This is a genomic window from Streptomyces sp. BV286, assembly GCF_019090165.1.
Lineage (GTDB): Bacteria > Actinomycetota > Actinomycetes > Streptomycetales > Streptomycetaceae > Streptomyces.
In genome coordinates, this window is sequence record NZ_JAHRIB010000029.1 from 1 (window position 1) to 56396 (window position 56396).

54 protein-coding genes, 2 tRNA genes and 1 riboswitch are annotated in these 56396 nt (G+C 70.5%); of the genes, 35 read left to right on the forward strand and 21 right to left on the reverse strand.

Features of this window, described 5'->3' with window-relative positions; all coding sequences use genetic code 11:
* From KUF83_RS04045 to nudC, 3 genes are all read left to right on the forward strand, one after another.
* The coding region (locus KUF83_RS04045; protein ID WP_217453131.1) for a PD-(D/E)XK nuclease family protein at positions 1-741 on the forward strand (741 nt) is incomplete at its 5' end.
* A gap of 10 nt (positions 742-751) precedes the next feature.
* Positions 752-2155 carry a dipeptidase gene (locus KUF83_RS04050; protein WP_217453132.1) on the forward strand — a complete coding sequence of 468 codons (1404 nt, stop codon included), beginning with the start codon at positions 752-754 and terminating at the stop codon, positions 2153-2155.
* 84 nt (positions 2156-2239) lie between these two features.
* The gene (gene nudC, locus KUF83_RS04055) at positions 2240-3187 is read left to right on the forward strand and encodes an NAD(+) diphosphatase (protein WP_217453133.1); all 948 of its coding nucleotides are present in this window, start codon (positions 2240-2242) and stop codon (positions 3185-3187) included.
* A 4-nt stretch (positions 3188-3191) separates the two neighbouring features.
* On the opposite strand, the gene KUF83_RS04060 is transcribed toward nudC, so the two are convergent.
* Entirely contained in the window at positions 3192-3434 is a 243-nt protein-coding gene (locus KUF83_RS04060; RefSeq protein WP_217453134.1) for a mycoredoxin, read from the reverse strand.
* Positions 3435-3614: 180 nt separating this feature from the next.
* Here KUF83_RS04060 and KUF83_RS04065 point away from each other — a divergent pair, with 180 nt between their 5' ends.
* From KUF83_RS04065 to KUF83_RS04085, 5 genes are all read left to right on the forward strand, one after another.
* Positions 3615-5903 carry an ATP-dependent DNA helicase UvrD2 gene (locus KUF83_RS04065; protein WP_217453135.1) on the forward strand — a complete coding sequence of 763 codons (2289 nt, stop codon included), beginning with the start codon at positions 3615-3617 and terminating at the stop codon, positions 5901-5903.
* A gap of 162 nt (positions 5904-6065) precedes the next feature.
* Positions 6066-6380: a hypothetical protein gene (locus KUF83_RS04070; RefSeq protein WP_217453136.1), complete on the forward strand. Its 315-nt coding sequence runs from the start codon at positions 6066-6068 to the stop codon at positions 6378-6380.
* A gap of 177 nt (positions 6381-6557) precedes the next feature.
* Entirely contained in the window at positions 6558-6926 is a 369-nt protein-coding gene (locus tag KUF83_RS04075) for a WhiB family transcriptional regulator (protein WP_217453137.1), read from the forward strand.
* Positions 6923-7246, forward strand: coding sequence for a hypothetical protein (locus KUF83_RS04080; protein WP_217453138.1), 324 nt, complete (start codon positions 6923-6925; stop codon positions 7244-7246). The genes KUF83_RS04075 and KUF83_RS04080 overlap by 4 nt, the downstream gene beginning before the upstream one ends.
* 186 nt (positions 7247-7432) lie before the next feature.
* Positions 7433-7639, forward strand: a complete 207-nt coding sequence (locus KUF83_RS04085; RefSeq protein ID WP_217453139.1) for a hypothetical protein — start codon at positions 7433-7435, stop codon at positions 7637-7639.
* Positions 7640-7691: 52 nt separating this feature from the next.
* Here the strand turns inward: KUF83_RS04085 and KUF83_RS04090 are convergent, their stop codons facing one another.
* Together KUF83_RS04090 and KUF83_RS04095 are read right to left on the reverse strand one after the other, a co-directional pair.
* Complete coding sequence (locus tag KUF83_RS04090) at positions 7692-9140, reverse strand: AarF/ABC1/UbiB kinase family protein (protein WP_217453140.1); 1449 nt, start codon at positions 9138-9140, stop codon at positions 7692-7694.
* Positions 9133-10326: a TOMM precursor leader peptide-binding protein gene (locus tag KUF83_RS04095; RefSeq protein WP_217453141.1), complete on the reverse strand. Its 1194-nt coding sequence runs from the start codon at positions 10324-10326 to the stop codon at positions 9133-9135. The genes KUF83_RS04090 and KUF83_RS04095 overlap by 8 nt, the downstream gene beginning before the upstream one ends.
* A 210-nt stretch (positions 10327-10536) precedes the next feature.
* Between KUF83_RS04095 and KUF83_RS04100 the strand changes: the two genes are divergently transcribed.
* The 4 genes from KUF83_RS04100 to KUF83_RS04115 all read left to right on the forward strand — a co-directional run bounded on the left by KUF83_RS04100 (position 10537) and on the right by KUF83_RS04115 (position 14446).
* A complete protein-coding gene (locus KUF83_RS04100; RefSeq protein WP_217453142.1) occupies positions 10537-11133 on the forward strand; it encodes a M48 family metallopeptidase in 597 nt (198 codons plus the stop codon).
* 144 nt (positions 11134-11277) lie between these two features.
* Entirely contained in the window at positions 11278-12978 is a 1701-nt protein-coding gene (locus tag KUF83_RS04105; protein ID WP_217453143.1) for a TerD family protein, read from the forward strand.
* A gap of 14 nt (positions 12979-12992) precedes the next feature.
* Positions 12993-13673 (forward strand): AIM24 family protein, encoded by a 681-nt coding sequence (locus tag KUF83_RS04110; RefSeq protein WP_055610520.1) that lies wholly within the window; start codon positions 12993-12995, stop codon positions 13671-13673.
* 17 nt (positions 13674-13690) lie between these two features.
* Positions 13691-14446 carry an AIM24 family protein gene (locus KUF83_RS04115; RefSeq protein ID WP_143636478.1) on the forward strand — a complete coding sequence of 252 codons (756 nt, stop codon included), beginning with the start codon at positions 13691-13693 and terminating at the stop codon, positions 14444-14446.
* A 152-nt stretch (positions 14447-14598) separates the two neighbouring features.
* Here the strand turns inward: KUF83_RS04115 and KUF83_RS04120 are convergent, their stop codons facing one another.
* Both KUF83_RS04120 and KUF83_RS04125 read right to left on the reverse strand, forming a co-directional pair.
* On the reverse strand, positions 14599-15120 hold the full coding sequence (locus tag KUF83_RS04120) for an NUDIX hydrolase (protein ID WP_217453144.1): 522 nt from the start codon (positions 15118-15120) through the stop codon (positions 14599-14601).
* Positions 15117-16562: a zinc-dependent metalloprotease gene (locus KUF83_RS04125; protein WP_217453145.1), complete on the reverse strand. Its 1446-nt coding sequence runs from the start codon at positions 16560-16562 to the stop codon at positions 15117-15119. Before KUF83_RS04125 ends, KUF83_RS04120 begins: the two co-directional genes overlap by 4 nt.
* Positions 16563-16752: 190 nt before the next feature.
* Here KUF83_RS04125 and KUF83_RS04130 point away from each other — a divergent pair, with 190 nt between their 5' ends.
* The 4 genes from KUF83_RS04130 (at position 16753) to KUF83_RS04145 (ending at position 20153) form a co-directional block, all read left to right on the forward strand.
* Positions 16753-17916: an SDR family oxidoreductase gene (locus KUF83_RS04130; protein ID WP_217453146.1), complete on the forward strand. Its 1164-nt coding sequence runs from the start codon at positions 16753-16755 to the stop codon at positions 17914-17916.
* 201 nt (positions 17917-18117) lie between these two features.
* Complete coding sequence (locus KUF83_RS04135; RefSeq protein WP_217453147.1) at positions 18118-18579, forward strand: molybdenum cofactor biosynthesis protein MoaE; 462 nt, start codon at positions 18118-18120, stop codon at positions 18577-18579.
* Positions 18580-18825: 246 nt separating this feature from the next.
* Entirely contained in the window at positions 18826-18990 is a 165-nt protein-coding gene (locus KUF83_RS04140; RefSeq protein WP_217453148.1) for a hypothetical protein, read from the forward strand.
* 68 nt (positions 18991-19058) lie between these two features.
* The gene (locus tag KUF83_RS04145; protein WP_217453149.1) at positions 19059-20153 is read left to right on the forward strand and encodes a PDZ domain-containing protein; all 1095 of its coding nucleotides are present in this window, start codon (positions 19059-19061) and stop codon (positions 20151-20153) included.
* 27 nt (positions 20154-20180) lie between these two features.
* Here the strand turns inward: KUF83_RS04145 and KUF83_RS04150 are convergent, their stop codons facing one another.
* Positions 20181-20738 (reverse strand): PPA1309 family protein, encoded by a 558-nt coding sequence (locus tag KUF83_RS04150; RefSeq protein WP_217453150.1) that lies wholly within the window; start codon positions 20736-20738, stop codon positions 20181-20183.
* Positions 20739-20875: 137 nt separating this feature from the next.
* On the opposite strand from KUF83_RS04150, the gene KUF83_RS04155 reads away from it, so the two are divergent.
* The 4 genes from KUF83_RS04155 to KUF83_RS04170 all read left to right on the forward strand — a co-directional run bounded on the left by KUF83_RS04155 (position 20876) and on the right by KUF83_RS04170 (position 26405).
* The gene (locus KUF83_RS04155) at positions 20876-23842 is read left to right on the forward strand and encodes a UPF0182 family protein (protein WP_254643356.1); all 2967 of its coding nucleotides are present in this window, start codon (positions 20876-20878) and stop codon (positions 23840-23842) included.
* A 43-nt stretch (positions 23843-23885) separates the two neighbouring features.
* Positions 23886-23959 (forward strand) — tRNA-Met (locus KUF83_RS04160).
* A 239-nt stretch (positions 23960-24198) separates the two neighbouring features.
* Positions 24199-26004 (forward strand): SEL1-like repeat protein, encoded by a 1806-nt coding sequence (locus KUF83_RS04165; RefSeq protein WP_217453152.1) that lies wholly within the window; start codon positions 24199-24201, stop codon positions 26002-26004.
* Positions 26005-26331: 327 nt separating this feature from the next.
* Positions 26332-26405, forward strand: a tRNA-Met gene (locus KUF83_RS04170).
* Positions 26406-26617: 212 nt separating this feature from the next.
* On the opposite strand, the gene KUF83_RS04175 is transcribed toward KUF83_RS04170, so the two are convergent.
* The 3 genes from KUF83_RS04175 to hisN all read right to left on the reverse strand — a co-directional run bounded on the left by KUF83_RS04175 (position 26618) and on the right by hisN (position 28708).
* Complete coding sequence (locus KUF83_RS04175) at positions 26618-27034, reverse strand: Fur family transcriptional regulator (RefSeq protein WP_217453153.1); 417 nt, start codon at positions 27032-27034, stop codon at positions 26618-26620.
* Between the two features lie 317 nt (positions 27035-27351).
* Positions 27352-27744 carry a cyclic nucleotide-binding/CBS domain-containing protein gene (locus tag KUF83_RS04180; RefSeq protein WP_217453154.1) on the reverse strand — a complete coding sequence of 131 codons (393 nt, stop codon included), beginning with the start codon at positions 27742-27744 and terminating at the stop codon, positions 27352-27354.
* Between the two features lie 163 nt (positions 27745-27907).
* Positions 27908-28708: a histidinol-phosphatase gene (gene hisN / locus KUF83_RS04185; protein WP_217453155.1), complete on the reverse strand. Its 801-nt coding sequence runs from the start codon at positions 28706-28708 to the stop codon at positions 27908-27910.
* 234 nt (positions 28709-28942) lie between these two features.
* Between hisN and KUF83_RS04190 the strand changes: the two genes are divergently transcribed.
* Complete coding sequence (locus KUF83_RS04190; RefSeq protein WP_217453156.1) at positions 28943-29554, forward strand: TetR/AcrR family transcriptional regulator; 612 nt, start codon at positions 28943-28945, stop codon at positions 29552-29554.
* A 57-nt stretch (positions 29555-29611) separates the two neighbouring features.
* Here the strand turns inward: KUF83_RS04190 and KUF83_RS04195 are convergent, their stop codons facing one another.
* The 4 genes from KUF83_RS04195 to KUF83_RS04210 all read right to left on the reverse strand — a co-directional run bounded on the left by KUF83_RS04195 (position 29612) and on the right by KUF83_RS04210 (position 33283).
* Positions 29612-29935: a multidrug efflux SMR transporter gene (locus tag KUF83_RS04195; RefSeq protein ID WP_217453157.1), complete on the reverse strand. Its 324-nt coding sequence runs from the start codon at positions 29933-29935 to the stop codon at positions 29612-29614.
* 123 nt (positions 29936-30058) lie between these two features.
* Positions 30059-31069: a ribosome small subunit-dependent GTPase A gene (gene rsgA, locus KUF83_RS04200; RefSeq protein ID WP_217453158.1), complete on the reverse strand. Its 1011-nt coding sequence runs from the start codon at positions 31067-31069 to the stop codon at positions 30059-30061.
* A 16-nt stretch (positions 31070-31085) separates the two neighbouring features.
* On the reverse strand, positions 31086-32402 hold the full coding sequence (gene aroA / locus KUF83_RS04205; RefSeq protein WP_217453159.1) for a 3-phosphoshikimate 1-carboxyvinyltransferase: 1317 nt from the start codon (positions 32400-32402) through the stop codon (positions 31086-31088).
* Between the two features lie 158 nt (positions 32403-32560).
* Positions 32561-33283 carry a M50 family metallopeptidase gene (locus KUF83_RS04210; RefSeq protein WP_217453160.1) on the reverse strand — a complete coding sequence of 241 codons (723 nt, stop codon included), beginning with the start codon at positions 33281-33283 and terminating at the stop codon, positions 32561-32563.
* A 49-nt stretch (positions 33284-33332) separates the two neighbouring features.
* On the opposite strand from KUF83_RS04210, the gene KUF83_RS04215 reads away from it, so the two are divergent.
* From KUF83_RS04215 to rsrA, 4 genes are all read left to right on the forward strand, one after another.
* Positions 33333-34148, forward strand: coding sequence for an SOS response-associated peptidase (locus KUF83_RS04215; protein ID WP_217453161.1), 816 nt, complete (start codon positions 33333-33335; stop codon positions 34146-34148).
* Positions 34149-34167: 19 nt separating this feature from the next.
* Entirely contained in the window at positions 34168-34794 is a 627-nt protein-coding gene (locus KUF83_RS04220; protein WP_217453200.1) for an alpha/beta family hydrolase, read from the forward strand.
* Between the two features lie 276 nt (positions 34795-35070).
* Positions 35071-35751 carry an RNA polymerase sigma factor SigR gene (gene sigR, locus KUF83_RS04225; RefSeq protein ID WP_217453164.1) on the forward strand — a complete coding sequence of 227 codons (681 nt, stop codon included), beginning with the start codon at positions 35071-35073 and terminating at the stop codon, positions 35749-35751.
* Entirely contained in the window at positions 35748-36065 is a 318-nt protein-coding gene (gene rsrA / locus KUF83_RS04230) for a mycothiol system anti-sigma-R factor (protein WP_217453165.1), read from the forward strand. Before sigR ends, rsrA begins: the two co-directional genes overlap by 4 nt.
* A gap of 108 nt (positions 36066-36173) precedes the next feature.
* Here rsrA and KUF83_RS04235 read toward each other — a convergent pair whose 3' ends face one another.
* Positions 36174-36539 (reverse strand): hypothetical protein, encoded by a 366-nt coding sequence (locus KUF83_RS04235; RefSeq protein WP_217453166.1) that lies wholly within the window; start codon positions 36537-36539, stop codon positions 36174-36176.
* A gap of 160 nt (positions 36540-36699) precedes the next feature.
* On the opposite strand from KUF83_RS04235, the gene KUF83_RS04240 reads away from it, so the two are divergent.
* The 9 genes from KUF83_RS04240 (at position 36700) to KUF83_RS04280 (ending at position 47666) form a co-directional block, all read left to right on the forward strand.
* Positions 36700-37065 carry a hypothetical protein gene (locus tag KUF83_RS04240; protein WP_254643348.1) on the forward strand — a complete coding sequence of 122 codons (366 nt, stop codon included), beginning with the start codon at positions 36700-36702 and terminating at the stop codon, positions 37063-37065.
* On the forward strand, positions 37062-37994 hold the full coding sequence (locus tag KUF83_RS04245) for a hypothetical protein (protein WP_254643349.1): 933 nt from the start codon (positions 37062-37064) through the stop codon (positions 37992-37994). The genes KUF83_RS04240 and KUF83_RS04245 overlap by 4 nt, the downstream gene beginning before the upstream one ends.
* Positions 37995-39161: 1167 nt before the next feature.
* Positions 39162-39551 (forward strand): roadblock/LC7 domain-containing protein, encoded by a 390-nt coding sequence (locus tag KUF83_RS04250; protein WP_217453167.1) that lies wholly within the window; start codon positions 39162-39164, stop codon positions 39549-39551.
* Between the two features lie 734 nt (positions 39552-40285).
* A complete protein-coding gene (locus KUF83_RS04255) occupies positions 40286-41677 on the forward strand; it encodes an HD-GYP domain-containing protein (protein WP_217453168.1) in 1392 nt (463 codons plus the stop codon).
* Positions 41674-42927 (forward strand): HD-GYP domain-containing protein, encoded by a 1254-nt coding sequence (locus KUF83_RS04260; RefSeq protein ID WP_217453169.1) that lies wholly within the window; start codon positions 41674-41676, stop codon positions 42925-42927. Before KUF83_RS04255 ends, KUF83_RS04260 begins: the two co-directional genes overlap by 4 nt.
* 117 nt (positions 42928-43044) lie before the next feature.
* Entirely contained in the window at positions 43045-44052 is a 1008-nt protein-coding gene (locus tag KUF83_RS04265; RefSeq protein ID WP_217453170.1) for a hypothetical protein, read from the forward strand.
* 151 nt (positions 44053-44203) lie between these two features.
* Positions 44204-44854 (forward strand): peptide deformylase, encoded by a 651-nt coding sequence (def, locus tag KUF83_RS04270; protein ID WP_217453171.1) that lies wholly within the window; start codon positions 44204-44206, stop codon positions 44852-44854.
* A 359-nt stretch (positions 44855-45213) separates the two neighbouring features.
* Positions 45214-46299 (forward strand): epi-isozizaene synthase, encoded by a 1086-nt coding sequence (gene cyc1, locus KUF83_RS04275; protein ID WP_217453172.1) that lies wholly within the window; start codon positions 45214-45216, stop codon positions 46297-46299.
* Positions 46296-47666, forward strand: a complete 1371-nt coding sequence (locus tag KUF83_RS04280; protein WP_217453173.1) for a cytochrome P450 — start codon at positions 46296-46298, stop codon at positions 47664-47666. The genes cyc1 and KUF83_RS04280 overlap by 4 nt, the downstream gene beginning before the upstream one ends.
* Positions 47667-47681: 15 nt before the next feature.
* Here KUF83_RS04280 and KUF83_RS04285 read toward each other — a convergent pair whose 3' ends face one another.
* Positions 47682-48647, reverse strand: a complete 966-nt coding sequence (locus tag KUF83_RS04285; RefSeq protein WP_217453174.1) for a helix-turn-helix domain-containing protein — start codon at positions 48645-48647, stop codon at positions 47682-47684.
* 93 nt (positions 48648-48740) lie between these two features.
* Between KUF83_RS04285 and KUF83_RS04290 the strand changes: the two genes are divergently transcribed.
* Positions 48741-48977 carry a hypothetical protein gene (locus KUF83_RS04290; RefSeq protein ID WP_217453175.1) on the forward strand — a complete coding sequence of 79 codons (237 nt, stop codon included), beginning with the start codon at positions 48741-48743 and terminating at the stop codon, positions 48975-48977.
* On the opposite strand, the gene KUF83_RS04295 is transcribed toward KUF83_RS04290, so the two are convergent.
* The 6 genes from KUF83_RS04295 to KUF83_RS04320 all read right to left on the reverse strand — a co-directional run bounded on the left by KUF83_RS04295 (position 48890) and on the right by KUF83_RS04320 (position 56251).
* A complete protein-coding gene (locus KUF83_RS04295; protein WP_217453176.1) occupies positions 48890-49915 on the reverse strand; it encodes a ribonucleotide-diphosphate reductase subunit beta in 1026 nt (341 codons plus the stop codon). The two genes, KUF83_RS04290 and KUF83_RS04295, sit on opposite strands and share 88 nt — an antisense overlap.
* Positions 49915-52335 (reverse strand): ribonucleoside-diphosphate reductase subunit alpha, encoded by a 2421-nt coding sequence (locus KUF83_RS04300; protein WP_308402906.1) that lies wholly within the window; start codon positions 52333-52335, stop codon positions 49915-49917. Before KUF83_RS04300 ends, KUF83_RS04295 begins: the two co-directional genes overlap by 1 nt.
* Before the next feature lie 160 nt (positions 52336-52495).
* A riboswitch (cobalamin riboswitch) is annotated at positions 52496-52586 on the reverse strand.
* 99 nt (positions 52587-52685) lie between these two features.
* Positions 52686-53204 carry a GNAT family N-acetyltransferase gene (locus KUF83_RS04305; RefSeq protein ID WP_217453177.1) on the reverse strand — a complete coding sequence of 173 codons (519 nt, stop codon included), beginning with the start codon at positions 53202-53204 and terminating at the stop codon, positions 52686-52688.
* Positions 53205-53367: 163 nt separating this feature from the next.
* The gene (gene mctP / locus KUF83_RS04310; protein WP_217453178.1) at positions 53368-54993 is read right to left on the reverse strand and encodes a monocarboxylate uptake permease MctP; all 1626 of its coding nucleotides are present in this window, start codon (positions 54991-54993) and stop codon (positions 53368-53370) included.
* Positions 54990-55271 carry a DUF3311 domain-containing protein gene (locus KUF83_RS04315; RefSeq protein ID WP_217453179.1) on the reverse strand — a complete coding sequence of 94 codons (282 nt, stop codon included), beginning with the start codon at positions 55269-55271 and terminating at the stop codon, positions 54990-54992. Before KUF83_RS04315 ends, mctP begins: the two co-directional genes overlap by 4 nt.
* A 215-nt stretch (positions 55272-55486) precedes the next feature.
* Positions 55487-56251 (reverse strand): GntR family transcriptional regulator, encoded by a 765-nt coding sequence (locus KUF83_RS04320; protein WP_217453180.1) that lies wholly within the window; start codon positions 56249-56251, stop codon positions 55487-55489.
* Between the last annotated feature and the right edge of the window lie 145 nt (positions 56252-56396).

Consider the following 56396-nt stretch of genomic DNA (forward strand, 5'->3'; position numbering starts at 1 on the left):
CCGGAGGAAGCCCGCACCATCGCCTCCTGGGACCGCGACCTCGACGCCCTCACCGGAGAACTCCTGCGCGCCCGCGAAAGCGTCACGGACGTCCCCCTGCCGGCCTCCCTCACCGCCTCCCAGCTGCTGCGACTCGCCGCCGACCCCGACGGCTTCGCACAGGACCTGGCCCGCCCCATGCCCCGCCCGCCCCAGCCGGCCGCCCGCCGCGGCACCCGCTTCCACGCCTGGGTCGAAGCCCGCTTCGAAGAACTGCGGCTCCCGATGCTGGAACCCGAGGAACTGCCCGGCAGCGACGCCGAGATCGCCGACGAACGCGACCTGGAAACCCTCAAGACCGCCTTCGAACGCACCCCCTACGCCCACCGCACGCCCTACCGGGTCGAAGCACCCTTCCAGCTCGCCATCGCCGGACGCGTCGTACGGGGCCGCATCGACGCCGTGTACAAGGAAGAAGGCGACGGCGAAGCACCGACGACATACGAGATCGTCGACTGGAAGACCAACCGCACCCGCACCGCCGACCCCCTCCAGCTCGCCCTCTACCGGCTCGCCTGGGCCGAACAGCACGACATCCCCCTGGAATCCGTACAGGCCGCCTTCCTGTACGTGCGCAGCGGCGAGATCGCCCGGCCCGAGAACCTCCCGGACCGGGCCGCACTGGAACGCCTCCTCCTGGAAGAACCACCCGAAGGGGTCCCCGACGAACCGCCGGACCAGCACGCGCGCGTGGACGGCTAGGCTCGTGACCATGAGCAAGACTCCGGACAGCGCCGTCCGCACGTACATCGGACACCACCGCGCAGCCTTCCTCGACGACCTCGCCGCATGGCTGCGCATCCCGTCCGTCTCGGCCCAGCCCGAACACGCCGCGGACGTACGGCGCAGCGCCGACTGGCTTGCCGCGAAACTCCAGGAAACCGGCTTCCCGACCTGCGAGATCTGGGACACCCCCGGCGCACCCGCCGTCTTCGCCGACTGGCCCTCCGACGACCCCCAGGCACCCACGGTCCTCGTCTACGGCCACCACGACGTACAGCCCGCCGCCCGCGAGGACGGCTGGGACACCGACCCCTTCGAACCCGTCGTCCGCGGAAACCGCCTCCACGCGCGCGGAGCCGCCGACGACAAGGGCCAGGTGTTCTTCCACACACTCGGCGTCCGCGCCCACCTCGCCGCCACCGGCCGCACCACTCCCGCCGTCCACCTCAAGCTCCTCATCGAGGGCGAGGAGGAATCCGGCTCCCCCCACTTCCGCGCCCTCGTCGAAGCCCACAGGGACCGACTGACCGCCGACGCCGTGATCGTCTCCGACACCGGCATGTGGTCCGAGGACACCCCCACGGTGTGCACCGGCATGCGCGGCCTCGCCGAATGCGAGATCCAGCTCTACGGACCCGACCAGGACATCCACTCCGGCTCCTTCGGAGGCGCCGTACCCAACCCGGCCACCGAAGCCGCCCGCCTCGTCGCAGCCCTGCACGACGAGCACGCGCGCGTGGCCGTCCCCGGCTTCTACGAAGGCATCACCGAACTCACCGACCGGGAACGCGAACTCTTCGCCGAGCTGCCCTTCGACGAGGAACAGTGGCTGCGAACCGCCAGATCCACCGCCACCCACGGAGAGGCCGGACACACCACCCTCGAGCGCGTCTGGGCCCGCCCGACCGCCGAGGTCAACGGCATCGGCGGCGGCTACCAGGGCCCCGGCAGCAAGACGATCATCCCGGCCTCGGCCATGGTGAAACTCTCCTTCCGACTGGTCGCCGGACAGGACCCCGACCACATCGAGAAGGCCGTCCGGACCTGGGCCGCAGAACAGCTGCCCACCGGGATCCGCCACGAGATCACCTTCGGCGCCGCCACCCGCCCGTGCCTGACACCCCTCGACCACCCCGCCCTGCAGTCCGTCGTACGCGCCATGGGCCGCGCCTTCGAGCAGGACATCCTCTTCACCCGCGAAGGAGGATCCGGGCCGGCCGCCGACCTCCAGGACGTCCTCGCCGCACCGGTGCTCTTCCTCGGCATCTCCGTCCCGTCGGACGGCTGGCACGCCCCCAACGAGAAGGTCGAGCTGGACCTCCTCCTCAAGGGCGTCGAAACCACCGCCTACCTGTGGGGCGACCTGGCCCAGAACTGGCGCGATGCACACTGAAGAAGCCCCGCCGCACGTCCTGCCGTACAACCGGCTGAACAGCCCGCCGAAACAACCGTTCCACCGGGGGAGTTGGAAGCACCCGTGACCACCTGGACCGACCACACCGCCGACCGACCCATCTCGCTCACCGCCCCGAGCGGCATCGACCGGGCCGCCCACCAGCGGCTCGACGAAGCCTGGCTCGCCGCGGCATGGAGCCACCCCACCACCCGCGCCTTCGTGGTCTCCGGCGGCCAGGTCCTCATCGACGAGACACCCGACGGCACCACCGAACTCGTCATGACACCGTCCTTCGAAGCACCCCTCACCGAAGCACACCGCTACTTCCTCGGCACGGACGACGACGGCGTCAGCTACTTCGCCCTCCAGAAGGACACCCTCCCCGGACGCATGGACCAGTCCGCGCGCGCGGCAGGCCTGCGCGAAGCAGGCCTCCTCCTGTCACCGCGCGACGCGGGCCTCATGGTGCACGCGGTCGCCCTGGAGAACTGGCAGCGCCTGCACCGCTTCTGCTCCCGCTGCGGCGAACGCACCGTCATCGCCGCCGCCGGCCACATCCGCCGCTGCCCCGCATGCGGCGCCGAGCACTACCCCCGCACCGACCCCGCCGTGATCATGGCCGTTACGGACAGCGAGGACCGCATCCTGCTCGGCCGCCAGATGCACTGGCCCGAAGGCCGCTTCTCCACCCTCGCCGGCTTCGTCGAGCCCGGCGAGTCCATCGAGCAGTCGGTCCGCCGCGAGGTCTTCGAAGAGGCCGGCGTCACCGTCGGCGAGGTCGAGTACATCGCCAGCCAGCCCTGGCCCTTCCCCTCAAGCCTCATGCTGGGCTTCATGGCCCGCGCCACCTCGGGGGAGATCAACGTCGACGGCGAGGAGATCCAGGAAGCACGCTGGTTCTCCCGCGAAGACCTGCGGGCCGCCTTCGAGTCCGGGGAGGTCCTGCCTCCGTACGGCATCTCGATTGCGGCCCGCCTGATCGAGCTCTGGTACGGCAAACCCCTGCCGACACGCGGAGTGGCCGCCTGAGACCCTAAGCGCCGACCTTCTGCTTCACCTGCGCCAGCGAAGGGTTCGTCAGCGTCGAACCGTCCGGGAAGAGGACGGTGGGAACCGTCTGGTTTCCGCCGTTCGCCTTCTCCACGAACGCCGCCGACTCCGGGTCGTGCTCGATGTTGATCTCGTCGTACGTGATGCCCTCGCGGTCCATCTGGCTCTTCAGCCGACGGCAGTAGCCACACCACGTGGTGCTGTACATCGTCACAGTGCCCGGCATGTCTCTCATGCTCCTTCGCTGCAGGGAGGTGCGTGTTCGCAAGGAGGGGAACGTACGAGAGAAGGCCGCCATTCCCGCAACCGTCCAGGGTGAGAGCCGCCGCACACACCCGGCCGCACGCGAGAGCGACACCGACGAACCGAACCGGGCAGCACGCCTGCCGCATTAGTACGACTACGGGTGCCCCCCTGTGGACAACCGGCGCACCCGTCTCCGCCGACCTGGCAGCATGGCGGGGTGACAGCAGCAACGCATTCCACCCTCTTCCCCCAGGGCCCACACGGTGGTTCCCAGTACCCGGACCCGGCCGGCGGAGCCGACGCGGTACTGGAAGGGCTCGACCCCGAGCAGCGCGAGGTCGCCACCGCCCTGCACGGCCCGGTATGCGTCCTCGCAGGAGCCGGCACGGGCAAGACCCGCGCCATCACCCACCGCATCGCCTACGGAGTACGAGCCGGAATCCTCCAGCCCTCCAGCGTGCTCGCCGTCACCTTCACCAACCGCGCCGCCGGGGAGATGCGCGGCCGCCTCCGCCAGCTCGGCGCCTCCGGAGTCCAGGCCCGCACCTTCCACTCCGCCGCCCTGCGCCAGCTCCAGTACTTCTGGCCGAAAGCAGTCGGCGGCAGCCTGCCCCGCATCGTCGACCGCAAGATCCAACTCGTCGCCGACGCCGCGGCCGCCTGCCGCATCCGCCTCGACCGCGGCGAACTGCGCGACGTCACCGCCGAGATCGAATGGTCCAAGGTCACCCAGACCGTCCCCGCCGACTACACCGCGGCGGCCGTGAAAGCCGGACGGGACGCACCCCGCGACCGAGCCGAGATCGCACAGCTCTACTCCGCCTACGAGGACATCAAACGCGACCGCAGCGTCATCGACTTCGAAGACGTCCTTCTCCTGACCGTCGCCATCCTCCAGGACCAGCACGACATCGCCGAAGCGGTCCGCGCCCAGTACCAGCACTTCGTCGTCGACGAATACCAGGACGTCAGCCCTCTCCAGCAACGCCTCCTGGACCTGTGGCTCGGCGAACGAAACAACCTCTGCGTCGTCGGCGACGCCAGCCAGACCATCTACTCCTTCACCGGCGCGACCCCCGACCACCTCCTCGACTTCCGCACCCGCCACCCCGAAGCCACCGTCGTCAAACTCGTCCGCGACTACCGCTCCACCCCCCAGGTCGTCCACCTCGCCAACGGCCTGCTCGCCCAGGCCCGCGGCCGCGCCGCCGACCACCGCCTGGAACTGATCTCCCAGCGCGCCACAGGCCCGGAGCCCGGCTACGCCGAATACACCGACGAGCCCGCCGAAGCCGAAGGCGCCGCCCGCCGCATCCGCGACCTCATCAACTCCGGCACCCCCGCCAGCGAAATCGCCATCCTCTTCCGCACCAACTCCCAGTCCGAGATCTACGAACAGGCCCTCGCAGACGTAGGAGTGCCCTACCAGCTACGCGGCGCCGAACGCTTCTTCGACCGCCCCGAGGTCAAGCGAGCCATCCACGCCCTGCGCGGCGCAGCCCGCTTCGGAGACAACGACTCACTCCTTGACGACGCCCCCGACCTGCCCTCCCAGGTGCGAGCCGTCCTGTCGGGAGACGGCTGGACCCACCAGCCACCAGCGGGCTCCGGCGCCGTCAGAGAGCGCTGGGAATCCCTCGCCGCCCTCGCACACCTCGCCCAGGACTTCGCCGCCGCCAAACCTGACGCCACCCTCGGCGACCTCGTCGCCGAACTCGCCGAGCGAGCCGGCGCCCAGCACGCCCCGACCGTCCAGAGCGTCACCCTCGCCTCCCTCCACTCCGCCAAGGGCCTGGAGTGGGACGTCGTCTTCCTGGTCGGCGTCGCCGAAGGCATGATGCCGATCACCTACGCCAAGACCGACGAACAGATCGAGGAAGAGCGCCGCCTCCTCTACGTCGGCGTCACCCGCGCCAGAGAACACCTCTCCCTGTCCTGGGCGCTGTCCCGCTCACCCGGCGGCCGCCACAACAGGCGGCCCAGCCGCTTCCTCGACGGCCTGCGCCCCGGCTCCGTCACCACGAACGGCGGCACCGCCACCGGCTCCGGCGGCTCCGGCGGAATCGAGCGCGGAACTCCCGGCAGCGTCCCTGGCGAGACCCGACGCACCAACCGCACCCCCGCCCGCTGCCGCGTCTGCGGCCGCACGCTCAGCGACGCCGGCGAAATGAAACTGATGCGCTGCGACGACTGCCCCTCCGACATGGACGAAGGTCTCTACGAGCGGCTGCGCACCTGGCGAGCGGCCCAGGGCGCGCGCAGCGGGCAGCCCGACTTCTGCGTCTTCACGGACAGGACACTCATGGCCATCGCGGAAGCGGTGCCGTCCACTCCGGTAGAGCTGGCCCGCATCCCAGGCGTCCGCGCCCGCAAGCTCACCCGCTACGGAACCGACGTACTCGCCATCTGTGCAGGTCAAGAGCCTGAGACCGGCGAAGACGAGGAATGATTCAAACTCATCGAAAAAATAGTTTGCGCATGCCCCAGCAATCCCCATAGGTTCTAAAGCACGGAAACGGCGGCCTTCTCGAAGGCCCTGGTTTCGTGCTGTACTTAACAACCGACGGACCGGCTCGCCCGGTCCCAGAGACGCCGAGAGGAGGCGATTCCAGTGATCAGCATCAACGCCAGCTCCATCAGCACCGCCAAAATGACCGATCGCTCGGTCGTCTCCACCTGCCTGCTCGGCTTCTCGAACCTGGGCACCGGTCTGTCCGGCATCCCCGCCGTCCGGCCGACGTCCTCCGTGTCTCTCGCGGGACTCCCTGTCCGCGAGCGCAATGAGCGACCGATGAAGGCACTGGAAGCAGTAGAGGCACAGGCGCAGGCCTATGCCTTCGCAGCCACCGGTGCCGGAGCCGCCAAGCAGACGCACCACACGATGTGGGCCTTCCGTGGGCCTGACCCCTGGAGTGATCCAGCCTGATCGACGATCAGGCCGGCGCCTTCAGGGCCGCGGAACCCCACCCGGGATCCGCGGCCCTTCTGTTTGTCCCCGACCGGGGACAGCGGAGCGAAGGGGCCTCGGGACAAGAAAAAAGAACCCCGGTACCAGCCGCCAACCGGCCAACCGGCCGGCACGACCAGACGAGGAAGACCAACCGTGCAACTCGAAGCGCACGCCCCGTCCGTACCGCCTTCCGAAACGATCACCCCGCCCGGCTCCACGGAGGACTCCACCTTGACCCCGCTCACTGCGCTCACCGCGCTCGACGACGCCATCGAGAACCTCGGCGTACCCGTCCCCTGCCGTTCCTACGACCCGGAAGTCTTCTTCGCCGAGTCCCCGGCCGACGTCGAGTACGCCAAGTCCCTCTGCCGCACCTGCCCGCTGATGGAGGCCTGCCTCGCCGGCGCCAAGGAGCGGCGTGAGCCCTGGGGCGTCTGGGGCGGCGAGCTCTTCGTCCAGGGCGTCGTTGTCGCCCGCAAGCGGCCGCGTGGCCGCCCGCGCAAGAACCCGGTCGCGGCATGAACACCACAGGAACAATCGATCGCCCCCTGACGCACGACCCCAAGAAACAGGCCCCGATGAAGCCGTCCACCGGCGAGCCCGCAGGCTCCGCGATCCCAGACTTCACAGCCACCGGCGCGAACGACTCGCGTCAGAACAGGACCCGAGAAATGCAACTCATCCCAGAAGCCCTCGCTCGTGCGCATATGCACGACCGAATGCACGAGGCCGAACAGGAACGCCGGGCCATGCGCCTGGTGATGGCCCGCCGCATGCAGCGCCGCGCCGAGCGCGCGTCACTGCGTGCCCGCCGCGCTCTGGCCATGGCGGTCATGCAGTAAGACCCATGCAACAGGGCCCACGCAAAGGTCCAAGCAAAAGGGCCCATGCGACGAGGTCCATGCAGTAAGGCCCATCGGCCGAGACGTAGCAGACACAACCGCTGACCGCGGGGGCCGGTCCGAACGGACCGGCCCCCGCGGTGCGTTGTGCCTCCCGTTGCCCGGCCCCGGAGTTATCGTCGGGCTGTGACCAGCCTCCGCGGGGACAGCGACGACGGCTCCACCACGGAGCCGGGCTCCCTCACATGCGCGCACTGCGGCGCCACCTCGGCAGACCCACAGCCGACCTGGACCTGCTCCATGGAGAACGGCACCCGCCGCTACTTCTGCGACACCTGCGCCCGGACCAACCTCAGAGCGATCGAGGGGCGGCTGGACTCGGATTGGTGGTGAGGCGGGGTTTTCTGCTGTTCTCCTTGGAGAGCTCGCGTCGGCCCGAGTCACATCAAGCCCCGGCTGCCGACCCCTCCGAGCCCATCCCCTCCATCCCTTCCAGCTCATCCACTTCGTCCGGTTCCGCCTCCATGTCCGGCAGGAAGCCGGGAAGCCATTCCTCGAGTTCCTGTCGGAGCCGTACCGTCGCTCCCAGCTGGCAGAGCACGCCGATCGTGCTCAGGGTCACCCGGTGTATCAGCAGGTATGCGGGGGGCAGGTTGAGCTGTTTGCCGAGTTGGTGTGCGGGGGAGCGGAGGTCGGCGATCCTTGCGGCCTGGCTCCGCATCCAGCCTCGGCTGAAGGTGAACTCTTCGAGCTGGGCCGGCTCGATGATGGGGAGCAGGTAGTCGAGGACGGCGTCCGGGTCCAGTTCTATGGTCTCTTTGACGAAGCCTTCCTCGCAGAGCAGTTCGTAGACGGCTTCCGCGTCGCCGTCGAGGGTCATGCGCAGAGAGTTGCCGATTGTCGACGGCAGGCCGCCCGGCAGGCGGTCCACCGTGCCGAAGTCCAGGACGCCCAGCCGCCAGCCGCTTCTGTCGGCGGAACCGTCGGAACCGTCGGAACCGTCGGTGGTTTCGGGGTCGTCCGGCATGAGGCGGAAGTTGCCCGGGTGCGGGTCGGCGTGCAGCAGGCCGGTGCGGGACGGGCCGGAGAAGAGGAAGCGGGCGAGGAGCTGTCCCGCACGGTCCCGTTCTTCCTGCGTACCGTCGGTTATCACCTCGGACAGGGGTATCCCGTCGATCCATTCCGTCACCAGCACCTGCTCGCTCTGGTGGACCACGGCCGGTACCAGTACGTCCGGGTCGTCGGCGAACTCCTCCGCGTGTGCCCGCTGCGCCTGTGCCTCCAGGGCGTAGTCGAGCTCTTCTGACACCCGGTCGCGCAGTTCCGCGATGAGGGGCTTGATGTCCATGCCCGGAATCAGCGGTCCCAGCAGTCGGGCGAAGCGGCTCAGCTGGTTCAGGTCGGACAGGAGGGCTTCGCCTGCTCCGGGGTACTGGACCTTGACCGCTACCTCCCGGCCGTCGTGCCAGACCGCCCGGTGCACCTGGCCTATGGAGGCCGCCGCGGAGGGTTTGTCCTCGAACTCCAGGAACAGATCCTGCCAGTCCTCGCCGAGCCGCTCCTCCAGTACGGAGTGCACCGTGCGCGTCGGCATCGGCGGGGCCGCCTCCTGGAGCTTGGTGAGGGCCGCGCGATACGGGCCGGCGACCTCCTCGGGCAGCGCGGACTCGAAGACGGACATGGCCTGTCCGAACTTCATCGCGCCGCCCTTGAGCTCGCCGAGCACTTTGAACAACTGGTCCGCCGTGCGCTGTTGCAGCTCGCGGCCTACGAGTTCCGCGGACTTGCCGCCGATTCGTTTGCCGAGTCCCCAGGTCGCGCGCCCGGCGAAGCCGAGCGGTAGCGCGGCGAGTTTGGCGGTTCGGGTGACCGCCTTCCGGGGAAGATCAGACATGCGCCCTCCAAGTACCGGACAGCCGTGCCGCGTGCGGCTGTTGCCCGGCCATTGTCTCGTGCGGCCCTTCGTCGTCCGAGGTCTGCTCCCCCTTAGCCTTCTCCGCGGCCCCGCAGGGGCACCCGGGATGTTGCCACACAGGTCGCGCGTGCCAGTCGAATCCGGGTAGGGAAACCTCCCAGCGGGCTCCCACGCTGGACGGTGACCGGCCGTCCAGGAAGGCGAGCGCATGCCCCGCGGCCAGGCCTGCGACCGTGGTCGCGAGTGCCAGATCGCAGGCCGGCACCTGGCGGGACTGTCCGGAGCGCCACTGTGCGAGCAGGCGGGGCCAGGTCGGATCCCGGTCGGTGCGTCCCCGGTCCAGGCAGCCCGCGCAGGCCGTGTCGCCGGGGAGGACCAGCGGGCCGACGACGCCCGTGCCCTCCACGATCCCCGCGTAGAGATGAGGCGTACCGGATTCGATGAGTGACTCGGATGATGCCGGGTCCGGTGCGTGGACGGCGAGGCCTTCCCTGGGCGCGATGATCACCAGGGCGAGGCCGGGATCCTCTGTTGGGGGAGTGCAGCGGGTGCCGCCGCGGCGGGGCGGGCGGCCGGGGGCCGCTCCGCGTACCGCGCGCCGGGCGGCCTCGTCCCGGCGCTCGCCGATGGACTCCACGGGCAGCCCGCCCGGCGCCACGTCCCATGGTTCGACGCGGCCGCCGTCCTGTACGTCGACCTGGCCCACGCCCGCGCCCGACAGGGTCGAGGCCAGTACGGCTCCGACTCTGCCCGCGCCCCGGACCTGTACGCGCAGTGAACGGCGGGCGGCCAGGCGGCGCATGGCCTCGCCGGGTTCGGGAGCGACCAGGGACAGTGAGGCGGCGTCGGGCCGGAGCCGGTCGTAGATCGCCGGTTTGCCGCGCAGGGCGTCGGCGGCGGGTCCGCCGCCCGTCGCGTCGTCCAGCAGCCCGGCCAGGGACAGTCGCTCCACGAGGCCGTCGACGTGGCCGTCGGGCAGGCCCATGCGGCGTCCCTCGTCGCGCAGGAGGGGCAGCCCGCGGGTGCCGTCGAGCAAGGTCATGAGGCTGCCTGTCGCGGTGTCCATCGGGCCGAGCACCATCGCGTGTGCGGGTGCCATCCCGAACTGCACGGTGTTCAGATCCCGCCAGCCGCGCCGCAGCGCGGGTTTCACCATCGGATGCATGAAAACGACCCCCGTACGTCCCCGTGGTGCCGGCGGTGTTCGTCCTGCTCCGCCGGTCGAGTGCCAGGATGCCCGCATTGCCCGGCGCGTGCCGAAAGTTGTCCACAGGCAGTGGATTTCGTCGTACTAATCGAGCGCTTGGGGTGCGGTTCGGCATCGATGCGTCCCGGGGGCGGGACTTCCCCCGTGTGCAACGGGTAACGTCGGGGCGTGCCCGCCGACCCACTGCACCGTGCCGGAAACCCACAGCGCAGCACGACGAGCCCGCCGCCAAGCGGCTCGGGGGCGAGCGCGATCGAGGTCCGCAGGAGCGCGCGACGGCGCAGAACGGTCTCCGCGTACCGTGAGGGCGATCGCACCGTCGTACTCATCCCCGCCCGCATGTCGGAGGCGGAGGAGCAGCGCTGGGTCACCGTCATGCTCGACAAGCTGGCCGCCCAGGAGAGCAAGCGCGTGCTCGGCGACACGGAGCTGTCCGAGAGGGCCGCCCGGCTCTCCGAGCTGTACTTCGACGGGCGGGCCCGGCCCGCTTCGGTGCGCTGGGTCACGAACCAGAACACGCGGTGGGGGTCGTGCACCCCGGCCGAGGGCAGTATCCGCCTGTCGCACCGCTTGCAGGGCATGCCCGAGTACGTCGTCGACTACGTTCTCGTCCACGAGCTGGCGCATCTGCTCGTACCGGGTCACGGGGCTGATTTCTGGCGGCTCCTGGAGGCCTACCCGCGCACCGAGCGGGCCCGTGGGTACCTCGAAGGGGTGGTCGCCGCCGACCGGCTGCCGCATCTGCCCGCGGCGCGCGGCGAGTGACGTCGGCCTGACGCCGACACCCTGCCCGGGACGACCGGCGGGAGGGTTTGTGTACCGGGTCTGTACCGGCCTCGTCTGCGGCTGGATTTTGCCGTTAGCCTGACGCGACGTACTTGTATTCGGGATGGGGGACGGTCGTTACGCATGGCCAGGGAATTCCAGCGCGGCCACAAGGCCAGGATCAGTGACCTCACCGCGGGCACCGATCTGTACGTGGGTGTACAGATCACCGGCCCCGGGCTGACCTTCGACATCAGCTGCTTCGGTCTGGACGCCGACGAACGGCTGTCGGACGACCAGTACTTCATCTTCTTCAACCAGCCGAAGAGCCCCGAGGAGTCCATTCAGCTTCTCGGCGCGCAGGCCGGTGACACGGAGTCCTTCCGCGTCACCCTCGACAGGATCCCTCCGCGGATCCAGAAGCTGTCGTTCACCGCGACGGTCGACGGGGCCGGACAGATGTCCCAGGTCGCTCCTGGATACATCCGCATCGTGGCGGGCGGCGAGGAGGTGGCCCGGTACTCGTTCACCGGCGCCGAGTTCTCCACCGAGCGTGCCGTGATGCTGGGCGACTTCTACCTGAAGGACGTCTGGCGGTTCGCCGCGGTCGGACAGGGCTTCGACGGCGGGCTCGACGCGCTGCTGAAGAACTTCGGCGGCGAGGTCGCCGAGGAGGAGCCCGCCGCGGCGCCCGCGCCGCAGGCCGGCGCTCCGTCGTTCGCGCCGCCTCCGCAGGGTGCCGCGCCGCCCGCGTTCGGAGCCCCCGCGGGCTCCGCCACGCAGGCTCCCGCGCCGCAGCCCGCTCAGGGTTTCGCACCGCCCGCGGCGCCTGCGCCGTCGGCGCCCGCGCCCTCGGTGCATGCCGCGCCGACCATCGTCGCGCCCATGACCCCGCCCGGCGGCGCCCCGGTGCCGCCCCCGGCGCCCGCTCCCGCGCCCTACGGTCAGCCGGGCCAGCAGCAGCCTCCGTACGGCCAGGCCCCCGGCCAGACCGCACCCCTGCCGCCCGGTTACGGACAGCCCCAGGCTCCTCAGGCACCGGCCCCGCCTCCGGGGTACGGCCAGCCGACACCGCCTCCGGGCTACGGTCAGCAGCCGCCGTTCGGCCAGGTTCCGGGGCAGCCCGGCGCGCCGGGTGCGCCCGCCGGGTACGGAGTGCCGCAGGGCGTTCCTCAGGGTGGTGCCGGTGTCACCGCGGCGCTGCAGGCGTACAAGGAGACGCCCACCGGGCAGCGCTGGACGCCGCAGAACAAGAAGATGGTCCGTGTCGATCTCGGCGCGGGCGGTGACCAGGCCGTACTCGCCCGTCAGGGCAGCATGGTGCTCTACCAGGGCAAGGTCGACTTCAGCTACAAGGGTGCCGGTTTCTCCGGGCGGATCGTGGGCAACGCGACCGGCCAGGAGATGCAACTGATGCGCTGTTCGGGCCGCGGCCAGGTCTTCCTCGCGGAGAACGGCGCCATGCTGCACCCCATCGAGCTGCAGGGAGACGCCGTCTGCGTCTCCGCGGAGAACGTCCTCGCCTTCGACGAGACGCTCCAGTACGAGGTGCGCCGCGTCGAAGGGCACGGCATCCCCGGAGGAGCGCTGTTCACGATGCAGTTCCAGGGGACCGGCACGGTCGTCGTGAAGACGCGCGGGGTGCCTGTCGTCCTGCCTGTGACGCCGACGACGTTCGCCGACTGCAACGCCGTCGTCGCCTGGTCCGCCGCCTCGCAGGTGATCGTTTCCAGCCAGGTGCGGATGCGCCGCAACGCTTACCCGGGTGACACCGGCGAGAGCGTGAACCTCCAGTTCCGCGGGGCGCCAGGCAATTTCATCGTCGTCCAGCCGTACGAGGTCTGAGGGAGCCCGTCCAAATGAACCAGCAACTCGCGGGCTTCGCCCCGGCACCCGTTGCCGCGCGCATGGAGAACCACGGCAACCACATGCTCAAGGTCGCCATGCAGACCGGAAACGACCTCCTCGCGCGCGTGGGGTCGATGGTCGCCTACGAAGGGTTCGTCCAGTACGAGCCCAACCCGCCGGCCGTGCGCCAGATCGCCAAGGACTGGATGACCGGCGAGGGTGCACCTTTGATGAAGTGCTCCGGAGACGGTCTGCTCTATCTCTCCGACTACGGGGCCAACGTCGTCGTCATCAACCTCAACGGCGACGCGATCTCCGTCAACGCCACCAACCTGCTCGCCTTCGACGCACACCTCACCTGGGGCGTCGAGCGGGTCAAGGGGCTGGCGAAGTTCGCAGGCCAGGGCCTGTGGAACACCAAGATCTCCGGGCAGGGCTGGGTCGCGCTGACCTCGCGGGGCAAGCCCATCGTCGTCGACTGCGGTGGCGGCGAGGACGAGACGTACGTCGACCCGGACGCGCTCGTCGCCTGGTCCCCGAACCTCAAGGTGAAGGGCAAGCGCAGCTTCAAGGCACAGTCGCTGATCGGGCGGGGCAGCGGCGAGGCCTTCCAGATGGCCTTCTCCGGACAGGGCATCGTCGTCGTCCAGCCCAGCGAGGACAGCACCGACCGCCTCCGGGTCCGGGGCTGAGGGGGAGGACACACATCATGCAGAGCCCGCTTTTCGCCTACAACGACCAGCAGTCCCAGGAGCGCTACAGCCTGCAGAACAAGCAGATGCTGCGCGTGGTCCTGGAAGGCCACGACGACATGCTCGCCCGCAAGGGCACCATGGTCGCCTACCAGGGCCTCGTGGAGTTCGACGCCGAGTACCAGAACTCCGGTCAGCAGCGTTCGCGCGCGCACACCGGAGAGGGCCTCGACCTCATGCGCTGCCACGGGCAGGGCACCGTCTACCTGGCCAACCTCGCCCAGCACATCCATGTGGTGGACGTGGACCAGGACGGTCTCACCGTGGACAGCAGCTACGTCCTCGCGATGGACTCGTCGCTGCACCACGACGTGATCGCCGTGGACAGCCAGTACGGCATCTCCGGATCAGGCAAGTACCAGCTCAACATCACCGGGCGCGGCAAGGTCGCCCTGATGACATCGGGCATGCCCCTGATGCTGCAGGTCACGCCGGACCGGTACGTCAACTGCGACGCGGACGCGATCGTCGCCTGGTCCACGAGTCTGCGCGTACAGATGCAGGCCCAGACGCACTCCTCCGGAGTGTTCCGCCGCCGCGGCAACACGGGTGAGGGCTGGGAGCTCAGCTTCATGGGCCAGGGATACGCGCTGGTCCAGCCCAGCGAGATGCTGCCGCCGCAGAACGCGGCGATCGGTTCGGGTGTCGCCGCCCAGTACGGGATGGGCCAGCAGGGGGCCCGGGGGCAGAACCAGGGCAACGCCTGGAGTTAGGACCTTCCGCGGGCACTCTGTGGAGCGCCCGCGGAAATCCTCGGGGTGGGGCTGCCCGCCGGTCCGTTGGGACTGGTCGTGCAGTGTCCCGTGCCCCTTCAGGACGAGTGTGTAAGGGGCGGTCGCCATTGCGGCCGCCCCTTACAGATTTTTCAGAGCCTTGCTCGTGTCGCCCTGAGCAGGCGTACGACCGAGTCGTCGGCCACCTTTTCCACCTCGTCGTACGCGAACCAGCGGAGGTCGAGGGACTCGTCGCTGATCTCCTGGACGGCTCCCGGGGCGGCCACGACCGCGTACTGCACGTCGAAATGGCGGTGGCAGGGCGGCGGAATGGGATGCCGGTCGAGCCGTACCGGTCCGCCAGGGAGCAGTGTCAGGGCCGTGATGCCCGACTCCTCCGTGGCCTCACGCAGGGCCGCTTCCTCCAGGGTGGCGTCCCCCGGCTCGCAGTGGCCGCCCATCTGCAGCCACATGCGGAGCTTCCTGTGGAGCGTCAGCAGCACCCTGCCGTGCCCGGGATCGATCACCAGCGCGCTCGCCGTGACGTGCCCGGCCGTACAGGCCTTCCACATGCCGTCCGGATGAGCCTCCAGATGGCCGAGGTAGGCCTGACGGAGCTCCTCCTGGCCCTCGATGCCCTTCAGGACCAGGACGGCGTCGTCGTACAGGGTCACTTGTCGTCGTCGCCCTTGGCCTCGTCCCCGCCCTTGTGCTCGCCCGAGGGCTCGTCCTTCGAGAGGTTCGGCTTCTCGGGTGAACCGCCCGCGGCCTCGCCCAGCATCTTGTCGAGCTCGGAGAAGTCCAGCTGCTCGCGGTGCACGAAGCCGTCCGGGTCGTCCAGGTCGGATGCGGTCGGCAGCATGTCCGGGTGAGCCCACAGGCCGTCGCGGCCGTCGACCCCGCGCGCGTCCGTGAGCGAGGCCCACAGGCGGGAGGCGTCCCTCAGACGGCGCGGGCGCAGCTCCAGGCCGATCAGCGTGGCGAAGGTCTGCTCGGCGGGGCCACCCGTCGCACGGCGGCGGCGCAGCGTCTCCCGCAGCGCGTCCGCGGACGACAGGCGCGGCTTCGCGGCCGAGTGGACCACCGCGTCCACCCAGCCCTCGACGAGCGCGAGCGCCGTCTCCAGGCGGGCCAGCGCGGCTTTCTGCTCCGGCGTGTCCTCGGGCTGGAACATGCCCTGCTGGAGTGCCTGCTGCAGCTCTTCGGGGTTCTGCGGGTCGAACTGGCCGACCACGTCCTCCAGCTTCGCCGTGTCGACCTTGATTCCGCGCGCGTACCCCTCGACCGCGCCGAACAGGTGCGAGCGCAGCCACGGCACGTGGGCGAAGAGCCGCTGGTGGGCGGCCTCGCGCAGAGCGAGGTAGAGACGCACCTCGTCCTGGGCGATCCCCAGGTCCTTGCCGAACGCCTCGATGTTCAGCGGAAGCAGCGCGGCCTTGCCGGCCGGGCCGAGCGGCAGGCCCACGTCGGTCGAGCCGACGACCTCGCCCGCGAGCACGCCCACGGCCTGCCCGATCTGCGTACCGAACATGGCCCCGCCCATGGAACGCATCATTCCGAGAAGCGGGCCCGCCATGGCCTGCATCTCCTCTGGCAGCACATCGCCCATGGCCGCGCCGACGCGCTCGGCGACCGGGTCGACGAGCTCCTTCCACACCGGCAGGGTCGCCTCGACCCACTCCGCGCGGCTCCAGGCCACCGCGGAGGCCGCGCCGGACGGCAGCGACGTCGCGTCGTCCAGCCACAGGTCGGCCAGCCGCACCGCGTCCTGGACCGCGGCGCGCTCGGCGGGGCCGACGCTCGCGTCCTTCGTACCGTCGGAGGTGCCCTGGGACACCGTCTGGCGGGCGATCTGCTTGGCCATGTCCCAGTTCACCGGGCCGCCCTCGTACGAGAGCATCTGGCCCAGCTGCTGGAACGCGGCGCCCAGGTCGCTCGGGTTCAGCGAACCGAACATGGCTGCGAGCGGGTTGTCGCCTCCAGGGCCGCCGGGCCCGAAACCGAACGGGTTGGCAGGTCCCTGACCACCACCGCTCTGCTGGTCCTTCTTCTTGCCCTCGTCGCCGTCGTCCGGCTCCTCCGGCGGAAGGCCGAATCCGAATGGGGTGTCACTCACGGGATTCCTCGGCTGTTAAGGCCGCCGGTTCGCTCCGACGGCGGCTGCCCTGCATCACCACCCAGCGTAGACACCACAACCGGTTCGGGCCTCGGTGCGTCGCCGACTCGGCGGCTGCGGCAGGATGGATGCCACCTGGTACGTACGCGTCATGCGCGTTCTTACTGAAGACAACCGCTGGAGACGCCCGGTGAGTTCCCCAGATCCACAGGTTCGCGCAGCGCGAAACCCCTCGGCCCATCCGTCGCCCGACCAACGCCCCTCGACGTCGGCAGCGCGTGCCGACGGGACCTCCGCCGTACGTGGCCCCGTCGTCGCGGTCACCGGCGCCGCGTCCGGAATCGGCGCGATGCTCACCGAGCGGCTCGCCGCCAGCGACGAGATCAAGCAGGTCATCGCCATCGACGAGCGGCGCGGCGAGTGCGCGGGCGCCCAGTGGCACATCCTGGACGTCCGGGACCCGGCTATCGCGGAGAAGCTGCGTGGGGCGGACGTCGTGGTGCACCTCGCGCTCGACCTCGACCTCGAAACGGACCCCGCCGCGCGTACGGCGTACAACGTGCGGGGTACCCAGACCGTGCTCACGGCCGCCGCGGCCGCCGGCGTCCACCGTGTCGTGCTGTGCACGTCGGCCATGGTCTACGGAGCGCTGCCCGACAACGAACTGCCCCTCTCCGAAGACGCCGAACTGCAGGCCACCGCAGAGGCCACGGGCGTCGGTGACCTGCTGGAGGTCGAGCGGCTCGCCCGCCGGGCGCCCCGCGCGCACCCCGGCCTCAACGTCACCGTCGTACGGCCGGCCGTACTCGTCGGGGGCACCGACACCGCTCTGACCAGGTATTTCGAGTCCCCTCGGCTTCTGGTCGTCGCCGGGTCCCGGCCCGCTTGGCAGTTCTGCCACGTCGAGGACCTGTGCGCCGCTCTGGAGTACGCGGCCCTGGAGAAGGTCGACGGCGAACTGGCCGTCGGATGCGACGGATGGCTGGAGCAGGAGGAGGTCGAGGAGCTCAGCGGGATCCGGCGGATGGAACTGCCGTCCGCCGTCGCCCTGGGGGCCGCGGCCCGGCTCCACCGGATCGGGCTGACGCCGTCGCCGGCCGGGGACCTCGCCTACACGATGTACCCCTGGGTGGTCAGCGGGAGCCGGCTCCACGAAGCCGGATGGCGGCCGCAGTGGACCAACGAGGAGGTCCTCGCCGAACTCCTCGGGGAGGTCGCGGGGCGGCACACCCTCGCCGGGCGGCGCCTCGGACGCAAGGACGCCACTGCCGCGGGAGCCGCGGGCGCGACGGTCGCCCTGCTCGGTACGGCCGCACTGGTGCGGCGGGCCCGGAAGGCGCGACGGCGGATCTGAGGCCCGGGCGGGGCCGTGTCCTCGCGGCCCCGCCGTCGGCCGGCCGGCGTGAGCGCCGCACGGACCTTCCGGAGCGGGGCGCGGTCCAGCGGTTCCAGCAGTTCCACGGGTCTGCCTCTGTAGAAGGCTCCAACCGCGCGCGCGTGCGTGCGGGTGAAAGCGCTATTCCGGGGAGTCGGCGGGTTGGGGCACGATGGGGGTATGGCACCCATGAACGATCATCCCGGTGAGCAGGCCGCGCAGGAGCCCATCAAGCTTCTGGCGATTCGGGAGACCGACCTCTCCCTGGACGAGGTCTTCCGGGCCGTCGGTGACGACGCCTCCGGAGGAACCGCGCTCTTCGTGGGTACCGTGCGCAACCACGACGGGGGAGCGGACGTCGACGCGCTCGGGTACTCGTGCCACCCCACCGCCGAGGCCGAGATGCGGCGGGTCGCCGAGAAGGTCGTGGCGAAGTACCCCGTGCGGGCGCTGGCCGCCGTGCACCGGATCGGTGACCTGCGGGTGGGTGATCTCGCGGTGGTCGTCGCCGTCTCCTGCCCGCACCGGGGAGAGGCCTTCGAGGCCTGCCGGAAGCTGATCGACGACCTGAAGCACGAGGTCCCGATCTGGAAGCACCAGACGTTCTCCGACGGTACGGAGGAGTGGGTCGGGGCCTGCTGACCCCACAGGACACCCGCTCACCACGGACTCCCGCTTCCCGGAGCACAACCGCACCGGTCCCACCGGTCGCGGTGGAGCCATCGGCCACACCGGTCCTCCTCGCCCGGTTGGCCCTACCGGCCCCATCGGCACCACCCGTACGGCCTTCCGGTTGCGTAACCCGACCCCTGCCGTGAGCGTTGTACAAGCGGATGGTTAATCTGCTGATCAGTCAGTTGCGGTCGCTCATGGGGTTGGGAGGTCGACATGGCAGCGCTTGCCTGGTTGCTGATTCCGCTTTTCGCCGCGATCGGCGCCGGAGCCTGGGGCAGTTGGGCAGGACGGAACCGCAAGACCATCGGTGACGGCCACGAGCTCGCGGGCTACACACGCTTCCGCGAGGCCATGGAGAAGTCGCACACGGACGCCTGACCGGCCCTCGGACCCCGGACGGACGGCCCTGACGGTGCGCTGACAGTGCGGTCCCGTACTGTCGTTCCATGCCACGCCGCACCGCGACGATGCTCGCCTCCACCCTGATGCTGATCGCGCTCCTGTGCGCGGGAGTCTTCATCAAAGTGCCGTACTCGGAGATGTCACCGGGTCCGACGGTGAACACGCTCGGCGAGCACGACGGCGAACCGGTGCTGCGGATCTCCGGCCGCAAGACCTACGCGACGAGCGGCCACCTGAACATGACCACCGTCCGGGTCACCAGCGCCGACTACAACATGAACCTCGCCGAGGCCGTGTACGGCTGGCTGGCGCACGACCAGAAGGTGGTCCCGCACGACACGCTCTATCCCGACGGCAAGACGGAGGAGCAGTCGACGCAGGAGAACGCCGAGGAGTTCAGCCAGTCCCAGGAGAGCGCCAAGGTCGCGGCCCTCGAACAGCTGGACATCCCGGTGAAGTCCTGGGTGATCGTCTCCACCGTCGTCAAGGACACCCCCGCCGAGGGCAGGCTGCACGCCGGAGACGTCATCAAGGCCGTCGACGGTACGACCGTGAAGGCGCCCGGCGACGTCGCGGACCTGGTCACCAAGCACAAGCCGGGAGAGAAGGTCGTCTTCACGATCGTGCCGGCCAAGGAGCAGGCCGCCGCGGAGAAGGAGAAGAGGACGCCCACCGGGGCGCAGGACGTCACGCTCACCACCGCCAAGTCCGACGACGACGGCGAGGAGCGCGCGATCGTCGGTATCTCGGCCGGCACCGACCACACGTTCCCGTTCACCATCGACATCAAGCTCGCCGACGTCGGCGGCCCCAGCGCCGGCCTGATGTTCGCCCTCGGCATCGTCGACAAACTGACCCCGGGCAGCCTCACCGGCGGCAAGTTCGTCGCCGGCACCGGCACCATCGGCGACGACGGCAAGGTCGGCCCGATCGGCGGCATCGAGATGAAGACGGTCGGCGCCCGCGACAAGGGCGCACAGTACTTCCTGACGCCCAAGGACAACTGCGCGGCCGCCGCCCGTGACGTCCCCGAAGGCCTCACGCTCATCAAGGTCGACACCATCGACGACGCGATGAGCGCACTCAAGGACATCCGTGGCGGCGACACGGCCGACCTGCCGAAATGCACCAGGTCCTAGCACACCGGCAGGCCGCCGACCCGCGGACTACTCCGCGAACGTCGCCGTGAGCGCCTCGGCCAGTCCCGGCACGAGATCGGACCCGGTGAGCACGTCGGTCGCCGAGTCCTTCTCGCGCAACCGCAGCGCCGCGTCGCGCTTGCCGCCGCGCAGCACCGCCACGGTCATCCGGACCTCCTGGCGCTCCGGATGCTCGGCGACCCACTTCGCCAGCCGCTTCTCGTCGAGGCCGTCCGGCACGGACGCCTCCGCGGACGGCGGCAGCATCAGCCGCTCCACGGACAGCGCGCAGCCGACGACCGAGTCCGGCCAGGCGATGGTGCCGAGAAACTCGTCCAGCGGGCTGCCCGCGGGGAGTTCGTCCTGCTCAATAGGGGTAAGGGTGCCCTCGGGCACATCTTCGGTCAGACCCAGACGCTCGGCGAGTCCCGGTTCCTGGGACCGCAGGCGCGAGGTGTCGACCAGGGCGAAGAGCCGGGCGGGCTGGTCCCAGCCGAGCCCCGAAACGTACTCGTCGATCTCGAGGACGGCACGGGTGAGGGGCCCGGCGGCCATGGGGGTGCCTGAGGAGGCGGTGTTGGACATGGTCACAATCCTGCCTCGTTCGGCCCCGGAAGCGGGAACCGAGTAAAGCATCAGTAAGTTGCATAGATGTGGCCCAGCGTCTGCGGGGCCCCCAGATACCAACAGCGAACTTCGAGGTGCGCACCTTGGCTTTCCAGATGCCGGACCGCGGCGGAGGCCCGACAGGGCCGCGGATGAGAGTGGGCCGACCGTCCCGGCGCGTCCGGACCCTGCTCATGACACTCGGCGTACTGGCCGTGCTGGCCATGGCCTTCGTCATGTTCGCGGGGTTCTGGACGGACTGGCTCTGGTACCGGTCGGTGCAGTACTCCTCCGTCTTCACCACCACCCTGTGGACCAAGATCGGCCTGTTCTTCGTCTTCGGACTGCTGATGGCGGTGGCCGTCGGCGTGAACATCTGGCTGGCCCATCGGCTGCGGCCACCGCTCAGCGCCATGTCGATGGAGCAGCAGAGCCTGGACCGCTACCGGATGGGCGTGGCCCCGTACAAGACGTGGATCCTGCTCGGGATCACCTCGCTGGTCGGACTGATCGCGGGAGCCTCCGCGGCAGGCCAGTGGCGTACGTGGCTCATGTGGGTGAACGGAGTGCCCTTCAACCAGAAGGACCCCCAGTTCCACCTCGACGTCGCCTTCTACGCCTTCGACCTGCCCTGGTACCGCTTCCTGCTGGGCTTCGGCTTCGCGGCCGCGATCCTCTCCGTGATCGCCGCGGCGCTGACGCACTACCTGTACGGCGGACTGCGCGTCACCAGCCCCGGAGCGCGCGCCACGGCCGCGGCCACCGGCCACCTGTCGGTGCTGCTGGGCATCTTCGTGGCGCTGAAGGCGGTCGCGTACTGGCTCGACCGGTACGGACTCGCGGTGAAGTCCAGTGACTTCAAGGCGACCGGCAACTGGACGGGCCTCAGGTACGTCGACGCCAACGCCTATCTGCCGGCGAAGACGATCCTCTTCTGCATCGCGGTCATCTGCGCCCTGCTGTTCTTCGCCACCCTGTGGCGGCGCACCTGGCAGCTGCCCGTCATCGGCTTCGGCCTGATGGTGCTCTCGGCGATCCTCATCGGCGGCCTGTACCCGGCGATCGTGCAGAAGTTCCAGGTCCAGCCGAACGAGCAGGCCAAGGAAGCGCCGTACGTCGAGAAGAACCTCAAGGCGACCCGCGACGCGTACGGGATCAACGGCACCGAGGTCACCGAGTACGCGGGCACGAGCACGACCGAGGACAAGACCAAACTGCGCGACGACGCCGACGGCGCCGCGAGCATCAGGCTCCTCGACCCGAACGTCGTCTCGCCCACGTTCCAGCAGCTCCAGCAGGTACGCAACTACTACGCGTTCCCGTCGAACCTGGACGTCGACCGCTACAGCAAGGACGGCAAGGACCAGGACACCGTCATCGGTCTGCGCGAGCTGAACCTCCAGGGCATCCCGAAGAACAACTGGATCAACGACCACTTCCGCTACACGCACGGCTTCGGAGCGGTCGCGGCCAAGGGCACCAACGCCGACGCCGAGGGCCGCCCGGAGTTCACCGAGTACGACCTGCCCTCCAAGGGCGATCTCGGGGAGTACCAGCAGCGGATCTACTACGGCGAGAAGACCAGCCAGTACTCGATCGTCGGCGGTCCGCAGAAGGAGATCGACTACTCCGACGACACCGGCGAGAAGACGACCAGCTACAAGGGCAAGAGCGGCGTCAACCTCTCGAACCCGGTCAACCGGGCCGCGTACGCGGTGGCGTTCAGCGAGCCGCAGATCCTCTACTCCGGTGCGATCGGCGAGGGTTCGCGGATCCTCTACAACCGCACGCCCAAGGAGCGCGTCGAGGCGGTCGCCCCCTGGCTGACCATCGACGGCGACGCCTACCCCGCGATCGTCGGCGACAAGATCGAGTGGATCGTCGACGCGTACACGACGACCAACGGTTACCCGTACGCCTCGCGCACCACCCTCGGTGACACGACGGCCGACTCGCTGACCGCCGCCAACAACCAGCGGGCGGTGGTGGCCCAGCAGAACCAGGTCAACTACATCCGCAACTCGGTGAAGGCGACCGTCGACGCGTACACCGGCAAGGTCACGCTCTACGAGTGGGACACCAAGGACCCGGTCCTCAAGACCTGGAAGAAGGCCTTCCCCGGGACGGTCAAGGCGCGGACCGACATCCCGCAGGACCTCATGGACCACCTGCGGTACCCGCAGGACCTGTTCAAGGTCCAGCGGGAGCTGCTGACCCGCTACCACGTGAAGGACGCGGAGACGTTCCTCAGCGGCAGCGAGGTGTGGCAGGTGCCGGACGACCCGACCAACAAGTCGGGCAACGCGGTGCCGCCGTACTACCTCAGCATGAAGATGCCGGGTGAGCAGTCCCAGGCGTTCTCCCTGACGACGACGCTCACACCGAACGGCCGCGACAACCTGAGCGCCTTCATGTCGGTCAACGCCGAAGCAGGCACGAGCGGCTACGGCAAGATCAACATCCTGAAACTGCCCACCGGCAGAACGGTCGACGGACCGAAACGGGTGCAGAGCCAGTTCAACTCCGAACCATCCATCGCCGAGTCCATCAGGCTCCTGAGAGGTGGTGACTCGGAAGTCGAGTACGGCAACCTGCTGACGGTGCCGCTCGACGGGGGCCTGCTCTATGTGGAACCCGTCTACGTGAAGGGTGGCGGACTCAAGTACCCGCTGCTGCGGAAGGTGCTGGTGACCTACGGAGGCGCCACAGCCTTCGAGGACACGCTGGACGAGGCGCTCAACAAGGTCTTCGGAGCCGACAGTTCGGCCACCGAACCACCGGACGAGGGCGAGACGAACCCGCCGCCGACATCCAACGACCCCACGGTCCAGGAAGCGCTCGACGACGCCCAGAAGGCCTTCGACCAAGGCCAGGAAGCCCTCAAGAAGGGCGACTGGGAGGCGTACGGAACAGCGCAGAAGGATCTTGAGGACGCCCTCAAGCGGGCCGAGGACGCACAGGCCGCGGCCGACAAGAAGGCAGGCAGCAGCGACAAACCGAGCGGCTCCGGTGACAAGAACACCGAGGCGAGCGGCAAGCCGAGCAGTGAGCCGAGCAGCAGTAAGAGCCCGGACAGCGGCTGAGTCAGGAGCCACCCCGCGCCGTGGTACGGTTGAAACACAACGGCGCGGGGTGGAGCAGCTCGGTAGCTCGCTGGGCTCATAACCCAGAGGTCGCAGGTTCAAATCCTGTCCCCGCTACTGAAGTTGAAGGACCCGGATCCTCCAAGGATCCGGGTCCTTCTGCGTGTGCGGACTCCTGGCGGACGCGGGGAGGCGCCTCTCGTTCACCAGTGCTGCCGAGGTGAAGGCTGCGCCGGACGGAGCGAGTTGAGAGAACTGTGTTTCACTTGTCTCTCTGTGGGCATGTCGACAAAACGCTGTAGTGACCTCACTGGCTGCGGTATACCAGGTGTACCCAGGTTGCAGGTGGTGCGACGATGGACGTTATGGGGGACAAGGCAACTCTGTTGGATACAGGGCGGTTTGTGCAGCCTCCCGACCGGGACGAAACCGGTGAGGCTGTCGAGGAGGCTCGTCAACGGCTCGCCGCGGAAAAGGGCGACGCCGGGGCGATGAGTGTCCTCGGAGCCATGCTGCTCCGCCGCGGTGATCTCGACGGAGCCGAGCCTCAGCTGCGCGCCGCCACCGCGGCCGGTGACCGGGCCGCCGCCAACAACCTCGGTGTCCTCCTGCACCAGCGCGGATACGCGGAGGAGGCCGCCGGGTGGTGGCGGATCGCTGCCGTCGCGGGCTCGGCGGCCGCCGCGCACGCGCTGGGCCGCCACCACCGCGAGCGCGGTGACGAACCCGCCGCCGAGTACTGGCTGCGGCAGTCCGCCGAGCAGGGCCACGCCCTCGGCGCGTACGCGCTCGCCGATCTCCTGGAGCACCGGGGTGACGTCGCGGCCGGGAGCTGGATGCGTGCCGCCGCCGAGCGGGGCCACCGCGAGGCGGCGTACCGGCTCGCGCGGACGCTCGACCGGACGGCCGCGGAGGCGGCCGGAACCGACGCTGACAACGGTGTCGCGGAGACCACCGGAGAAGCGGCCGAACAGTGGTACCGCCAGGCGGCCGCGCGCGGTCACCGCCGGGCCGCACTGCACCTCGGGGCGATCCTGGAGAAGCGTGGGCAGCTGAAGGAGGCCGGCCGCTGGTACCTCACGTCCGCCAAGGACGGCGAGGCGAGGGCCGCCTGCGCGCTGGGGTTCCTGCTGAGGGACGCGGGTGACACCGAGAGCGCGGCGGTGTGGTGGCTGCGGGCCGCCCAGGACGGGGACGGCAACGCCGCCAACGCCCTCGGCGCGCTGCATGCCGAGCGGGGTGAGACGCAGACCGCCGAGCGGTGGTACCGCGCCGCGATGGACGCCGGCGACGTGAACGGCGCGTACAACCTCGGGCTGCTCTGCGCCGAGCAGGCGCGGACGGCCCAGGCCGAGCAGTGGTACCGGCGCGCGGCGTACGCGGGGCACCGCGAGGCGGCGAACGCGCTGGCCATTCTGCTGCTCCAGGTCGACGACGCGGCCGGGGCCGAGCCGTGGTTCTCCAAGGCCGCGGACGCCGGCAGCGTGGACGCCGCCTTCAACCTCGGCATTCTGCACGCGGGGCGCGGGGCGGACGCGACGGCGTTGCGGTGGTACGAGCGGGCCGCTGCCGCCGGGCACACCGAGGCCGCGCTCCAGGTCGGGATCGCCCGGCTCCGGGACGGCGACGAGGCGGCCGCCGAGCGGCATCTGCGGTGCGCCGCGGGCGGCGGCAGCGCGGAGGCGGCCTACCGGCTGGCGACCGTGCTCGACGCCCGGCGCCCGCCCGCGCCCGCCCATGAGCTGGGCGAGCCGGCCACGGAGAAGAGCGAGTGCGAGGAGTGGTACGAGCGGGCCGCGTCCCAGGGGCACCGGCGGGCCCAGGTGCGGGTGGGCATGCTGGCGGCCGCCCGCGGGGACGTCGTGGAGGCAGCCCGGTGGTACCGGGAGGCCGCGGAGGCGGGATCCCGGAACGGCGCGTTCAACCTGGGGCTGCTGCTGGCCCGCGAGGGGAGCGAGCCGGAGGCCGCCCTGTGGTGGACCCGGGCCGCCGACGCGGGGCACGGGCGGGCGGCGCTGCGGCTCGCCCTCGTCTACGCGCGTCGGGGTGAGCTTGCCGAGGGGCAGCGGTGGGCCGACCGTGCGGTGTCGCTCGGGCCGGACGAGGTGTCCGAGCGGGCGGCCCGGCTGCGGGACGCGTTGCGGCAGGAGCTGTCCGCGTGACGGGACGGCGGGCGGGGTTCCGCACCGCCGCCGTCCGTGCCTGGCCCGTCGGTGCCTGCCCCAGCCCTGCCTGACCCGTCCGCGCCTGACCCGTCCGCGCCTGACCCGTCCGCGCCTGACCCGTCCGTGCCTGGCCCGTCCGTGCCTGCCCCATGCCTGGCCGTCCCGCCCCGGCTCGTCCCTGAGGACAGTCGCCCCGAGCCCTTGCCATCGGCCCGGAGCAGGGCCTCAGGGTCTTGCTTCTCGCCCGCCGGACGGGCCGGAGCGGGCCGGGTCGAAAGGGATTTGCGCTGGTCGGCGGTGGTGACGTAGTGTTCAGTTCATCGCCGCGGGGTGGAGCAGCTCGGTAGCTCGCTGGGCTCATAACCCAGAGGTCGCAGGTTCAAATCCTGTCCCCGCTACTGAAGACCGAAGGCCCGGAACCAATGGTTCCGGGCCTTCGGTGTTTTTCCTTGCGTGACGTGGTGTGGCGTGACCGGGGCGCGGCCGGCCTGGGTGGCGGGTGCGGAGCGGCGGGTACGGAGCGGTGGATACGAACAAGCCCCGGCGTCCCGCAAGGCGCCGGGGCTTCATGGTCGTTCGTCGCGAAGGGTCGTCGCGAAGGGCTGGCCGGTCAGGCCGCCGCGCAGTTCGGGCACACGCCGCGGTACGTCACCTCTACGTCCGAGACCGTGAAGCCGAAGCGCTCCGAGTCGGGGAGATCCGCCAGCGGATTGCCGCCCGGGTGCACGTCCTTGATCGCGCCGCACCGGGCGCAGACCAGGTGGTGGTGCGGCCGGTGGGCGTTCGGGTCGTACCGCTTCGCGCGCTTGTCCGTGGCGACTTCCAGCACCTCGCCGAGCGAGACCAGCTCACCCAGCGTGTTGTAGACGGTCGCCCGGGAGATCTCCGGAAGCTTCACGACGGCGCGCGCGTGCACCTCGTCGGCCGTCAGGTGCACGTGATCGCCTTCGAGGACCTCCGCCACGACACGCCGCTGCGCTGTCATACGCCAGCCGCGTTCGCGCAGTCGTCCCAACAGGTCACTCATGCGGCACAGCCTAACAGCAGCAGGACCAGAACCCGAACAGGTGTGACTTTGGAACATGGTTTGATTTGGACCTTGTCCATTGTAGGATCAGGCTCGGCTCTGGCCCGGGAGGTCGGGCGGGCCGGGCGGGCCGGGCGGGTCGACGGAAGACCTCGGCAGGTGGCCGGAAGTCGCGGTCCAGGCACTGCGCGCGGCTGATGCCGGCACTGGAACGCCTGCCGTGGAGAGCGGGCCGGCTCCCCGTGTCCCGGGGGAGCCGGCCCGCTCGTCCTTCTGTCACGGTTCCCGGGCGCCGGTGCCGGTCCGCCGAAGTCCCCTCAGGCCGGGGCGGGCTGACGGAGCGGCGCCCAGCAGCGGATGATGTCGCGGACCGAGACGATGCCGACCGGCTCGCCGTGGTCGAGGACGATGAGATGACGGAATCCGCCGTGGGCCATGGCCGAAGCGGCCTCCTCCAGCGTCCAGGTCGGGGTGGCGAACACCACGTCGGTGGTCGTGTGGGCGTGGGCCCGCTCGGTGTCCGGGCTCTGGCCCAGGCCGACGGAGTTGAGGATGTCGCGCTCGGTGAGGATGCCGAGCGCGCTGTCGTCGGGGTCGAGGACCACGGCCGCGCCGATACGACGCGCGGACATCAGCGCGGCGGCCTTGCGAAGGGTGTGGGCGGGGCCGATGGTGAGGACCACCGTGCTCATGGCGTCGCGGACGAGCATGGACGGAGCCACCTCCTACGAATCCGCTAGTTAACGGATTCACAAGTTCACAAGTGGGGGGACTCTCAGAGTCGCAGGCGAAGAGAGGGTCAACAAGAGGGCGCGCGCGCACGGTTCGGGGCGCGCACCGCGTCGTCCGGAGCCTCTGGCGACTCCACGCACCTCAGTAGCGCTGGTTCAAGTACCCCAGCAGCTCGTCGTGCAGGATGCCGTTCGACGCCGCCGCGTTGCCGCTGTGCGGGCCCGGGCGGCCGTCGAGGCCGGTGAAGGAGCCACCCGCCTCCGTCACCACGATCGCGGTCGCCGCCATGTCCCACAGGGAGAGCTCGGGCTCCGCGCAGATGTCGACCGAGCCCTCGGCGACCATCATGTACGGCCAGAAGTCGCCGTACGCGCGCGTGCGCCACACCTCGCGGGTCAGGTCCAGGAACCCGTCCAGCAGGCTGCGCTCCTCCCAGCCGCCCAGCGAGGAGTACGCGAAGGAGGCGTCCTGCATGCGGGAGACCTCGGAGACCTTCAGCCGGGACGCGGACGACAGGCTGCGGCCGGTGAACGCGCCGTGGCCCTTCGACGCCCACCAGCGGCGGCCGAGCGCGGGTGCGGAGACCACCCCGACGACCGGCTGGAAACCGCCCTCGCCCGCCTCCATCAGCGCGATCAGCGTGGCCCAGACGGGCACACCGCGGACGTAGTTCTTGGTGCCGTCGATCGGGTCGATCACCCAGCGGCGGGGGCCGGTGCCCTCGACGCCGTACTCCTCGCCGAGGATCGCGTCGCGTGGCCGTGCCCGCCCGAGGTGGCCGCGGATCAACTCCTCGGCGGCCTTGTCGGCCTCGCTCACCGGTGTCATGTCCGGCTTGGTCTCGACCTTGAGATCGAGCGCCTTGAACCGGTCCATCGTCGCGGCGTCGGCGGCGTCCGCCAGGACATGGGCGAGGCGCAGGTCATCGCGATAGTCGAGCATGAGCGAACCGTATCTTCCGGGTCGCTCCCCGGGAAACGGGGGGAGAGGCCGAGGTTGTACGGCGACCGCGGGCCGGTGCCTGCCGCCCGTGCCCCGTGGACCGGCGCCGCCCCGCGCCCGTGAAGGGGCGCACCGGGGTGCGGTCGCGCTCCTCGGTGATGCCGCGAACCCTTGACAGTGCCCCCGTCCGCGTCAACTCTGAAGCGCAGAGCCGATCGCCCCAGGGAGGCGACGATGCCTGCAGCGCGGGAATCCCTGCTGGACGCCGCCTACACGGCGCTCGGACGCCGTCCGTGGTCCGCCGTGCGGATGGTCGACGTGGCCGCCGTGGCCGGGGTGTCCCGGCAGACCCTCTACAACGAGTTCGGGAGCAAGGAAGGCCTTGCCCGGGCGCTCGTACGACGGGAGGCCGACGCCTATCTCGCGGGGGTGGAGCGGGCCCTGGTGAGCCGTGCGGAGCCCCGGGAGCGGTTGGCCGCGGCCGCAGAGTGGACGGCGTCCGCGGCCCGGGGCAACGCGCTGGTGCGGGCCATGCTCACGGGATGCTGGGGGGAGCGGCTGCCCTCGCCGACCCTGTCCGCCGTGCCGTCGTCCTCGGGGGTGCCGGCCCAGCGGCGGGCCGACGGGCCGCTGCCCTCGCCCGGGGACTTCGTGGCACTGGTGCGGGACCGGGCCGTCGCCTCACTGGCGGGGCCCGGGGGATCGAAGTCCGAGGCGGCGGAGCTGGCCCGCGCCTGCGAACTCGCGGTGCGGCTGGGGGTGTCGTGCGTGCTGGCCCCCGCCGGGGAGGGCGGCACGGCCGGGATGGTCCGGGACGCGCTCGCCACCGTGCGGTCCGTGGTCTGACGCGGCCGGGTGCGCGTGGCTACGGACCGGCCCCGTGCGGCCCGGTCCGGTGCGGACCTACTGGGTCGAGCCCGACAGCTGAAGGCCGATTACTCCTATGATCACCAGGGAGATCGAGACGATCTTCAGCGTGGACACCAGGTCGTCGAGGAAGATCATGCCGTAGATGGCGGTGCCCGCCGCCCCGATGCCCGTCCACACCGCGTAGGCGGGTCCCACGTCGAGCTTCTTCAGGGACAGGGTCAGAAGACCGAAGCTGCCCAGCGCGAAGATGCAGAAGGCCACCGTCGGCCAGAGTCTCGTGAAGCCGTGGGAGAGCTTGAGGCAGACGGCGAAACCCGTCTCCAGGAACCCCGCCACGACGACCAGCAGCCACGCCATGTGATGCCCTCCCACGCTCCGTGACCGCTTCGTATCGCTTGCGTCCCGCTTGGTGCGATTATGCCTTTACCGTCGCAGCGGGGGCGCAAACAACACCGAGGTCACGCGACGATCAGGCGCCGGTCAGTCACCCTCGCGGCGCTCGCGCGTGGAGAGCAGCCGGCGCAGCGAGTAGAGGCGGGCCGGATCCGCGTGACCCTGCGCCACCCACTCGTCCAGCGCGCAGTCCTGCTCGTCGTGACTGCACGCGCGCGGACAGCCCTCCGTGCCGGGCTCCAGATCGGGGAACGCCTTGATGACCCGCGACGGGTCCACATGGTGCAGCCCGAAGGAGCGGACACCCGGAGTGTCGACGACCCAGCCGTCGTTGTCGGGCAGCGGGATCGCGCGCGCCGACGTCGTCGTGTGCCGGCCGCGGCCGGTGACCGCGTTGACCACACCCGTCGACCGCCGTCGCTCACGCGACACGAGCGCGTTGACCAGCGTCGTCTTGCCGACACCGGAGTGCCCCACGAACGCCGTGATCTTGCCGTCCAGCAGCTTGTGCACGCGGTCCAGCGCCTCGCCGCTCTCCAGCTCCTCGCGGCTCGTCACGACGTACGGGACGCCCAGTGCCCCGTACAGCTCCAGCAGTTCGTCGGGCGGGGCCAGGTCCGACTTCGTCAGGACCAGCAGGGGATCCAGGCCGCCGTCGTACGCGGCCACCAGGCAGCGGTCGATGAGGCGCGGCCGGGGCTCGGGGTCCGCGAGGGCGGTGACGACGGCCAGCTGGTCGGCGTTGGCGACGACGACCCGCTCGTACGGATCGTCGTCGTCGGCCGTGCGGCGCAGGACCGACGTGCGCGGCTCGATGCGGACGATGCGGGCCAGGGTGTCCTTCTCGCCGGACAGGTCGCCGACGATGGCCACCCGGTCGCCGACGACCGCGGCCTTGCGGCCCAGCTCGCGGGCCTTCATCGCCATGACGACCCTGTCGTCCACCAGGCAGGTCAGGCGGCCCCGGTCGACGGTGAGGACCATGCCCAGGGCCGCCTCCTCGTGCTTGGGGCGGATGTTCGTACGGGGACGGTTGCCCTTGCGGTTCGGGCGGTGGCGGATGTCGTCCTCGTCGGTGTTCTTGCTGTATCGGCGCATGATCCTGGTCCGCCCGTCAGTTCCCGAGCATTCCGGCCCACAGGTCGGGGAAGTCCGGCAGCGTCTTCGCCGTCGTCGCCACGTTCTCGATCCGTACGCCCTCCACCGCGAGGCCGATGATCGCGCCGGCCGTGGCCATGCGGTGGTCGTCGTACGTGTGGAAGGTCCCGCCGTGCAGCGGGCGCGGCCGGATGTGGAGGCCGTCGGCGGTCTCGGTGACGTCGCCGCCCAGTTCGTTGATCTCCTTGGTGAGCGCGGCCAGCCGGTCCGTCTCGTGCAGTCGCAGGTGCGCCACGCCCCGCAGGGTGGAGGGGGAGTCGGCGAGGGCCGCGACCGCCGCGATGCCGGGGGTCAGCTCGCCGACCTCGCCCAGGTCCACGTCGAGGCCGTGGATCGAGCCCGAGCCGGTGAACTCCAGGCCCCGGTCGGTCAGTTCGCAGGATCCGCCCATCTCGGTGAAGATCTCACGCAGCCTGTCGCCGGGCTGGGTGGTGCGGGCCGGCCAGTCGGGGATCACGACCCTGCCGCCGGTGACCAGGGCGGCCGCCAGGAACGGCTGGGCGTTCGACAGGTCCGGCTCGACCGTCAGGTCACGGCCGAGGAGCGCGCCCGGCGTGACCCGCCAGACGTTCGGTTCGCCGCCCGACTCCGGGGTGTCCACCTGGGCGCCGACCGACCGCAGCATGTCGACGGTCATCCGGATGTGCGGCATGGAGGGGAGTGTCGAGCCCGTGTGCCGGACCTCGACGCCCTGGTTGAAGCGCGGGCCGGACAGCAGCAGCGCCGACACGAACTGCGAGGACGAGGAGGCGTCGATCGCCACCGGGCCGCCCTCCAGCGCCCCGCCGCCGTGCACGGTCAGCGGCAGCGCGCCGCGGCTGTCGTCGTCGATCCGGGCGCCGAGGGCGCGCAGGGCGTCGATCACACCGTTCAGCGGGCGCTCGTACGAACGCGGGTCGCCGTCGAAGCGGATGGGCCCGTCGGCGAGGGCGGCGACCGGGGGGAGGAAACGCATCACCGTGCCGGCGTTGCCCACGTCGACGGTGGCCGGGCCGCGCAGACCCGAGGGGATGACGCGCCATGCCTCGCCGGAGCCGTCGGGACCCACGCCCTCCTCGATGCCCACGCCCATCTCGCGCAGGGCACCGGCCATCAGGAGGGTGTCGCGGGAGCGCAGCGGGCGGCGCAGCCAGCCGGGCTCGGCCGCCAGGGCGGCGAGGACGAGCGCGCGGTTGGTGACCGACTTGGACCCGGGCACGTGGACCGTCGCGTCGACGGTTCCGCTCGCGTGCGGGGCGGGCCAGAGGGCGGTGTGTGCGGGGTTAACGGGCATGCCCTCACTTTAGTGGTCCGGCACTGGCCGGGATCTTGATCGAATCCGGTGAAACCGTGCTGCGGGGCGCGCCCGAGTGCTCGGCGGGAGGGACGACCGGGCGGCTGCGGTGCGTGGGCGTGCGCCCGCCCGGTTCGCGCGCCTGCGAGCGGCGCGGCTCACAGCGCCAGCAGCCACCTGCCGCCGCCTATCAGGGAGCACAGTGACACCGCGTGGAACAGGAAGAACCACATGCCCGCGGGGACATGCGTCAGACGGGACAGCTGGTCGGCGTCCGAGTCGCCCGCCCCGCCCCGGCTGCGCTTGGCCTGGAGCTCGAAGGCCGGACGGACTCCGCCGAGGAGGAGGAACCAGACGACGGCGTACGCGAACGCCGCCTGCACCTGAGGGCCGGCCAGCCAGGACACCACCACGAACGTGCCGCCGGTGAGCAGGACCGTGAGCGCGCCGTACGCGTTGCGGATCATCACCAGCATCGCCACGAGCAGCAGTGTGGCCAGCCACAGCAGGGCGGTGATGTGGCCGGCGGCCAGCATCGCGGCGCCGCCCAGACCGAGCAGCGGCGGAGCGGTGTAGCCCGACGCGGCCGTGAGGATCATGCCGAGGCCGGTCGGCTTGCCGCGGCTGACCGTGAGGCCGCTGGTGTCGGAGTGCAGCCGGATGCCGCTGAGGCTGCGGCCGGTGAGCAGTGCGACCAGACCGTGGCCGCCCTCGTGGGCGATGGTGATGGCGTTGCGCGAGAGCCGCCAGAGCGGGTGCGGGACGACCACGGCCAGCGCGGCGGCCAGCGTGACGACGACGACCCAGGTGTCGGGGTCGGGCTGGCTCCCGAAGACCTCGTCCCAGAGGGTGGCCAACGAGGTGGCCGCGGTGCTGTCCATTGTTGCGTGGGCTCCCTAGGGGCATATGGAATCTGGCAGTGTGGCACGTATGTGCGGACGGTATGCAGCGAGTCGTGGACCCGAGGATCTCGCAGGAATCTTTGAGATCGAGAAGTGGGAGCCGGAGGAGACTCTGGACCCCGATTTCAACGTGGCTCCGACCAAGGAGGTCTACGCGGTCCTGGACCGCCCTGTTAAGGACGCGGAGGACCCCGGGCCGGTTCGGCAGCTGCGCCGGCTCAAGTGGGGGCTGATCCCCTCCTGGTCGAAGACACCCGAGGGCGGCGCCCGGATGATCAACGCCCGCGCCGAGACCGTCCACGAGAAGCCCTCCTTCCGGCGGGCCTTCACCTCCCGGCGCTGCGTCATCCCCGCCGACGGCTACTACGAGTGGGTGACCGGCACCGGCGAGCGGGACCTGGAGGTCGAGGGCAAGAAGAAGAGGCCCCGCAAGCAGCCGTACTTCGTGCTCCCCGCCGACGGATCGGTCTTCGCGATGGCCGGACTGTACGAGTTCTGGCGGGACAGGACGCTGCCCGACGACCACCCGAGGTCCTGGTGGGTGACGTGCTCCGTCATCACCACGGAGGCGGAGACAGCCCCGCTCGCGGTCGCCCCGCAGGAGGGCCCGCGCACCCTCGCGGACATCCACCCGCGGATGCCGCTCATGCTCACCCCGGACCGCTGGGACGCCTGGCTCGACCCCTCCCGCACGGACGTCGAGGACCTGCGTGCCCTGCTCGCGCCGCCGCCGGAGGGCCTGATGCGGGCCTATCCCGTCTCCACGGCGGTGAGCAACGTCCGCAACAACGGCCCGGAGCTGCTGAAGGAGCTGGAGGGGCCCGAGGAGGGCACACTCTTCTGATGTGACGCATGTGACGGAGATCATCGAAACGGTCGACACCGACGCGGGGACGGCCCGCGTCACCTGGCACCGGGCGAAGAAGGCGCGGCTGGTGCTCGCCGTCAGCCACGGAGCCGGGGGCGGGATCGAGGCACGCGACCTCCGGGCCCTCGCCGCCGCCCTGCCCGGCCACGGCGTGACCGTGGCCCTCGTGGAACAGCCCTGGCGGGTGGCGGGCAAGAAGCTGGCGCCCGCCCCGAAGACGCTGGACGCGGGGTGGCGGGGCCTGTGGCCCCTGGTCGCGAAGCCCGGGCTCCCCGTCGTCGCCGGCGGACGCAGCGCCGGGGCCCGGGTCGCCTGCCGTACGGCCGCCGAACTGGGCGCCCACGCCGTCCTCGCGCTCAGCTTCCCCCTGCACCCGCCGGGCAGGCCGGAGAAGTCCCGCGCCGGTGAGCTGCTGGGAGCGGGGGTGCCCACGCTCGTCGTCCAGGGCGGCAACGACCCGTTCGGCAGACCCGAGGAGTTCCCGGAGGGCTCGTACGAGCTCGTGGAGGTGCCTTACGGCGATCACGGGTTCGCCGTCCCGAAGCGTGCCCCGGTCGATCAGGACCAGGCCCTGCGGACCGTCACGGACGGTGTCCTGCTGTGGACCTCGTCACTCGGGTGACCCCGGGAATGCCGAGCCCCGGAGCACTGTTGTGCGGATCAGACAGCACGGAGCGTGCTGTGAGAAGTCGTACGAGAGGAAGTCCGCCGCATGGGTTCGACCATCTGCCCGAGCCGTAGCAGCAGCGCTGACCTGGAGTGGTCCGTGCTGTCCGCGGCGAAGACCGCGCCTGTTCGGGCGGCGGGCGGACCGGATCGGCAAGCCGCCGTGACCGCCGGTCGTCTATTCTCCGATTCAGGTGGGACCGGTTTCGGCCCCGCCCAGACTCTGGAGGAGGTGGGTCCGGTCACAGGGACCGACGCAGGGACCGAAAACGGCCAGGCGGAGCAGCCCGAGGACACGGGCAGCAGCGAGTCGACCGCCGAGCGCAGTGCGCGCTTCGAGCGGGACGCGCTGGAGTTCCTCGACCAGATGTACTCGGCCGCGCTGCGCATGACGCGGAACCCGGCCGACGCCGAGGACCTGGTGCAGGAGACGTACGCGAAGGCGTACGCGTCCTTCCACCAGTTCCGCGAGGGCACCAACCTCAAGGCGTGGCTGTACAGGATCCTCACCAACACCTTCATCAACTCCTACCGCAAGAAGCAGCGCGAGCCCCAGCGCTCCGGCGCCGAGGAGATCGAGGACTGGCAGCTCGCGCGAGCCGAGTCGCACATGTCGACCGGTCTGCGCTCCGCCGAGTCGCAGGCGCTCGACCACCTGCCGGACTCGGACGTCAAGGAAGCGCTGCAGGCGATCCCCGAGGAATTCCGCATCGCCGTCTATCTCGCGGACGTCGAGGGCTTTGCGTACAAGGAGATCGCGGACATCATGGGGACACCCATCGGTACGGTGATGTCCCGGCTGCACCGGGGCCGCCGTCAGTTGCGCGGCATGCTCGAGGACTACGCCAAGGACCGCGGCCTGGTCCCGGCGGGCGCCGGAGAGTCGGACGGAACGAAAGGCTCGGGCTCATGAGCTGCGGAGAGCCGCACGAGACGGACTGCAGTGAAGTACTCGATCATCTCTACGAGTTCCTCGACCACGAGATGCCCGACGCGGACTGCACGAAGTTCGAGGTGCACTTCGAGGAGTGCTCCCCGTGCCTTGAGAAGTACGGCCTGGAGCAGGCCGTGAAGAAGCTGGTCAAGCGGTGCTGCGGTCAGGACGACGTGCCGACCGACCTGCGGTCGAAGGTCATGGGCCGCATCGAGCTGATCCGCTCCGGGCAGGCCGTGCCCGAGCATGAGATCACGGCCACCGACGTCCGCGGCGCAGCCGCCGAAGGCTGACGACTCCCGCCCGCCCGACGGTCGGTGACGATCCGTCGGGTGGCCGGTCGAGAGCCGCGTGTCCCGACGCCGGACCGGTCGCACCCGGTCCGGCTCGTGGGATCGGCGTCAGACCTCCAGCCCGCTCTCGATCCTCTTCAGGCTGTGCCGGGCGAGCGCCAGGTTGCTGCGGGCCCGGTCCAGCGCGAGGTAGAGGAAGAGCGTTCCGCCGCTGGTGGTGAGCGGGCGTATCAGGTGGTACTGCCTGCCCAGCGTGATCAGGATGTCCTCGATGGCGTCGTCCATGGCGAGCGAGGACAGCGTGCGCATCTTCGCGCGCACCACCTCCGTGTTGCCCGCCGCGGCGAGTTCCAGGTCGAGCGACGGCCCGCCGCCGAGCGTGCCGAGCGACATGCCGCTGTCGTAGTCGACGAGGGCGACGCCGAGGGCACCGTCCACGGCCATGGCTTCCTTGAGTGCGGTCTCGATGTTCATGTTGCCCCAATTCCTCAGTGACGCTGACCGGTCGTTGTCCGTACAACTACGATCGAACACAAGCGACTTGTGCGCCACAAAACATCAACTTTGTAGCCTGTTGCGTAAGTTGAAGCTCAAAGTACTGTGCGACGTCCGGACGTGAAGGGGGAAACGGGAAATGACGACCGCCGTCGGTGCCTCACTGGCCCGACTCCTCGATTCCCCCGGGGTCACCGGCGTCGCCCTGGTCGACGCGGTCACCGGTCTCACCTACGGGGTGGCCGGGGACGCCGACGAGGCGGGGGACGGCGCGGAGTGCGCCGAACTCGTCGCCCTCATCGCCGAACGGCTGGGACGTGCGGGCGCCGAGGGTGAGTTGGAGAGCGTGGTCACCACCAGCAGACTGCGTCATCAGGTGCTGCTCTCCGTCCCCCGGCCGGCCGGCGACCCGCTGCTGCTGACCGCTGGCATGGACCGGGAGCGGGCCAACCTGGCGCTCGCCACACGCAGTCTCGGCGACCGGGTCGCCGAGGTGCTCGCATGACGGCAGCCGCGGCACGCAACCTGCCCGCGCTGCTGCAGGGTCTGCGCGAAGAGCGCTACAGCGGCACCGTGCGGGTCTCCGGTTCCCCCGGCGGAACGATTCACCTGAGGGACGGGCTGATCGGCGCGGTCGAGTCGCCGGGCGCGCCGACCGCCACGTCGGTGCTGCTCACCTCGGGCCGCATCGACGACGAGGCCTGGCTGGCCGCGTGCGCGGCGCAGCGTGACACGGACCGTCTCGGCGGGCACCTGGTGGACGCCGGCCTGGTCGGCGCCGCCGAACTCGAGATCGTGTGCACCGCGGCCGTGTTCGACGCGGCCTTCGCCATGGCGCTGGGCCCGCCCGGCGGCTGGACGCTGGGCGACCCGGAGCCGACTCTCCTCGCCGGGCCCGGTGTGGAGCCCCGGCGGCTGACCGAGGAGACCACGCGACGCATCGCACGCCTCTCCGGCCCATGGGGGTCACCGGGGGAGCTCGCCCGGGTTCGGCCCGCTCCCGTCCCTGACACCGGGCAGCGCCGTGGGCTGCCGCACCGCCACCTCTCCGTACTGAGCACCGTCAACGGACGCCGTACCGCGCGGGACATGTCCTTCGCGCTCGGGCGCGGACTGTACGCGGTCATGCTGGACCTGACCCGTCTGGAAACGCTGGAACTCATCCGGTGGGAGGCGGGCGGGCCGTCCGGCGGGCGGCCCAGCACCGCGCCGCGCGTACTGCCCGGCCGGGACGCCGCCGCCGTGGCGCAGACACCGAACGGGTCGGCCGCGCCCGCCGCCAAGGCCGCGCCGCTGCCGAGGCGTACACCCGGAGGTGCCTCGCGGGCGGGGGACGGCCGGGCACGGGAGGGCCCGTCGGGCGAGGGGTCCGCCGAGGGAAGAGGCGCGGGCACCTTTCCCGCGGGGAAGAGCGGGGGGCAAGGGGGGCTGTGAGCTCAAGCAGACGTCGGGCGGCGCAGCGCCGCCGACGGGGCACGGACGCCGAACCGGGGCGCACCGCGAAACGCCGGACACGAGCAGCGGGGGGCCGGCCGGGGCCGGAGGCTGGACCGAAGCAGGCGGCAGGGCAGGAGCCTGGGCCTGGACAGGCGGCAGCACCGGGGCGGGAGACCGAACCTGAGCCGGAGACTGGACCGCAGTCGCAGTCGCAGTCGCAGCCGCAGCCAGGGCCGGAAGCGGATGGCGGGCCGAGTCCGGAGATCATTCCGGAGCCGGAGCCGGAGCCGGAGCCGGAGCCGGAGCCGGAGCCGGAGCCGGAGCCCGAACCGGGACCGGGACCGGAGTCAGAGTCCGAGCCTGGACCGGAGTTCGAGCTGGGACCGGAGCGCGAGCTAGCACCAGAGTCCGAGCCTGGACCGGAGTCCGAGCTGGGATCGGAGCCCGAGCTAGCACCAGAGTCCGAGCCTGGACCGGAGTCCGAGCTGGGATCGGAGCCCGAGCTGGCACCGGAGTCCGAGCCTGGACCGGAGTCCGAGCTGGGACCGGAGCCCGAGCTGGGACCGGAGCCAGAGTCCAAGTCTGGACGCGAGCCCGAGTCCGAGCCCGGACCGGAGCCCGAGCTGGGACCGGAGTCAGAGTCCAAGCCTGGTCCCGAGCCCGAGCCCGAGCCCGAGCCTGGACCCGAGCCTGGCCCCGAGTCCGAGCCTGGACCAGAGCCGGAGCTGAGAGCGGAGCCCGGGTTCGAACCGGAGCCGAATCCGGCGCCAGGGCAGGACCTCGCTCCAGAACCGGACCCCGCGACGGGGCCGGGCGCCGGGGCGGTGCCTGAATCGGGCTCCGGTGCCGGATCGGGGCCCGGGCCGGAAGAGGCGACCGACGGTCGGGGCTCGGCCGCCGCACGTTCCGGTGCCCCGGCGGACAAGCCTCCGTTGCCCGTGCGGGGCGAGGCGGCGCGGGCCGGCGCCGGATCGGACACAGGCGACGGGTCCGCCGGGGCGCCGCCCTTCGCCATGCCCCCGTTGTCGCCCGAGCAACTCGCCGCCGACCAGCCCTCCATCGACATGCTGCGCCGAGTCCGCCGGGGTCTGAGAGCACTTCCGGAACCCGACTGACGCCGTTCGGACCGCACCACGACCACACATGCCCGCAGCAAGGAGCCCCATGAGCGAGAAGCCGCCGCCCAATCCCCTCACCGAGATCCTGATCTCGTTGCGCGACCGGGTGATGGGGGTCTCCGAGAGCGTTCTGTCCACGGCGGACGGACTCCTGGTCGTCGCCGACACGGACTCCGTCCACGCCGAGTCGGTCGCCGCGCTCGCCGCGGCGACCCTCGGTGTGGGCCGCCGCATGGCCGACCAGGCCGGCGTCGGCGCGTTGCGCGAGGTGGTGGCCAGGTGCGGCTCCGGGCACGTCATCGTGATGGCCGTCGGCGACCGGGCACTGCTGACCGTCATGGGGGACGACGGCCTCGACATCGCCGCGTTCCAACGGGAGTCGCCCGCCACGGTGGAGCAACTGAACCAGGCACTCGCGGCCGACGTGCCGCAGTGACCCGCCGATGGGCCGCACCACACCGGCAGAGCGTCCGCGCCGGCCACGACCCGGCCCGCTGAGGCCACGACCCGGCCCGCTGAGGGCACGGCCGCGCAGGAGCAAGTAAGCCTCGCACGAGTGCGGGCGCCGTCCCGGACGAGCGTCGGGCCGCGCGGGGCATGTGGCCGAATGGAATGACCCTCGGGTCTGCCCCGCAGGAGGCCAGGGCGGTCGCGTACGGAAGCCGAGCCCTGCTGGGCGTGTGCCCCGCCACAGGCCCTGGACCTGCCCCGGACCTGCCCCGTACGAGCTTCGGACCGCTCCGTAGGACCGTCGGGCCGCGCGGGGCGCGTGGCCTCGTATGGCCTGTGGGCCTGCCCTGCACGGCCCCGGTCCGTCCCGCAGATTTTCGGGCCGTGGGGTGGGGCACGCGGCCCCGTGCGCGCTCGGGGCGTGCGCGCACGACGGTCGGTGGCGCGCGAGCTCAGGGCATTCGGCGCGGGCGTCGGGACGTGCGGCGACGGGTGGGCTCGTACGAGCGTCCGGCCGTACAGGCGCTCGCGGTCTCGCACGAGCGCGCGGCTCACTCGAACGGGCGAATCTGCTGCCCGCCGCCCAACCAATCGCCCGATGCCCGCCCCGGGCCCCGCCCGGCCGTCCTATCGTCCATGTCCCGAAGCCTGTACGGGGCTTGTGCCGGGCGGGCCTGCCCGGTCGGCACAACGAGTCCGGGCCACCGGGAGGGGAGCGCCATGCGGTCTGTTCCGCCGTGGGCGCGTGTCTACGTCGCCTGCACCGCACTCGGCGCGGTCCTGTGTGCCGTGCCGGTGTCGGCGACCCACGCCCCGTGGGGAGCCGTGGCGCTGCTCGCGGCACTCTGCGCGGGCTGCGAACTGCTCGCCGGAAGCCGCTCCAGGGGCGACCACAAGCCCGAGGGCACCGGCGCCGGCGAATCCGGGGCCTCTCTCAGGTGGCACACGCCCGTGATGCTGGCCGCGGCCTTCCTGCTGCCCCCGCCCGCCGCGGCGCTCGTGCCGCTGCCGGGAGCGCTGCTGGCGCTGGTCGAGCAGCGGCCGCGGTGGCTGCGACGGGTGTGGCGGGCCGCGCAACTGGCGCTCGCGACATGGGCCGCCTCGCAGGTCCACTGGGCCCTGGGCGGGCGGGACGCGGTCGTCACCTCCGACTTTCCCTACGCCCTCGTGACCGCCGGGGCGGCCGTGGTGGCGTTCTGCGCGACCCTGACCCTGCTCGACGGGGGGATCCTGGCGCTCGCCGAGCGGGTGCCGGTACGGGCCGCGTGGCGCGGACTGTTCCTGCGCTCGCTCGCCCCCGTCGTCGTGCACGGGCTCGCCGGACTGATGATGGCCGTGCTCTGGCGCAGCCCGTACGGACCGGCCGCGGCGCTGCTCGTACTGCTGCCGATGTACGTGTCGTGGTGGGTGTTCGCGCAGTACCACCGGGAGCGGGCCGCCCATCGGTCGACCATCCGGGCGCTCGTGCAGGCCGTCGACATCAAGGACGGCTACACGCGCGGGCACAGCGAGCGGGTGGGGCAGGCGTCCATGATGATCGCGCGGGAACTGGGCATGGACGACGAACGGGCCGAGGTGCTCCGGTTCGCCGGGATCCTGCACGACGTGGGCAAGCTCGGGGTCCCCACCCGGCTCCTGCGCAAGGACGGGCCGCTGACACCCGAGGAACGCCGGGTGATCGAACTGCACCCCGAGTACGGGCACGAGATGGTCCGGGGCATCGGATTCCTCGGGGAGGCCAGGTCGGCGATCCTCCACCACCACGAGCGGCTCGACGGGAGCGGTTACCCGTACGGGCTGAAGGGGGGACAGATTCCGGAGTTCGCCCGGGTGGTGGCGGTGGCCGACGCCTTCGACGCGATGACGTCGACCCGCTCGTACCGGCGGGCCCGGCCGGTCGCGGTGGCACTGGAGGAGCTGGAGCGGTGTGCCGGGGCGCAGTTCGATCCGCGGATGGTGGAGGCGTTCGTGCGGGCGCTCGTCCGGCAGGGATGGCACCCCGTGGTGACGGCGGACGAGACACCGCCGCACGCCGAGCCCCGCCTGCCGGCTCCGCACGCTCCCGCCGGACCGGAAACCCGTCGGGGAACCGTCGGAGGGCCCAGGACATGACCGCCCCCCGCGCTCCGCTCGCCCTCACGCTCGTCCGGGCCACCGCCGCGGTTCTCGCCGTCCTCGCCCTCGCCGTCACCCTGTGGCACGGCATCGACGAGCGTGGAGCCGCGCTCGCCTTCGGGGTGCTCATCGCTGTGGGGGAGCTCGCCCGGTGGAGCGGGGCCGAGGAGCGGGAGTCGGCGCCGCTCGCCGCGGCCGGAGCCCTCGCCTACGCGCTGCTCGGGGAGAACGGCGGACACCCCACCCACGACGGGGTCCCCCAGATCGTCGCCGTGGTCACGGCCGCCTCCCTGCTGGGCTGCGTACCGCACGTCGCCAAGGGCCGCGGGCCCACCGCCGACCATCTCACCCGGCGCGTCCTGACCGTCGGATTCGCCGCCGTCTGCTTCCAGCCCCTCTACGGCCGGGGCAGGCTCCATGAATGGGCCGGGGACGGGCCCTCGTACGCGGCGCTGGTCGTCGCGCTGCTCGTGCTCACCGCGCTGTGGGACGCCGTGCTGGCCGCGGCCATGGCGCACGCGCGGACCCGGTGGCCCTTCGGACCGCTGCTGCGCGACGAACTGCGGGGCACGCTCGGCATCGGGTCGGCGGTCTGCGCGACCGGGGCCGTGATGGCCCTCGCGGTCGCCGTCGCGGGCCTGTGGGCGCTGCCCGTCTTCTCCCTGCCGCTGCTGCTCACACAGCTGTCCTTCCGGCGGTACGCGGCCGTGCGGGCCACCTACCGGCAGACCATCGCCTCCCTCGCGCGGGCCACCGAGATCGCCGGCTACACCCCGGCCGGGCACGCCCGGCGGGTGGCGGCGCTCAGCCGGGCCGTGGGCCGTGAGCTGGGGCTCTCCGGGCCCGAGCTGACCGTTCTGGAGTACGCGGCCCTCATGCACGACATCGGCCAGCTCTCCCTCGTCGACCCCGTGCACGCCGGCGCCACGGCCACCCTCGCCCCCGCCGACCAGCGGCGCATAGCCCTGCTCGGCGGGGCCGTGGTCCGCCAGACGGGAGTGGACGCCGAGGTCGCCGTCGTGGTGGAACGCCAGGCGGACCCGTACCGTGAACAGCCCGTCAGCGCCAGAATCGTGAGAGCGGTCAACGCATACGAGGAGAAGGCCCGGGAAGCGGGTCCCGGCGGGCCCCTGAAGGCGCTGGAGGAGCTGCGGCTGGGCACCGCACGCGACTATCAGCCCGAGGTCGTCGAGTCGCTGGCCAGGGTGCTGGCGAGAGACGGTCTTACCTTGCCCCTGGCTGGGTAACCCATGGGTAATGAGCGCCCGTCCGACCGTACGTGGTTGGATGCGAGGAACAGGACATCAGGGGGCACAGTCCAGCCCGAGGCTGCACGCTCTTCAACGAACTGGCAGGCGGGAATCGTGAGGATCTTCGGCAAGGGACGGCACCGGCCCTCCGCCTCATGGCGGCAGGCCACCGACCGCGCGTTCACACTGATCGGCGACGGCCGGTACGAGGACGCGGGGGCGCTGCTGACGCGCGCCGCGGACCTGGAGCCCTGGCTGTCCGAGTCCTGGTTCAACCTGGCGCTGCTGCACAAGTTCCGGCACGACTGGGAACAGGCGCGGGCGGCCGGGCTGAGGGCCGTGGCCCTGCTCGACCGGGAGACCGGGGCCCCCGACTGGTGGAACGTGGGCATCGCGGCGACCGCCCTCCAGGACTGGCCGCTGGCCCGGCGGGCCTGGCAGGCGTACGGCCTGCGGGTGCCCGGCAGCCCCTCCCGGCCCAAAGCCGGCGCGGGCGCCTTCGGCACCGGTGAGCCGGTCGGCATGGACCTCGGCAGCGCGGCCGTACGGCTGTCGCCCGAGGGCGAGGCCGAGGTCGTGTGGGGACGGCGGCTCGACCCCGCCCGCATCGAGGTCCTCTCCATCCCGCTGCCGTCGTCCGGACGGCGCTGGGGCGAGGTCGTGCTGCACGACGGGGTGCCCCACGGGGAGCGGACGACCGCCGCGGGACACTCCTATCCCGTCTTCGACGAGATCGAGCTGTGGGCGCCCTCGCCGGTGCCCACCTGGGTCGTGCTCCTGGAGGCCGAGACCGAGGACGACCGTGACGCCCTGGAGCGGCTCGCGGCCGACGCGGGCTTCGCCGCCGAGGACTGGTCGTCGTCCGTACGGCTGCTGTGCCGGATGTGCTCCGAGTCCCGGATGCCGTCCGACGAGGGCGACGGCGAGCACCTCGACCCGCACGACCACAGCGAGCCGGGGCATCCCGGCCCTCTCGGGCACCGTACCGACGGGCAGCTGTGGGTGCCGGAGCGCGAGTGCGGCCTCGCGGCGCCCGCGTCCCTGGTCAGGGGACTGCTGGACGGATGGGTCGCCGACAGCCCCGACTCCCGGGACTGGCGGGATCTGGAAGAGGTCTGTTAGGGGGTACGAGGACCGGTTGCCCGGCTGAGACCGGTCCGCGGCCGGTCCGGCGGCCGGTCCGCGGTTCCCCGCGCCCCTGCCAGGAGGCGGCCCCGTACCCTATATCAGCATCACAACCCCCCCGTTTTTCCGAGGAAGGCATACGTCGGTCATGGCGCAGCAGGACACCGATCAGCAGCACGTGGGCGTGCTCCCCGTGGACGACGACGGTTTCGTCATCGACACCGAGAACCCGGAGGAGCGCGAGGCGGCCTACCGCGAGCGCGGCACCTCCCGGCCCATCACGGTCGTCGGGAATCCGGTGCTGCACAAGGAGTGCAAGGACGTCACGGACTTCGGCGACGACCTCGCCGCGCTGGTCGACGACATGTTCGCCAGCCAGCACACCGCCGAGGGCGTGGGCCTGGCCGCCAACCAGATCGGTGTCGACCTCAAGGTCTTCGTCTACGACTGCCCCGACGACGAGGGCAAGCGGCACACGGGCGTCATCTGCAACCCCGTGCTCGTCGAACTGCCCGCCGAGCGGCGCCAGCTGGACGAGAGCAACGAGGGCTGCCTGTCGGTGCCGACCGCGTACGCGCCGCTGGCCCGGCCCGACTACGCCGAGGTCACCGGGCGGGACGAGAAGGGCAACCCGATCAAGGTGCGCGGGACGGGCTACTTCGCGCGCTGCCTGCAGCACGAGACGGACCACCTGTACGGGTACCTGTACATCGACCGCCTCTCCAAGCGCGAACGCAAGGACGCGCTGCGACAGATGGCCGAGAACGAGCCGCGGTACCCGGTCGTCGCGAACGACTGAACAACCGCCGCCACGGCCGGAGAACCGGTGCGAACGACTGAGAACGACTGAGAACGACTGAGACAGAGAACGACAACCGGGGCGTGAGCGTCCCGCCACCGCGGCGCCTGGACGGATCACCCTCCGACCAGGTGCCGTTCGTCTGTGCGTCGCACGTTCGATCCCTTGTGCGTCCGTAATGATCCATATTCAGTCACACAAGGGGAGATTCTCGGCACGGTGGGGTAGTGAGCGAAGCAAATCCGTTCCCAGAACGGTCAGTTGTGGTGCTGAATGGGAAGTGCGGGGATACGCAACGGCGCACGCCCGGCACAGCGGGAGGGGCGTGTCGCCAACAGGCGGCTGAGAGGGGTTTGTTCGTGCCTGCTTTCTCACAGAGCACCACAACGACGCACACCTCGGCCCTCGTTCCACCGGCGCTCTCTCTCCCGGTGATCGAGACCGAGTTTCCCCGTCAACTCCATCCGTATTGGCCCGAGCTCCAGGGGAAGACCAGGGCATGGCTCCTGGAAAAGCGCCTCATGTCGGCGGACAAGGTCGAGGCATATGCCGACGGGCTTTGCTACACGGACCTCATGGCGGGCTACTACATTGGCGCGCCCGACGAGGTCCTCCAGGCGATAGCGGACTACAGCGCGTGGTTCTTCGTCTGGGACGACCGCCACGACCGCGACGTCATCCACGGCCGGCCCCAGGCGTGGGAGCTGCTGAGGCTGCGGCTGCACACGGCACTCGACTCCCCGCGAGAGCACCTGCACCACCAGGATCCCCTGGTGGCGGGGTTCGCGGACAGCGTGCTGCGGCTGTACTCGTTCCTCGGGGAAGGGTGGAACGCGCGGTTCGCCGCCCACTTCCACGACGTCATCGAGGCGTACGACCGGGAATTCCACAACCGTACGTCGGGAATCGTCCCGACCGTCGAGGAATATCTCGAACTGCGGCGGATGACCTTCGCACACTGGATCTGGCTCGACCTGCTGGAGCCGAGCGCGGAGTACGAGCTGCCCGACATCGTCCGGGAGAATTCCGACTATCAGCGGGCCGCTCTGCTGTGCCAGGATTTCGCCGCCTGGTACAACGACCTGTGTTCGCTTCCCAAGGAAATCGCGGGTGACGAGGTCCACAATCTCGGCATCAGTCTCATTCATCACGAAGGAATGCGACTCGAAGAAGCGGTCAAGGAAGTCAGGCGCCGGGTCGAGGAATGCATCACTGAATTCCTCGACGTCGAACAGAAGGTACTGAGGTACGCGGAAAGGATCGACAACGGGTCCGTGCGGGGCGCTGAATTGGCGACTGCCGTGCGGACGTGTCTGTTCAATATGCGGAACTGGTTCAGCTCCGTGTACTGGTTCCACCACGAGTCGGGCCGGTACATGGTCGACAGCTGGGACGACCGCTCCACACCCCCGTACGTCAACAACGAAGCGGCAGGTGAGAAATGACCGTCGAGTCCGTGCGGCCCGCTGCACCCCGAGCGGCAGAACCGACCATCCCGCCCCTCGCCGGGGGCGGTGTCCCAGGCCTCGGCCACGGCTGGAAACTGGCCCGTGACCCACTGAGCTTCTTCGCCCGGCTACGCGCCCACGGCGAGGTCGTCCGGCTCAGGCTGGGCCCCAAAACGGTGTACGCGCTCACGTCGCCCGCCCTCACCGGAGCGATGGCGCTGAGCCCCGACTTCAAGATCGCCGGACCGCTCTGGGAGTCCCTGGAAGGCCTGCTCGGCAAGGAGGGAGTGGCGACGGCCAACGGGCAGCGCCACCGGCGCCAGCGGCGGACCATCCAGCCCGCGTTCCGGCTCGACGTCATCCCCGAGTACGGGCCGATCATGGAGGAGGAGGCGCACGCCCTCGCGGAGCGCCTGGGGTCCGGCGCGACGATCGACTGCACCTCGGAGTCGTTCCGGGTCGCCGTGCGGATCGCCGCCCGCTGTCTGCTGCGCGGCGACTTCATGGACGAGCGGGCCGAGCGGCTGAGCATCGCGCTCGCCACCGTGTTCCGCGGCATGTACCGCCGCATGGTGATCCCGGCCGGGCCGCTCTACAGGCTGCCGCTTCCGGCCAATCGCAAATTCGACCGCGCGCTGGCCGATTTGCACCTCCTGGTCGACGAGATCGTCGCCGAACGCCGGGCATCTGGTCAAAAGCCGGACGATTTGCTGACGGCATTGCTGGAGGCGAAGGACGAGAATGGCGATGCCATCGGGGAACAGGAGATCCACGACCAGGTGGTCGCGATACTCACCCCCGGCAGCGAAACCGTCGCGTCCACGATCATGTGGCTCTTGCAGGTCCTCACCGAACACCCGGAACACGCGGACCGTGTGCGGGAAGAGGTCGAATCGGTCGCGGGTGACCGTCCTGTCGCATTCGCGGACGTGCAGAAGCTGTCCCACACGAACAATGTCGTCGTCGAAGCCATGCGGCTGCGCCCCGCCGTTTGGATATTGACGCGCCGGGCCGTGACCGAAACCGAACTCGGTGGGTATCGCATTCCAGCCGGGGCCGACATTGTCTACAGTCCGTACGCGATACAGCGTGACGCGCGTTCGTACGACGGGCATCTCGACTTCGACCCCGACCGCTGGCTTCCGGAACGGGCCAAGGACGTGCCGAAGTACGCGATGAGCCCGTTCAGCGTGGGCAACAGGAAGTGCCCGAGCGACCACTTCTCGATGGCCCAGCTCAGCCTCATCACGGCCGCGGTGGCCTCGCGCTGGCGTCTGGAGCAGGTGTCCGGGTCGAACGACACGACACGGGTCGGCATCACGCTGCGGCCGCACCGGCTGCTGCTGAAGGCCGTGCCCCGGTGACCGTGCGGCGCACGTTCAGGCGGCCTGCGGGCCCCTGAACGTGCGCCGGTAGGCGTTCGGCGTCGTCCCCAGCGACCGCACGAACTGATGGCGCAGCGCGGCCGCGGTCCCGAACCCCGTGCGGTCCGCGATGAAGTCCATCGTCTCGTCCGTGGCCTCCAGCAACTCCTGGGCCAGCAGCACCCGTTGCCTCAGCAGCCAGCGGTAGGGGGTGGTGCCCGTCTCCTGCTGGAAGCGGCGGGCGAAGGTCCGCGGGGACATGTGCGCGCGAGCGGCGAGCTGCTCGACGGTCACCTCCTCGCCGAGATGGCGCTCCATCCAGACGAGCACCTCGCCGACGGTGTCGCACTGGGAGCGCGGCAGCGGGCGCTCGATGTACTGGGCCTGGCCGCCGTCGCGGTGCGGAGGCACCACCATGCGGCGTGCGATGGTGTTGGCGACCTCGGGGCCCTGCTCCTTGCGGACGATGTGGAGGCAGGCGTCGATGCCGGCGGCCGTGCCCGCCGAGGTGATCACGGGGTCCTCGTCGACGTAGAGCACGTCCGGCTCGACGATCGCCCGCGGATACTGCCGGCTCAGCTCGTCCACGTGCTGCCAGTGCACGGCGCAGCGCCGCCCGTCGAGGAGCCCGGCCGCGCCGAGCAGGAAGACCCCGGAGCAGACGCTGAGCACCCGGGAGCCCCGGTCCACCACCTTGCGCAGCGCGGTGAGCAGTTCGGGCGGATAGCCGCGGACGGCATACGTGTTCCCGGCGGGCACGACGACCAGGTCGGCCTCGTCGAGCCGGTCGAGGCCGTACGGCGTGGAGACCGTGAGCCCCGGGACGTGGGTGCCGAGGTCGGGCCCCTCGGCCGAGGCGACCGCGAAGTCGTACACCGGCAGCCCCTCGTCGCTGCGGTCGAGGCCGAAGACCTCACAGACGACGCCGAGTTCGAAGGGATGCACGCCGTCGAGGAGGACGGCGGCCACGTTGGTCAGCATGCTGCCAGTGTGCACCCGATCTGGCAGGAAATCGAGGGTGCACGGCAGTCCTGCCACTCACGGTAAGGAGCATTCGGCGCAACAGTGGTGTCCATGAATACGACACAGCTGGAAGGCCTGATCGGAATGCTCACCGTCCTCGGAATCCTCGTCCTGCTCGTCCTCCCCGCGGTGATCGGTGTCGTGCGCGACCGGCGCATCGACCGTCAGCTCAGGGAGGCCGAACAGGGCCGCTCGCAGGGTCAGAAGTCCTCGTCGAGGTCGACCGAGCCCTCCACCGCCACCTGGTACGCCGAGGGGCGGCGCTCGAAGAAGTTGGTCAGCTCCTGAACCCCCTGGAGCTCCATGAACGAGAAGGGGTTCTCGGAGCCGTACACCGGGGCGAGGCCGAGGCGCTGCAGCCGCTGGTCGGCCACGCACTCCAGGTACTGCCGCATCGACTCGGTGTTCATGCCGGGCAGGCCCTCACCGCACAGGTCGCGCCCGAACTGCAGCTCGGCCTCGACGGCCTCGCGCATCATGTCGGTCACCTGCTGCCGGAGCTCCTCGTCGAAGAGCTCCGGCTCCTCCTTGCGGACCGTGTCCACGACCTCGAAGGCGAAGCTCATGTGCATCGTCTCGTCGCGGAACACCCAGTTGGTGCCGGTCGCGAGTCCGTGGAGCAGGCCCCGGCTGCGGAACCAGTAGACGTACGCGAAGGCCCCGTAGAAGAACAGGCCCTCGATGCACGCGGCGAAGCAGATGAGGTTCAGCAGGAAGCGGCGGCGGTCGGCCTTCGTCTCCAGCCGGTCCAGCTTCTCCACCGAGTCCATCCACTTGAAGCAGAACTCGGCCTTCTCGCGGATGGACGGGATGTTCTCGACGGCGTCGAAGGCCGCCGCCCGGTCCGCCGGATCGGGCAGATAGGTGTCGAGCAGCGTCAGATAGAACTGGACGTGCACGGCCTCCTCGAAGAGCTGGCGGCTCAGGTAGAGCCGCGCCTCGGGGGAGTTGATGTGCTTGTAGAGCGTCAGCACCAGGTTGTTCGACACGATCGAGTCGCCCGTCGCGAAGAACGCGACCAGCCGGCCGATCATGTGCTGCTCGCCGGGTGAGAGCTTCGCGAGGTCGGCGACGTCCGAGTGGAGGTCGACCTCCTCGACGGTCCAGGTGTTCTTGATCGCGTCCCGGTAGCGCTCGTAGAAGTCCGGGTAGCGCATGGGGCGCAGGGTCAGCTCGAAGCCCGGGTCGAGAAGGTTCTTCTCGGTCTTCTCAGGTGCGGTGGTCATTACTGGCAGGCCTCGCAGGACTCGGGGTTCTCAAGGGAGCAGGCGACGGCGTCGGGGTCGGCGGCCTGCTGTACGGGGATGGTCTTCTCGGGCCGCGCCTCGGTCCGGGTCTGGGCCTGGGCGGCGCGGGCGATGCGGGTGGCCGGGCGGGAGCGCAGGTAGTACGTCGTCTTCAGGCCCGACTTCCAGGCGTACGCGTACATCGAGGAGAGCTTGCCGATGGTCGGCGTCTCCAAGAACAGGTTCAGCGACTGGGCCTGGTCCAGGAACGGCGTCCGGGCGGCGGCCATGTCGATCAGACCGCGCTGGGGGATCTCCCACGCCGTGCGGTACAGGTCGCGCACGTCCTGCGGGACCCAGGTGAAGCCCTGCACCGAGCCGTTCGACTCGCGCAGCGCCTCCCGGGTCTGCGCGTCCCACACGCCGAGCTCCTTCAGCTCGGCCACCAGGTAGGAGTTGACCTGGAGGAACTCGCCGGACAGGGTCTCGCGCTTGAACAGGTTGGAGACCTGCGGCTCGATGCACTCGTAGACCCCGGCGATGGACGCGATGGTCGCGGTGGGGGCGATCGCGAGGAGCAGCGAGTTGCGCAGGCCCACCGAGGCGATCCGCTCCCGCAGCGCGGACCAGCGCTCCGGCCAGTTCAGCTCCACGTCGAAGTGGTCCGGGTGCAGCACCCCCCGGGCCGTACGGGTCTTCTCCCAGGCGGGCAGCGGGCCGTTGCGCTCGGCGAGGTCGGCGGACGCCTCGTACGAGGCGAGCATGATCCGCTCGGCGATCCGGGTGGACAGGGCGCGCGCCTGGGGGGAGTCGAACGGCAGCCGCAGCTTGAAGAAGACGTCCTGCAGGCCCATCGCGCCGAGGCCCACCGGACGCCACTTCGTGTTGGAACGGCCCGCCTGCTCGGTCGGGTAGAAGTTGATGTCGACGACCCGGTCGAGGAAGGTGACGGCGGTACGGACGGTCGCGTCGAGCCGCGCCCAGTCGATGTCCTGCGCGTCCGCGTCCACGAAGGCGCCCAGGTTGACCGAGCCTAGGTTGCAGACCGCGGTCTCCCCGTCGTCCGTCACCTCCAGGATCTCGGTGCACAGGTTCGAGGAGTGGACCGTGTGGCCGGGCAGCGCCGTCTGGTTGGCCGTGCGGTTGGCGGCGTCCTTGAAGGTCATCCAGCCGTTGCCGGTCTGCGCGAGGGTGCGCATCATGCGGCCGTACAGATCGCGGGCCGGAATGGTCTTCTTGGCGAGACCCTGCTCCTCGGCCTTGCGGTAGGCGGCGTCGAACTCCTCGCCCCACAGGTCGACCAGCTCGGGCACGTCCGAGGGCGAGAACAGCGACCAGACACGGTCCTCGTTCACCCGGCGCATGAACTCGTCCGGGATCCAGTGCGCGAGGTTCAGGTTGTGCGTGCGCCGGGCGTCCTCACCGGTGTTGTCGCGCAGTTCCAGGAACTCCTCGATGTCGGAGTGCCAGGTTTCCAGGTAGACCGCGGCCGCGCCCTTGCGCCGGCCACCCTGGTTCACGGCGGCCACCGAGGCGTCGAGCGTCTTCAGGAACGGGACGATGCCGTTCGAGTGCCCGTTCGTGCCGCGGATCAGTGAACCGCGGGAGCGGACCCGGGAGTACGAGAGGCCGATGCCGCCCGCGTGCTTCGAGAGGCGGGCCACCTGGTGGTAGCGGTCGTAGATGGAGTCCAGCTCGTCCAGCGGGGAGTCGAGGAGGTAGCAGGACGACATCTGCGGGTGCCGCGTACCGGAGTTGAAGAGCGTGGGGGAGGAGGGCAGGTAGTCGAGGCGGCTCATGAGGGCGTACAGCGCCGCGACCTCGTCCACCGAGCGGCTCGTGGCGTCCTCGGCGAGACCGCTCGCCACCCGCAGCATGAAGTGCTGGGGCGTCTCGACGACGGACCGGGTGATCGGGTGCCGCAGCAGGTACCGGCTGTGGAGGGTGCGCAGGCCGAAGTAGCCGAAGCGGTCGTCGGCGCCCTCGGCGGAAGAGGCGTCGATCAGCGCGTCGAGACGGGCCGCGTGGACGCGGACGAACTCGGCCGTGCGGTCGGCGATCAGGCCCTCGCGGTGGCCGACGGCGACCGACTCGGAGAAGGAGCGCACGCCCTGTGAGGCGGCCTCCTCGGCGATGCCGACCGTCAGCAGGCGGGCGGCCAGCTTCGAGTACACCGGGTCCTCGGAGATGAGACCGGCGGCCGCCTCCGTGGCGAGCTCGCGCAGCTCCGGCTCGTCCGCGGCGGCGGACCGGCCGCGCAGGGCCGCCGCGGCGACCCTGCCGGGGTCGGCGCCGGGGAGGTCGGCGGTGAAGTCGGTCAGGGTCCGCAGCAACGCGGTTCCCGGTCCGTCGGCCGCGGCCCTGTCCTGCTGGTCCTGTGTCGCTTCCGCTGAAACCGGATCGGCTGGCGCGATGGTCACGTGGGGCTCTCCCTCGCTCGGCACGGGGGCCTGCGGGGAGAGGGGTTCGGGGCACACGGGGGTATCGGCTCCGCGCAGCGGTACCCCGCGTCCACCGGCCCACTCCGCGAGGCCCGGACGTCATGCACCCGGGCCGGACGGCCTGGGCGCGCTGTCGGCAGGTCCTCGGACTGACTCCTGTACGACGGCATGCGGACATGCGCGTACAAGTACACCGTTGCGGGACAGTTCCGGATTCGCACCGGATTCCCCTGCGGCGACAGCGAGCATGAGCATACATCTTGTGCCGGGCTCCGGAAGCACCCCCACATGTTGTGTCGTGGTGGCTGCGGAGGGTGCAGCGGAGTGTGTCAGAGCGTCAACTCGTAGCTGAGGAGCATGATGTCGTCCAGGTGCGGGACGGGGTTCCAGTCGCGGCCGGGGGCGCGGGTGAAGCCGAGGCGCTCGTAGATGCGGTGGGCGCTGTGCATGGTGCGCTGGGTGGACAGCACGATGCCCGAACAGCCCTCCGTGGTCCGGGCGCGGTCGATGCACGCGCGGACGAGGGAGGTGCCCACGCCCCGTCCTCGGGCCTCCTTCGAGACCGCCAGCATCCGTATCTCGGCCTCGCCCTCGCGCGCGACCTCGGCCATGGGCCCACCGGACGGCACGAAGGTCACACCGCCGAGGACCCTGCCCCCGGAGGACTTGGAGTCCACGGCCACCAGCACGTCGGCCGCGGCGGCGCGCTTCGCGACGTTCCGCAGCTCGCCGAGATACTCGTCGCTCTCCCCGAAGTCGAGCAGCCCGTCCCCGAGATAGGCCTGCGCGGTGATCTCTCCCAGCGCCGTGTACTCCCCGGGCTCCGCCCGCCTGATCGCGATGTCCATGCCCCGCAGTGTGCCCGAGGAGGGCGACGGCGGCTCCCGGATTTTCCGCCCCTCCGCCGCTCCGCCCCTCCGGCACCCGGGGAGCGGGGTCCGGGCCCTGGGCCCGGAGGAGGAGTCGGGCAGGGGCGACCGGGGGCGAGAACACCCCCGGCCGCCCCTCGGGCTAGTGCCCCGCCCCGGCCGTGGCCGGCGGCAGCTCCACCTGGACGCCCTTGTCGCCGGCGTCCGCCGTGTAGTCCTCCGGCGACGTCTCGTCGACGCCGTCGGGGGCCTTGAAGGCCCTCAGCACGAAGGTCAGGACGACCGTCACGACCACGTTCAGGACGAACGCCGTCAGGCCGATGTACCCGATCTCGCCGATTCCGGGGATCTCCTTGGCCGAACCACCGAAGTGCTTCTGGGTCGGAGAGGCCACCCCGTACGCCGCGACCGTGCCGTACAGCATGCCGACCGCCCAGCCCGCGAGCAGCGCCCACCGGTGGAACCACCGGGTGAACAGACCGCCGACCAGCGCCGGGAAGGTCTGCAGGATCCAGATCCCGCCCAGCAGCTGGAAGTTGATCGCCACGGTCTTGTCCATGGTGAGGACGAAGGCCAGCGCGCCCACCTTCACCAGCAGCGAGACCAGCTTGGAGACCTTGGTCTCCTGGGCGGGCGTCGCGTCGGGCTTGATGAAGTCCTTGTAGATGTTGCGGGTGAAGAGGTTCGCCGCCGCGATGGACATGATCGCCGCCGGTACGAGCGCGCCGATACCGATCGCCGCGAACGCCACACCCGCGAACCAGGCCGGGAACATCGTCTCGAAGAGCTGCGGGATCGCCAACTGCCCGTTCTGCACCTTGATCCCGGCCGCGATCGCCATGAACCCGAGCAGCGCGAGCAGCCCCAGCATCAGCGAGTACAGCGGCAGGATCGTGGTGTTGCGCCGGATCACCTCACGGCTGCGGCTGGACAGCGTCGCCGTGATCGAGTGCGGGTACATGAACAGCGCCAGCGCCGAGCCCAGGGCCAGCGTCGCGTACGTCCACTGGCCGGCCTCGCTCGGGGTCAGGGCCCCGCGTGGCGCGCCCGTCGCCGGGTTGGTCTGGCTGTACGCCTCACCCGCCTTGGCGAAGATCTCGTCGAAGCCGCCCAGCTTGATCGGGATGTAGATGATCGCGACCGCGATGACTATGTAGATCAGCGTGTCCTTGACGAACGCGATCAGGGCGGGTGCGCGCAGGCCGGACGAGTACGTGTACGCGGCCAGCACACCGAAGGCGATGAGCAGCGGCAGGTCCTTGACGAACCAGTTGGTGTCCTCCCCGCCGCCGACGCCCATCACGTCCAGGACGGCCTGGATGCCGACCAGTTGGAGCGCGATGTACGGCATCGTCGCGAGGATGCCGGTCACCGCCACCGCGAGCGACAGCCCCTTCGAGCCGAAGCGCCCGCGCACGAAGTCCGACGTCGTCACGTACCCGTGCTTGTGCGACACCGACCAGAGGCGGGGGAGGAAGGTGAAGATCAGCGGGTAGACGAGGATCGTGTACGGGACGGCGAAGAAGCCGGCCGCGCCCGCCGCGTAGATCGCCGCCGGGACCGCCACGAAGGTGTACGCGGTGTAGAGGTCACCGCCGAGCAGGAACCACGTGACCCAGGTGCCGAACGACCGTCCGCCCAGGCCCCATTCGTCCAGGCTGTCGTTCTCGGCCCGGCGCCAGCGCGAGGCCAGGAAGCCCATGACCGTGACGGCCAGGAAGAAGAAGATGAAGACGGCGAGTGCCACGCCGTTCACGCCGTCGTTCATGCGGACGCGCCCCCCTTCCGGGACCTGCGGGCGCGCTGGTCACGGTTCCACAGCTGGTACGCGACCATCGTGAGGGCGGTCGAGACGAACACCCACAGCATCTGGTACCAGTAGAAGAACGGGATGCCGATGAAGGTGGGATCGACCTTCGCGTACGACCCCACCCAGAGCATCGCCACGAACGGCGCGATCAGGCAGAGGGCGATCACCACACGGACCGGTGTCACCACCGGCGGTATTTCCTCGGGCGCTCTCGGCGCGTCCGGTGTGTCCGGCATATGACGGCTCCGTCCCCTCGCTGATCACCTGTGCGACGCGCAGGAAATCTAAGGGACGGCTTTGCTTTATGGAACCCCCCGTCCGCATAACGGAGATCGCGTAGCGCCCACCGCCGGATCGGATGCCGGACCACGGCGGATGCCCTGCCGCGGATCCTCCCCCCGACGATCCGCGCGCAGCCGCCCGCACACCCCCCGGCACACCCCCCGCGGACCTACTCCGTGGGCCGCTTGAGCCGTGCGACGAACTTGTACCGGTCCCCCCGGTACACCGACCGCACCCACTCCACCGGCTGCTCGTCCTTGTCCAGCGAGTGCCGGGACAGCATCAGCATCGGCAGGCCCACGTCGGTCCCGAGCAGCCCGGCCTCCCGGGGCGTGGCCAGGGACGTCTCGATCGTCTCCTCGGCCTCGGCGAGATGCACGTCGTACACCTCGGCCAGCGCCGTGTAGAGGGACGTGTACTTGACGAGCGACCTCCGCAGCGCGGGAAAGCGCTTCGCGGACAGGTGCGTCGTCTCGATGGCCATCGGCTCACCGCTCGCGAGCCGGAGCCGCTCGATGCGCAGGACGCGCCCGCCGGCGGTGATGTCGAGAAGCTCGGCGAGGGTGTCGTCGGCGGTGATGTAGCCGATGTCCAGGAGCTGCGAGGTGGGCTCCAGCCCCTGCGCCCTCATGTCCTCGGTGTACGAGGTGAGTTGGAGCGCCTGGGAGACCTTCGGCTTGGCGACGAAGGTGCCCTTGCCCTGGATGCGTTCGAGGCGGCCCTCGACGACCAGTTCCTGGAGGGCCTGGCGCACGGTCGTGCGTGAGGTGTCGAACTCGGCGGCGAGCGTGCGCTCGGGCGGCACCGGCGTGCCCGGCGGCAGCGTGTCCGTCATGTCGAGCAGGTGCTTCTTCAGGCGGTAGTACTTGGGCACGCGCGCGGTACGGATGGGGGCCCCACCCTCGTTCTCCGCACTGCTGACGTCGGTGCTCATACTCTGCCTTCCCGGCTCCGGGTGCCGATGCGGCCGACGTGCGCGTCGGCCACGGCTCACATCGTGGCACGCCCAACCGCGCGAGTGTCCTCCCGCACGCTGCGTGATCCCCTCTATATACCGTCGGGGTCCCTTTTGGTCTAGT

Bases quoted from the DNA above. Each gene is read 5' to 3' on its own strand.
- KUF83_RS04050 (WP_217453132.1), top strand. From the start codon at position 752: ATGAGCAAGACTCCGGACAGCGCCGTCCGCACGTACATCGGACACCAC.
- KUF83_RS04060 (WP_217453134.1), bottom strand. From the start codon at position 3,434: ATGCCGGGCACTGTGACGATGTACAGCACCACGTGGTGTGGCTACTGC.
- KUF83_RS04080 (WP_217453138.1), top strand. From the start codon at position 6,923: ATGAACACCACAGGAACAATCGATCGCCCCCTGACGCACGACCCCAAG.
- KUF83_RS04090 (WP_217453140.1), bottom strand. From the start codon at position 9,140: ATGTCTGATCTTCCCCGGAAGGCGGTCACCCGAACCGCCAAACTCGCC.
- KUF83_RS04095 (WP_217453141.1), bottom strand. From the start codon at position 10,326: ATGCATCCGATGGTGAAACCCGCGCTGCGGCGCGGCTGGCGGGATCTG.
- KUF83_RS04105 (WP_217453143.1), top strand. From the start codon at position 11,278: ATGGCCAGGGAATTCCAGCGCGGCCACAAGGCCAGGATCAGTGACCTC.
- KUF83_RS04110 (WP_055610520.1), top strand. From the start codon at position 12,993: ATGAACCAGCAACTCGCGGGCTTCGCCCCGGCACCCGTTGCCGCGCGC.
- KUF83_RS04115 (WP_143636478.1), top strand. From the start codon at position 13,691: ATGCAGAGCCCGCTTTTCGCCTACAACGACCAGCAGTCCCAGGAGCGC.
- KUF83_RS04135 (WP_217453147.1), top strand. From the start codon at position 18,118: ATGGCACCCATGAACGATCATCCCGGTGAGCAGGCCGCGCAGGAGCCC.
- KUF83_RS04140 (WP_217453148.1), top strand. From the start codon at position 18,826: ATGGCAGCGCTTGCCTGGTTGCTGATTCCGCTTTTCGCCGCGATCGGC.
- KUF83_RS04145 (WP_217453149.1), top strand. From the start codon at position 19,059: ATGCCACGCCGCACCGCGACGATGCTCGCCTCCACCCTGATGCTGATC.
- KUF83_RS04150 (WP_217453150.1), bottom strand. From the start codon at position 20,738: ATGTCCAACACCGCCTCCTCAGGCACCCCCATGGCCGCCGGGCCCCTC.
- KUF83_RS04155 (WP_254643356.1), top strand. From the start codon at position 20,876: ATGCCGGACCGCGGCGGAGGCCCGACAGGGCCGCGGATGAGAGTGGGC.
- KUF83_RS04165 (WP_217453152.1), top strand. From the start codon at position 24,199: ATGGACGTTATGGGGGACAAGGCAACTCTGTTGGATACAGGGCGGTTT.
- KUF83_RS04175 (WP_217453153.1), bottom strand. From the start codon at position 27,034: ATGAGTGACCTGTTGGGACGACTGCGCGAACGCGGCTGGCGTATGACA.
- KUF83_RS04180 (WP_217453154.1), bottom strand. From the start codon at position 27,744: ATGCTCGTCCGCGACGCCATGAGCACGGTGGTCCTCACCATCGGCCCC.
- hisN (WP_217453155.1), bottom strand. From the start codon at position 28,708: ATGCTCGACTATCGCGATGACCTGCGCCTCGCCCATGTCCTGGCGGAC.
- KUF83_RS04190 (WP_217453156.1), top strand. From the start codon at position 28,943: ATGCCTGCAGCGCGGGAATCCCTGCTGGACGCCGCCTACACGGCGCTC.
- KUF83_RS04195 (WP_217453157.1), bottom strand. From the start codon at position 29,935: ATGGCGTGGCTGCTGGTCGTCGTGGCGGGGTTCCTGGAGACGGGTTTC.
- rsgA (WP_217453158.1), bottom strand. From the start codon at position 31,069: ATGCGCCGATACAGCAAGAACACCGACGAGGACGACATCCGCCACCGC.
- aroA (WP_217453159.1), bottom strand. From the start codon at position 32,402: ATGCCCGTTAACCCCGCACACACCGCCCTCTGGCCCGCCCCGCACGCG.
- KUF83_RS04210 (WP_217453160.1), bottom strand. From the start codon at position 33,283: ATGGACAGCACCGCGGCCACCTCGTTGGCCACCCTCTGGGACGAGGTC.
- KUF83_RS04215 (WP_217453161.1), top strand. From the start codon at position 33,333: ATGTGCGGACGGTATGCAGCGAGTCGTGGACCCGAGGATCTCGCAGGA.
- rsrA (WP_217453165.1), top strand. From the start codon at position 35,748: ATGAGCTGCGGAGAGCCGCACGAGACGGACTGCAGTGAAGTACTCGAT.
- KUF83_RS04235 (WP_217453166.1), bottom strand. From the start codon at position 36,539: ATGAACATCGAGACCGCACTCAAGGAAGCCATGGCCGTGGACGGTGCC.
- KUF83_RS04240 (WP_254643348.1), top strand. From the start codon at position 36,700: ATGACGACCGCCGTCGGTGCCTCACTGGCCCGACTCCTCGATTCCCCC.
- KUF83_RS04245 (WP_254643349.1), top strand. From the start codon at position 37,062: ATGACGGCAGCCGCGGCACGCAACCTGCCCGCGCTGCTGCAGGGTCTG.
- KUF83_RS04250 (WP_217453167.1), top strand. From the start codon at position 39,162: ATGAGCGAGAAGCCGCCGCCCAATCCCCTCACCGAGATCCTGATCTCG.
- KUF83_RS04255 (WP_217453168.1), top strand. From the start codon at position 40,286: ATGCGGTCTGTTCCGCCGTGGGCGCGTGTCTACGTCGCCTGCACCGCA.
- KUF83_RS04260 (WP_217453169.1), top strand. From the start codon at position 41,674: ATGACCGCCCCCCGCGCTCCGCTCGCCCTCACGCTCGTCCGGGCCACC.
- def (WP_217453171.1), top strand. From the start codon at position 44,204: ATGGCGCAGCAGGACACCGATCAGCAGCACGTGGGCGTGCTCCCCGTG.
- KUF83_RS04280 (WP_217453173.1), top strand. From the start codon at position 46,296: ATGACCGTCGAGTCCGTGCGGCCCGCTGCACCCCGAGCGGCAGAACCG.
- KUF83_RS04285 (WP_217453174.1), bottom strand. From the start codon at position 48,647: ATGCTGACCAACGTGGCCGCCGTCCTCCTCGACGGCGTGCATCCCTTC.
- KUF83_RS04290 (WP_217453175.1), top strand. From the start codon at position 48,741: ATGAATACGACACAGCTGGAAGGCCTGATCGGAATGCTCACCGTCCTC.
- KUF83_RS04295 (WP_217453176.1), bottom strand. From the start codon at position 49,915: ATGACCACCGCACCTGAGAAGACCGAGAAGAACCTTCTCGACCCGGGC.
- KUF83_RS04305 (WP_217453177.1), bottom strand. From the start codon at position 53,204: ATGGACATCGCGATCAGGCGGGCGGAGCCCGGGGAGTACACGGCGCTG.
- mctP (WP_217453178.1), bottom strand. From the start codon at position 54,993: ATGAACGACGGCGTGAACGGCGTGGCACTCGCCGTCTTCATCTTCTTC.
- KUF83_RS04315 (WP_217453179.1), bottom strand. From the start codon at position 55,271: ATGCCGGACACACCGGACGCGCCGAGAGCGCCCGAGGAAATACCGCCG.
- KUF83_RS04320 (WP_217453180.1), bottom strand. From the start codon at position 56,251: ATGAGCACCGACGTCAGCAGTGCGGAGAACGAGGGTGGGGCCCCCATC.